At 73.3% G+C, this 56,548-nt stretch carries 51 protein-coding genes (1 of these 51 cut by a window edge); 41 read left to right on the plus strand and 10 right to left on the minus strand.

Translation table 11 applies throughout. From position 1 onward, the window contains the following. Positions 1 to 113 precede the first annotated feature (113 nt). The 11 genes from infA (at position 114) to glmM (ending at position 8,753) form a co-directional block, all read left to right on the plus strand. Positions 114 to 335: a translation initiation factor IF-1 gene (gene infA, locus AB0O82_RS04400; RefSeq protein WP_014047798.1), complete on the plus strand. Its 222-nt coding sequence runs from the start codon at positions 114 to 116 to the stop codon at positions 333 to 335. A gap of 32 nt (positions 336 to 367) precedes the next feature. Further along, on the plus strand, positions 368 to 481 hold the full coding sequence (gene rpmJ / locus AB0O82_RS04405) for a 50S ribosomal protein L36 (protein WP_003956441.1): 114 nt from the start codon (positions 368 to 370) through the stop codon (positions 479 to 481). A gap of 178 nt (positions 482 to 659) precedes the next feature. Then, a complete protein-coding gene (gene rpsM / locus AB0O82_RS04410; RefSeq protein WP_063348977.1) occupies positions 660 to 1,040 on the plus strand; it encodes a 30S ribosomal protein S13 in 381 nt (126 codons plus the stop codon). Between the two features lie 72 nt (positions 1,041 to 1,112). Then, complete coding sequence (gene rpsK, locus AB0O82_RS04415; RefSeq protein WP_030232513.1) at positions 1,113 to 1,520, plus strand: 30S ribosomal protein S11; 408 nt, start codon at positions 1,113 to 1,115, stop codon at positions 1,518 to 1,520. Between the two features lie 146 nt (positions 1,521 to 1,666). Then, a complete protein-coding gene (locus tag AB0O82_RS04420) occupies positions 1,667 to 2,689 on the plus strand; it encodes a DNA-directed RNA polymerase subunit alpha (protein ID WP_030232516.1) in 1,023 nt (340 codons plus the stop codon). A 127-nt stretch (positions 2,690 to 2,816) separates the two neighbouring features. Then, positions 2,817 to 3,302: a 50S ribosomal protein L17 gene (rplQ, locus tag AB0O82_RS04425; RefSeq protein WP_350877122.1), complete on the plus strand. Its 486-nt coding sequence runs from the start codon at positions 2,817 to 2,819 to the stop codon at positions 3,300 to 3,302. Between the two features lie 76 nt (positions 3,303 to 3,378). Further along, on the plus strand, positions 3,379 to 4,290 hold the full coding sequence (gene truA, locus AB0O82_RS04430; RefSeq protein WP_363580122.1) for a tRNA pseudouridine(38-40) synthase TruA: 912 nt from the start codon (positions 3,379 to 3,381) through the stop codon (positions 4,288 to 4,290). A 41-nt stretch (positions 4,291 to 4,331) separates the two neighbouring features. Beyond that, entirely contained in the window at positions 4,332 to 5,990 is a 1,659-nt protein-coding gene (locus AB0O82_RS04435; RefSeq protein ID WP_350877126.1) for an ATP-binding cassette domain-containing protein, read from the plus strand. A 234-nt stretch (positions 5,991 to 6,224) separates the two neighbouring features. Beyond that, positions 6,225 to 6,668, plus strand: coding sequence for a 50S ribosomal protein L13 (gene rplM, locus AB0O82_RS04440; protein WP_030055846.1), 444 nt, complete (start codon positions 6,225 to 6,227; stop codon positions 6,666 to 6,668). Between the two features lie 45 nt (positions 6,669 to 6,713). Beyond that, the gene (gene rpsI / locus AB0O82_RS04445) at positions 6,714 to 7,223 is read left to right on the plus strand and encodes a 30S ribosomal protein S9 (RefSeq protein WP_363580124.1); all 510 of its coding nucleotides are present in this window, start codon (positions 6,714 to 6,716) and stop codon (positions 7,221 to 7,223) included. A gap of 165 nt (positions 7,224 to 7,388) precedes the next feature. Beyond that, positions 7,389 to 8,753 (plus strand): phosphoglucosamine mutase, encoded by a 1,365-nt coding sequence (gene glmM / locus AB0O82_RS04450; protein ID WP_363580126.1) that lies wholly within the window; start codon positions 7,389 to 7,391, stop codon positions 8,751 to 8,753. Between the two features lie 61 nt (positions 8,754 to 8,814). Here the strand turns inward: glmM and coaA are convergent, their stop codons facing one another. Continuing rightward, positions 8,815 to 9,810 (minus strand): type I pantothenate kinase, encoded by a 996-nt coding sequence (gene coaA / locus AB0O82_RS04455; protein ID WP_063348983.1) that lies wholly within the window; start codon positions 9,808 to 9,810, stop codon positions 8,815 to 8,817. Positions 9,811 to 9,909: 99 nt separating this feature from the next. Here coaA and glmS point away from each other — a divergent pair, with 99 nt between their 5' ends. Next, on the plus strand, positions 9,910 to 11,766 hold the full coding sequence (glmS, locus tag AB0O82_RS04460) for a glutamine--fructose-6-phosphate transaminase (isomerizing) (protein ID WP_363580128.1): 1,857 nt from the start codon (positions 9,910 to 9,912) through the stop codon (positions 11,764 to 11,766). A gap of 33 nt (positions 11,767 to 11,799) precedes the next feature. Here glmS and AB0O82_RS04465 read toward each other — a convergent pair whose 3' ends face one another. Beyond that, complete coding sequence (locus AB0O82_RS04465; RefSeq protein ID WP_363580130.1) at positions 11,800 to 12,357, minus strand: Uma2 family endonuclease; 558 nt, start codon at positions 12,355 to 12,357, stop codon at positions 11,800 to 11,802. A 171-nt stretch (positions 12,358 to 12,528) separates the two neighbouring features. On the opposite strand from AB0O82_RS04465, the gene AB0O82_RS04470 reads away from it, so the two are divergent. From AB0O82_RS04470 to AB0O82_RS04490, 5 genes are all read left to right on the plus strand, one after another. Beyond that, positions 12,529 to 14,004, plus strand: coding sequence for an NAD(P)H-hydrate dehydratase (locus AB0O82_RS04470; protein ID WP_363580132.1), 1,476 nt, complete (start codon positions 12,529 to 12,531; stop codon positions 14,002 to 14,004). 246 nt (positions 14,005 to 14,250) lie between these two features. Then, the gene (gene alr / locus AB0O82_RS04475; protein WP_363580134.1) at positions 14,251 to 15,450 is read left to right on the plus strand and encodes an alanine racemase; all 1,200 of its coding nucleotides are present in this window, start codon (positions 14,251 to 14,253) and stop codon (positions 15,448 to 15,450) included. Continuing rightward, a complete protein-coding gene (locus AB0O82_RS04480) occupies positions 15,447 to 16,640 on the plus strand; it encodes an alpha/beta hydrolase (RefSeq protein WP_363580136.1) in 1,194 nt (397 codons plus the stop codon). The genes alr and AB0O82_RS04480 overlap by 4 nt, the downstream gene beginning before the upstream one ends. Positions 16,641 to 16,736: 96 nt before the next feature. Further along, entirely contained in the window at positions 16,737 to 17,234 is a 498-nt protein-coding gene (tsaE, locus tag AB0O82_RS04485; protein WP_363580138.1) for a tRNA (adenosine(37)-N6)-threonylcarbamoyltransferase complex ATPase subunit type 1 TsaE, read from the plus strand. 117 nt (positions 17,235 to 17,351) lie between these two features. Next, on the plus strand, positions 17,352 to 17,546 hold the full coding sequence (locus tag AB0O82_RS04490; RefSeq protein WP_063348989.1) for a hypothetical protein: 195 nt from the start codon (positions 17,352 to 17,354) through the stop codon (positions 17,544 to 17,546). A 16-nt stretch (positions 17,547 to 17,562) separates the two neighbouring features. Here the strand turns inward: AB0O82_RS04490 and AB0O82_RS04495 are convergent, their stop codons facing one another. Then, positions 17,563 to 18,132, minus strand: a complete 570-nt coding sequence (locus tag AB0O82_RS04495; RefSeq protein WP_363580295.1) for a hypothetical protein — start codon at positions 18,130 to 18,132, stop codon at positions 17,563 to 17,565. A gap of 153 nt (positions 18,133 to 18,285) precedes the next feature. Here AB0O82_RS04495 and tsaB point away from each other — a divergent pair, with 153 nt between their 5' ends. From tsaB to AB0O82_RS04520, 5 genes are all read left to right on the plus strand, one after another. After that, a complete protein-coding gene (gene tsaB, locus AB0O82_RS04500; RefSeq protein WP_350877147.1) occupies positions 18,286 to 18,960 on the plus strand; it encodes a tRNA (adenosine(37)-N6)-threonylcarbamoyltransferase complex dimerization subunit type 1 TsaB in 675 nt (224 codons plus the stop codon). Between the two features lie 23 nt (positions 18,961 to 18,983). Beyond that, on the plus strand, positions 18,984 to 19,463 hold the full coding sequence (gene rimI / locus AB0O82_RS04505) for a ribosomal protein S18-alanine N-acetyltransferase (RefSeq protein WP_363580297.1): 480 nt from the start codon (positions 18,984 to 18,986) through the stop codon (positions 19,461 to 19,463). Next, entirely contained in the window at positions 19,456 to 20,562 is a 1,107-nt protein-coding gene (tsaD, locus tag AB0O82_RS04510; RefSeq protein WP_363580140.1) for a tRNA (adenosine(37)-N6)-threonylcarbamoyltransferase complex transferase subunit TsaD, read from the plus strand. The genes rimI and tsaD overlap by 8 nt, the downstream gene beginning before the upstream one ends. Beyond that, positions 20,559 to 20,819 (plus strand): hypothetical protein, encoded by a 261-nt coding sequence (locus AB0O82_RS04515; RefSeq protein ID WP_363580142.1) that lies wholly within the window; start codon positions 20,559 to 20,561, stop codon positions 20,817 to 20,819. Before tsaD ends, AB0O82_RS04515 begins: the two co-directional genes overlap by 4 nt. 80 nt (positions 20,820 to 20,899) lie before the next feature. After that, positions 20,900 to 21,814, plus strand: a complete 915-nt coding sequence (locus AB0O82_RS04520) for a polysaccharide deacetylase family protein (protein WP_363580144.1) — start codon at positions 20,900 to 20,902, stop codon at positions 21,812 to 21,814. A 25-nt stretch (positions 21,815 to 21,839) separates the two neighbouring features. On the opposite strand, the gene AB0O82_RS04525 is transcribed toward AB0O82_RS04520, so the two are convergent. Next, positions 21,840 to 23,006 (minus strand): class I SAM-dependent methyltransferase, encoded by a 1,167-nt coding sequence (locus tag AB0O82_RS04525; protein ID WP_363580146.1) that lies wholly within the window; start codon positions 23,004 to 23,006, stop codon positions 21,840 to 21,842. Positions 23,007 to 23,323: 317 nt separating this feature from the next. Here AB0O82_RS04525 and groES point away from each other — a divergent pair, with 317 nt between their 5' ends. The 3 genes from groES to AB0O82_RS04540 all read left to right on the plus strand — a co-directional run bounded on the left by groES (position 23,324) and on the right by AB0O82_RS04540 (position 26,498). After that, entirely contained in the window at positions 23,324 to 23,629 is a 306-nt protein-coding gene (gene groES / locus AB0O82_RS04530; RefSeq protein ID WP_014136232.1) for a co-chaperone GroES, read from the plus strand. Between the two features lie 116 nt (positions 23,630 to 23,745). After that, positions 23,746 to 25,371, plus strand: a complete 1,626-nt coding sequence (gene groL, locus AB0O82_RS04535) for a chaperonin GroEL (RefSeq protein WP_063348995.1) — start codon at positions 23,746 to 23,748, stop codon at positions 25,369 to 25,371. Positions 25,372 to 25,502: 131 nt separating this feature from the next. Further along, the gene (locus AB0O82_RS04540) at positions 25,503 to 26,498 is read left to right on the plus strand and encodes a LysR family transcriptional regulator (protein WP_363580148.1); all 996 of its coding nucleotides are present in this window, start codon (positions 25,503 to 25,505) and stop codon (positions 26,496 to 26,498) included. An 89-nt stretch (positions 26,499 to 26,587) separates the two neighbouring features. On the opposite strand, the gene AB0O82_RS04545 is transcribed toward AB0O82_RS04540, so the two are convergent. Further along, entirely contained in the window at positions 26,588 to 26,914 is a 327-nt protein-coding gene (locus AB0O82_RS04545) for a WhiB family transcriptional regulator (protein ID WP_063348997.1), read from the minus strand. 560 nt (positions 26,915 to 27,474) lie between these two features. Between AB0O82_RS04545 and AB0O82_RS04550 the strand changes: the two genes are divergently transcribed. The 4 genes from AB0O82_RS04550 to AB0O82_RS04565 all read left to right on the plus strand — a co-directional run bounded on the left by AB0O82_RS04550 (position 27,475) and on the right by AB0O82_RS04565 (position 32,212). After that, a complete protein-coding gene (locus tag AB0O82_RS04550) occupies positions 27,475 to 28,086 on the plus strand; it encodes a response regulator transcription factor (protein ID WP_014136228.1) in 612 nt (203 codons plus the stop codon). 338 nt (positions 28,087 to 28,424) lie between these two features. Further along, positions 28,425 to 29,141, plus strand: coding sequence for an RNA polymerase sigma factor ShbA (gene shbA, locus AB0O82_RS04555; RefSeq protein WP_079135824.1), 717 nt, complete (start codon positions 28,425 to 28,427; stop codon positions 29,139 to 29,141). Positions 29,142 to 29,392: 251 nt separating this feature from the next. Beyond that, positions 29,393 to 30,895: an IMP dehydrogenase gene (gene guaB / locus AB0O82_RS04560; protein WP_063348998.1), complete on the plus strand. Its 1,503-nt coding sequence runs from the start codon at positions 29,393 to 29,395 to the stop codon at positions 30,893 to 30,895. Between the two features lie 189 nt (positions 30,896 to 31,084). Next, positions 31,085 to 32,212, plus strand: a complete 1,128-nt coding sequence (locus AB0O82_RS04565) for a GuaB3 family IMP dehydrogenase-related protein (protein ID WP_063348999.1) — start codon at positions 31,085 to 31,087, stop codon at positions 32,210 to 32,212. Between the two features lie 65 nt (positions 32,213 to 32,277). On the opposite strand, the gene AB0O82_RS04570 is transcribed toward AB0O82_RS04565, so the two are convergent. After that, positions 32,278 to 32,841, minus strand: a complete 564-nt coding sequence (locus tag AB0O82_RS04570; protein WP_363580150.1) for a hypothetical protein — start codon at positions 32,839 to 32,841, stop codon at positions 32,278 to 32,280. A 254-nt stretch (positions 32,842 to 33,095) separates the two neighbouring features. On the opposite strand from AB0O82_RS04570, the gene AB0O82_RS04575 reads away from it, so the two are divergent. After that, positions 33,096 to 35,063: a protein kinase gene (locus AB0O82_RS04575; RefSeq protein ID WP_363580152.1), complete on the plus strand. Its 1,968-nt coding sequence runs from the start codon at positions 33,096 to 33,098 to the stop codon at positions 35,061 to 35,063. Positions 35,064 to 35,087: 24 nt separating this feature from the next. Here the strand turns inward: AB0O82_RS04575 and AB0O82_RS04580 are convergent, their stop codons facing one another. Beyond that, positions 35,088 to 35,630, minus strand: a complete 543-nt coding sequence (locus tag AB0O82_RS04580; RefSeq protein WP_363580154.1) for an SHOCT domain-containing protein — start codon at positions 35,628 to 35,630, stop codon at positions 35,088 to 35,090. A gap of 57 nt (positions 35,631 to 35,687) precedes the next feature. Here AB0O82_RS04580 and AB0O82_RS04585 point away from each other — a divergent pair, with 57 nt between their 5' ends. The 7 genes from AB0O82_RS04585 to AB0O82_RS04615 all read left to right on the plus strand — a co-directional run bounded on the left by AB0O82_RS04585 (position 35,688) and on the right by AB0O82_RS04615 (position 48,346). Further along, complete coding sequence (locus AB0O82_RS04585; RefSeq protein WP_363580156.1) at positions 35,688 to 36,812, plus strand: protein kinase; 1,125 nt, start codon at positions 35,688 to 35,690, stop codon at positions 36,810 to 36,812. 160 nt (positions 36,813 to 36,972) lie between these two features. Beyond that, complete coding sequence (locus tag AB0O82_RS04590; protein ID WP_363580158.1) at positions 36,973 to 38,724, plus strand: serine/threonine-protein kinase; 1,752 nt, start codon at positions 36,973 to 36,975, stop codon at positions 38,722 to 38,724. Positions 38,725 to 38,811: 87 nt separating this feature from the next. Beyond that, a complete protein-coding gene (locus AB0O82_RS04595; RefSeq protein ID WP_363580160.1) occupies positions 38,812 to 40,443 on the plus strand; it encodes a succinic semialdehyde dehydrogenase in 1,632 nt (543 codons plus the stop codon). Positions 40,444 to 40,634: 191 nt separating this feature from the next. Next, a complete protein-coding gene (locus tag AB0O82_RS04600) occupies positions 40,635 to 42,440 on the plus strand; it encodes a GMC family oxidoreductase (protein WP_363580162.1) in 1,806 nt (601 codons plus the stop codon). Between the two features lie 218 nt (positions 42,441 to 42,658). After that, on the plus strand, positions 42,659 to 44,410 hold the full coding sequence (locus AB0O82_RS04605) for a hypothetical protein (protein ID WP_363580164.1): 1,752 nt from the start codon (positions 42,659 to 42,661) through the stop codon (positions 44,408 to 44,410). Positions 44,411 to 45,504: 1,094 nt separating this feature from the next. Then, a complete protein-coding gene (gene guaA / locus AB0O82_RS04610) occupies positions 45,505 to 47,100 on the plus strand; it encodes a glutamine-hydrolyzing GMP synthase (RefSeq protein WP_363580166.1) in 1,596 nt (531 codons plus the stop codon). Between the two features lie 193 nt (positions 47,101 to 47,293). Continuing rightward, the gene (locus tag AB0O82_RS04615) at positions 47,294 to 48,346 is read left to right on the plus strand and encodes a Rieske (2Fe-2S) protein (RefSeq protein ID WP_363580168.1); all 1,053 of its coding nucleotides are present in this window, start codon (positions 47,294 to 47,296) and stop codon (positions 48,344 to 48,346) included. A 16-nt stretch (positions 48,347 to 48,362) separates the two neighbouring features. On the opposite strand, the gene AB0O82_RS04620 is transcribed toward AB0O82_RS04615, so the two are convergent. Together AB0O82_RS04620 and AB0O82_RS04625 are read right to left on the minus strand one after the other, a co-directional pair. Continuing rightward, complete coding sequence (locus tag AB0O82_RS04620) at positions 48,363 to 48,572, minus strand: hypothetical protein (RefSeq protein ID WP_363580170.1); 210 nt, start codon at positions 48,570 to 48,572, stop codon at positions 48,363 to 48,365. Continuing rightward, positions 48,569 to 50,005, minus strand: coding sequence for a PspC domain-containing protein (locus AB0O82_RS04625; RefSeq protein WP_363580172.1), 1,437 nt, complete (start codon positions 50,003 to 50,005; stop codon positions 48,569 to 48,571). Before AB0O82_RS04625 ends, AB0O82_RS04620 begins: the two co-directional genes overlap by 4 nt. Positions 50,006 to 50,184: 179 nt before the next feature. Here AB0O82_RS04625 and AB0O82_RS04630 point away from each other — a divergent pair, with 179 nt between their 5' ends. The 3 genes from AB0O82_RS04630 to pcrA all read left to right on the plus strand — a co-directional run bounded on the left by AB0O82_RS04630 (position 50,185) and on the right by pcrA (position 55,043). Continuing rightward, positions 50,185 to 51,597 (plus strand): PspC domain-containing protein, encoded by a 1,413-nt coding sequence (locus AB0O82_RS04630; protein WP_363580299.1) that lies wholly within the window; start codon positions 50,185 to 50,187, stop codon positions 51,595 to 51,597. Continuing rightward, complete coding sequence (locus tag AB0O82_RS04635; RefSeq protein ID WP_350877187.1) at positions 51,590 to 52,267, plus strand: response regulator transcription factor; 678 nt, start codon at positions 51,590 to 51,592, stop codon at positions 52,265 to 52,267. The genes AB0O82_RS04630 and AB0O82_RS04635 overlap by 8 nt, the downstream gene beginning before the upstream one ends. Before the next feature lie 148 nt (positions 52,268 to 52,415). After that, positions 52,416 to 55,043 carry a DNA helicase PcrA gene (gene pcrA / locus AB0O82_RS04640; RefSeq protein ID WP_363580174.1) on the plus strand — a complete coding sequence of 876 codons (2,628 nt, stop codon included), beginning with the start codon at positions 52,416 to 52,418 and terminating at the stop codon, positions 55,041 to 55,043. 6 nt (positions 55,044 to 55,049) lie between these two features. Here pcrA and AB0O82_RS04645 read toward each other — a convergent pair whose 3' ends face one another. Beyond that, positions 55,050 to 55,889, minus strand: coding sequence for a peptidoglycan DD-metalloendopeptidase family protein (locus AB0O82_RS04645; protein ID WP_363580176.1), 840 nt, complete (start codon positions 55,887 to 55,889; stop codon positions 55,050 to 55,052). A gap of 381 nt (positions 55,890 to 56,270) precedes the next feature. On the opposite strand from AB0O82_RS04645, the gene AB0O82_RS04650 reads away from it, so the two are divergent. Further along, positions 56,271 to 56,548, plus strand: partial view of a cobalamin B12-binding domain-containing protein gene (locus tag AB0O82_RS04650; protein ID WP_063351339.1) — the 5' portion only. 130 nt of this gene lie beyond the right edge of the window; the window shows 278 of its 408 coding nt (coding positions 1–278); its start codon is at positions 56,271 to 56,273; its stop codon lies beyond the right edge, outside the window.

Consider the following 56,548-nt stretch of genomic DNA (forward strand, 5'->3'; position numbering starts at 1 on the left):
TCACTCGTAGCGTGCTTCAGCACGCCCTCTTCCCTTCGGGGGCGGGGTGAACCCAGGTTCGCACGAGCGTGCCGCATACGGTAGCCGGTCCCGGAAGGTGGATCTCGCAGTTCATGGCTAAGAAGCAAGGCGCCATTGAGATCGAGGGCACCGTGATCGAGTCTCTTCCGAACGCGATGTTCAGGGTCGAGCTGCAGAACGGTCACAAGGTCCTCGCGCACATCAGTGGCAAGATGCGCATGCACTACATCCGCATCCTGCCGGACGACCGGGTCGTCGTGGAGCTCAGCCCCTACGACCTCACGCGCGGGCGGATCGTCTACCGCTACAAGTAAGAACGTCAGATCTAGACCCGGAGAACCTGAACATGAAGGTCAAGCCGAGCGTCAAGAAGATCTGCGACAAGTGCAAGGTGATCCGCCGCCACGGCCGGGTCATGGTGATCTGCGACAACCTGCGCCACAAGCAGCGCCAGGGCTGATCTCTCCCCAGCATTTCTCGTAGTACTTCGCGCGACGCGAAAACGTCATAAGCGGGCTACCCGATCCGTTCCCACGAAGGGACGGACTGCCACCCCCGGTCAGAGGCCGGGGCTCCATCGTCGAGAGGCGAAGGAGTAGGTAGCACGCAAGACCTCTGAAAAAGCACAGGAGCCTTGAATGGCACGCCTCGCCGGCGTTGATCTCCCCCGTGAGAAGCGGATCGAGATCGCCCTTACCTACGTGTACGGCATCGGCCGTACCCGCGCCCAGCAGACCCTGGTCGAGACCGGTGTCAACCCGGATGTCCGCGTTCGCGACATCTCCGAGGAAGACCTCGTGAAGCTGGGCCAGTACATCGACGCCAACTACACGGTCGAGGGTGACCTCCGCCGTGAGGTGGCCGCCGACATCCGCCGCAAGGTCGAGATCGGCTGCTACGAGGGTCTGCGTCACCGCCGCGGCCTGCCGGTCCGCGGTCAGCGCACCCACACCAACGCGCGTACCCGCAAGGGCCCGCGTCGCGCGATCGCCGGCAAGAAGAAGCCGGGCAAGAAGTAGTCCGTCCCGTAACCGGACATCCCTCCGGCCCGCGGGTCAGCGGACCGACCACCTCAGTAGGAGAACAGACTTATGCCCCCCAAGGGTCGTCAGGCTGCCGGCGCGAAGAAGATCCGCCGCAAGGAAAAGAAGAACGTCGCTCACGGCCACGCGCACATCAAGAGCACGTTCAACAACACCATCGTTTCGATCACCGACCCCGCGGGCAACGTGATCTCCTGGGCCTCCGCCGGTCACGTCGGCTTCAAGGGCTCGCGCAAGTCCACCCCGTTCGCCGCGCAGATGGCCGCCGAGGCCGCTGCCCGTCGCGCGCAGGAGCACGGCATGCGCAAGGTTGACGTCTTCGTCAAGGGTCCGGGCTCCGGCCGCGAGACCGCGATCCGCTCGCTCCAGGCCACCGGCCTGGAGGTCGGCTCGATCCAGGACGTCACCCCCACCCCGCACAACGGCTGCCGTCCGCCGAAGCGCCGCCGCGTCTGACGCAGCGCCTTCGGGCTCGCAGTACCTGCTTTGAACCTTCGTACGGGGTCCCACGCGGTGATTCGTCGCTGTTCGCGGGACCCCGTACGCTTGGTCCTGTCGGCATCAAATAGTGGGTGCCGAAGACAACTGGAGGAATACCCCCCATGCTTATCGCTCAGCGCCCCTCGCTGACCGAAGAGGTCGTCGACGAGTTCCGCTCGCGGTTCGTGATCGAGCCGCTGGAGCCGGGCTTCGGCTACACCCTCGGCAACTCCCTGCGCCGCACGCTCCTGTCGTCGATCCCGGGTGCCGCTGTCACCAGCATCCGCGTCGACGGCGTCCTGCACGAGTTCACCACCGTGCCGGGCGTCAAGGAGGACGTGACCGACCTCATCCTCAACATCAAGCAGCTGGTCGTCTCCTCGGAGCACGACGAGCCGGTCGTGATGTACCTGCGCAAGCAGGGCCCGGGTGTCGTCACCGCTGCCGACATCGCCCCGCCGGCGGGTGTCGAGGTGCACAACCCGGAGCTGGTCCTCGCCACGCTGAACGGCAAGGGCAAGCTGGAGATGGAGCTGACCGTCGAGCGCGGTCGCGGCTACGTCTCCGCCGTCCAGAACAAGGCCTCCGGCCAGGAGATCGGCCGCATCCCGGTCGACTCGATCTACAGCCCCGTGCTGAAGGTCACCTACAAGGTCGAGGCCACCCGTGTCGAGCAGCGGACCGACTTCGACAAGCTGATCGTCGACGTCGAGACCAAGCCCGCCATGCGTCCGCGTGACGCCATGGCCTCGGCCGGCAAGACCCTGGTGGAGCTGTTCGGTCTCGCCCGCGAGCTGAACATCGACGCCGAGGGCATCGACATGGGCCCGTCCCCGACGGACGCCGCCCTGGCCGCCGACCTGGCGCTGCCGATCGAGGAGCTGGAACTCACCGTCCGCTCCTACAACTGCCTCAAGCGCGAGGGCATCCACACCGTGGGTGAGCTCGTCGCCCGCTCCGAGGCCGACCTGCTCGACATCCGCAACTTCGGTGCGAAGTCGATCGACGAGGTCAAGGCGAAGCTGGCCGGCATGGGCCTGGCCCTCAAGGACAGCCCGCCCGGGTTCGACCCGACCGCCGCCGCCGACGCCTTCGGCGCCGACGACCTGGACGACGCGGGTTACGCCGAGACCGAGCAGTACTAAGAGATTTGGCCGCGGGGGCGGTTCCACCGAACCGCCCCCGTCGTCGTGAAAGTCGTCCGGGCAACAGTGCCCGGACGCCCGCTGCGGTACCTGATACGGCCGTAGTCGGAGATTCAAGGAGTCATCCATGCCGCGTCCCACCAAGGGTGCCCGCCTCGGCGGCGGCCCGCACCACGAGCCGCTGCTGCTCGCCGGTCTGTGCCGGGAGCTGTTCCAGTACGGCCGCATCACCACGACCGAGGCCAAGGCCCGTCGGATGCGCCCGCTGGCGGAGAAGCTGATCACCAAGGCGAAGAAGGGCGACATCCACAACCGTCGCCTGGTGCGCAAGACGATCACCGACATCGCCGTGCTGCACACCCTCTTCACCGAGATCGCGCCGCGCTACGAGAACCGCCCGGGTGGTTACACCCGTATCACCAAGATCGGTCCCCGTCGTGGCGACAACGCCCCGATGGCCGTGATCGAGCTGGTCGAGGCGCTGACCGTCGCGCAGACCGCCGTCGGCGAGGCCGAGGGCGCCACCAAGCGCGCCGTCAAGGAGGCCGAGGCCAAGGTCGAGGCTCCGGCCGACGCCAAGGCCGACGAGGCCGTCGAGGCCGAGCAGGCCTGACACCGCTAGGTGTGGTCGCGGGCCCGCTCTCCCATCCGTGGGGGAGCGGGCCCGTTCCTTCTGTCTGGAGTGGATTGTGGTCAACGATTGCGCCGAGCAGCCGCCGGTGAAGGACGGCCCGGCCGACGGGTGCGTCCGGGTCCGGCTCGATCTCGCCTACCAGGGCGCCGAGTTCTCCGGCTGGGCCCGCCAGCGCGGCGGCCGCCGGACGGTCCAGGAGGAGATCGAGAGCGCGCTGCAGATCGTCACCCGCAGCCCCGAGCTGTTCCCGCTGACCGTGGCCGGGCGCACCGACGCCGGGGTGCACGCCCGCGGCCAGGTCGCGCACGTCGACCTGCCGGCCGAGCTGTGGGAGGCGCACCGCGAGAAGCTGCTGCGCCGGCTGGCCGGCCGGCTGCCCGGGGACATCCGGATCTACCGGATCGGCGAGGCGCCGGCCGGGTTCGACGCCCGCTTCTCCGCGATCTGGCGCCGCTACGCCTACCGGGTCGCCGACCACCCCGGCGGGGTCGACCCGCTGCTGCGCGGGCACGTGCTCTGGCACGACCGCCCGCTGGACGTCGACCGGATGAACGAGGCAGCGAAGCTGCTGCTCGGCGAGCACGACTTCGCCGCGTACTGCAAGAAGCGCGAGGGCGCCACCACCATCCGCACCCTGCTGGAGCTGCGCTGGGACCGCGTCCCGGTGGACTCCTACGCCGCCCAGGAGGGCTCGCTGGCGGTCGCCACCGTCCGCGCCGACGCGTTCTGCCACAACATGGTCCGGGCGCTGGTCGGGGCGATGCTGCTGGTCGGCGACGGGCACCGGCCGGTGGAGTTCCCCGGCGAGGTGCTGGCCGGCGGGGTCCGCAACTCGGCCGTCAACGTGATCCGGCCGTACGGGCTCACTCTCGAGGAAGTCGGCTACCCGGCGGACGACCAGCTCGCCGAGCGCAACCGCCAGGCCAGGCGGCTGCGCACACTGCCCGGTCAGCCGCCCGTCGGGTAATCCGTTTGGGCCGGGCGCGTCGGCTTGGGACAATCGTCCGCATGGGACACGTCGAGATTTCGCACCTTGAGTACTACCTGCCGGACGGGCGGGTGCTGTTCGACGACGCGTCCTTCCGGGTCGGCGAGGGCGCCGCGGTCGCCCTGGTCGGCGCCAACGGGGCCGGCAAGACCACCCTGCTGCGGATGATCGCGGGGGACCTCCAGCCGCACGGCGGCACGGTGACGATCAGCGGCGGGCTCGGCGTGATGCGCCAGTTCGTCGGCACCACCGGCCGCGAGGACGAGCGGGCCACCCCGGGCGCGCTGGCGCCGGACGCCTCGGTCCGCGACCTGCTGGTGTCCGTCGCCCCCGAGCGGATCGCCGTCGCCGCCCGCGCGGTGGACGCCGCCGAGCTGGCGATGATCGCCCAGGACGACGAGAAGACCCAGATGGCCTACGCCCAGGCGCTCTCCGACTGGGCCGACGTCGGCGGCTACGACTACGAGACCGACTGGGACGTCTGCACCATGGCGGCCCTCGGAATGCCCTTCGACAAGGCCCAGTGGCGCGGCCTGAACACCCTCTCGGGCGGTGAGCAGAAGCGGCTCGTCCTGGAGGCGCTGCTGCGCGGCCCCGAAGAGGTGCTGCTGCTCGACGAGCCCGACAACTACCTGGACGTCCCGGGCAAGCGCTGGCTGGAGGAGGCCCTCAAGGCCACCTCGAAGACCGTCCTGTTCATCTCGCACGACCGCGAGCTGCTCTCCGAGGCCGCCGACAAGATCATCGCCGTCGAGTCCGGCGCGGCCGGGAGCAGCGTCTGGGTGCACGGCGGCGGGTTCGACAGCTTCCACGAGGCCCGCAAGGACCGCTTCGCGCGCTTCGAGGAGCTGGGCCGGCGCTGGGACGAGGAACACGCCAAGCTCAAGAAGCTGGTCGTCACCCTGCGCCAGGCGGCCTCCGTCAGCCACGCGCTCGCCACCCGCTACGCCGCCGCCCAGACCCGGCTGAAGAAGTTCGAGGAGGCCGGCCGCCCGGAGGAGCCCCCGCGCGAGCAGAGCATCACCATGCGGCTCAAGGGCGGGCGTACCGGCGTGCGCTCCTTCACCGTGGAGCAGCTGGAGCTCACCGGTCTGATGAAGCCCTTCGACCTGGAGGTGTTCTACGGCGAGCGGGTCGCCGTGCTCGGCTCCAACGGCTCCGGCAAGTCGCACTTCCTGCGGCTGCTGGCGGGTGACGAGAGCGTCGCGCACACCGGCACCTGGAAGCTCGGCGCCCGGGTCGTCCCCGGCCACTTCCGGCAGACCCACGCCCACCCGGAGCTGTTCGGCCGGACGGTGCGCTCGATCGTCGAGGAGGAGCACGCGCTCAGCCGCAGCGCCGCGATGGGCGCGCTGCGCCGCTACGAGCTGGACCGGCAGGAGGAGCAGAAGTTCGAGTCGCTGTCCGGTGGGCAGCAGGCCCGGCTGATGATCCTCAAGCTCGAACTCTCCGGCGTGACGGCCCTGTTGCTCGACGAGCCGACCGACAACCTGGACCTGGACAGTGCCGAGGCGTTGCAGGCCGGGCTGGAGGCCTTCGACGGCACCGTGCTGTGCGTCACCCACGACCGCTGGTTCGCCAAGACCTTCGACCGCTACCTGGTGTTCGGCGCCGACGGCCGGGTCTACGAGTCGCCCGAGCCGGTCTGGGACGTCAGCCGGGTGGAGCGCGAACGCTGAGTGACGGCGGGGGTGGGGGAAGCCGATTTTTGACCCCCACCCGCGCGCCCGGTAACCTGGACGCTTGATGTGCGTATTGGCTCGCTCTATCTCACGTGAGAGGTCGGTACGCCGGAGACATCAGGTTCGACGACCAGCGGTCCCCCTTGAATTGCGTCCAAGGTTGGCCAGGCTGCTCTTCCGTCCCGGGTGCTCCTGTCAGGACTCACTCACTGAAAAGCGAAGGCTACGACCGTGCGTACGTACAGCCCCAAGCCCGGCGACGTCCAGCGTCAGTGGCACGTCATCGACGCGACCGACGTCGTGCTCGGCCGTCTGGCTTCCCAGGCCGCCAACCTCCTCCGGGGTAAGCACAAGGCGATCTACGCGCCGCACGTTGACACTGGTGACTTCGTCATCATCATCAACGCCGACAAGGTGCACCTGTCCGGTAACAAGAAGACCCAGAAGCTGGCCTACCGCCACTCTGGCTTCCCGGGCGGTCTGCGGTCGGTGCGCTACGACGACCTGCTGGCGAACAACCCGGAGAAGGCCGTCGAGAAGGCCATCAAGGGCATGATCCCCAAGAACAGCCTGGGCCGCCAGATGCTCTCGAAGCTGAAGGTCTACTCGGGCGACCAGCACCCGCACGCTGCCCAGCAGCCGGTGCCGTTCGAGATCACCCAGGTCGCGCAGTAATTCGGCCACCAAGCCCCCCAACACTGAAAAGAGCTGAGGAACACCGTGGCCGAGACCACTGAAACCCTTGAGGTCGACTTCGACGAGGCCGTTGAGGCCGTCGAGGGCGAGTACACCTCCGAGGAGAGCTACACCTCCGAGTCGCTGGCCGGCCGCTTCGGCGAGGCCATCCCGGGCGCCGGCCTCGGCCGTCGCAAGGAGGCGATCGCCCGCGTGCGCATCGTCCCCGGCACCGGCCAGTGGAAGATCAACGGTCGCACCCTGGAGAACTACTTCCCCAACAAGGTGCACCAGCAGACCGTGAACGAGCCCTTCAAGCTCCTCGAGCTTGACGGCCGTTACGACGTCGTCGCCCGCATCACCGGTGGCGGCGTCTCCGGCCAGGCCTACGCGCTGCGCCTCGGCGTGGCCCGTGCCCTGAACGAGGCCGACGTGGACAACAACCGCGGCGCGCTGAAGAAGGCCGGCTTCCTGACCCGTGACGCCCGCGCCGTCGAGCGCAAGAAGGCCGGTCTCAAGAAGGCCCGCAAGGCGCCGCAGTACAGCAAGCGCTAATCGCGTCCCTGGGGGTGCGGTCCGCCCTGGCGGCGCACCCCCTGGTTGCGCGAACCGTCGCCCCGGAGTACCACGTGTACTCCGGGGCGACGTGTTCCCCGGCTATCGTGCGGCGGCCGGGTGCCATCGGTTGGGTTCCGAGCAGTGGTGATGGAGGACGGGACAGTGGGACGACTCTTCGGTACGGACGGCGTGCGCGGGGTGGCCAACGAGGGCCTGACGGCCGAGCTCGCGCTCGGGCTGTCGGTCGCGGCGGCCCATGTGCTCGGCGAGGCCGGCGCCTTCGAGGGCCACCGGCCGGTCGCGGTGGTCGGCCGGGACCCGCGAGCCTCGGGCGAGTTCCTGGAGGCCGCTGTCATCGCCGGCCTGGCGAGCGCCGGTGTCGACGTGCTCCGGGTCGGCGTGCTGCCGACCCCGGCCGTGGCCTATCTCACCGGCGCGCTCGGCGCCGACTTCGGCGTGATGCTCTCCGCCAGCCACAACGCGATGCCCGACAACGGCATCAAGTTCCTCGCCCGCGGCGGCCACAAGCTGGACGACCGCATCGAGGACGCGATCGAGGCCCACTACCGCACGCACACGCTCGGCAGCGAGGACTGGAACCGCCCGACCGGCGCCGCCGTCGGCCGGGTGCGCGAGTACACCGAGGGCTTCGACAAGTACGTCGCCCACCTGATCGGCGTGCTGCCCAACCGCCTCGACGGCATCAAGGTCGTCATCGACGGCGCCCACGGCGCCGCCGCCTACGTCGCCCCCGAGGCCTTCGCCCGGGCCGGCGCCGAGGTCGTCCACACCCTGGGGGCGGAGCCCACCGGCCTCAACATCAACGACGGCGTCGGCTCCACCCACCTGGACCGGCTGCGGGCCGCCATGACGGAGTACCGCGCCGACCTCGGCATCGCCCTCGACGGCGACGCCGACCGCTGCCTGGCCGCCGACGCGGACGGCAACGAGGTGGACGGCGACCAGATCATCGCCATCCTGGCCGTCGCCATGAAGGACGCCGGCACCCTGCGCCGCAACACCGCGGTGGCCACCGTGATGTCCAACCTCGGCTTCAAGCTGGCGATGGAGCGCGAGGGCGTCGACCTGGTGGAGACCGCCGTCGGCGACCGCTACGTGCTGGAGGCGATGAAGGAGCACGGCTTCGCGCTGGGCGGCGAGCAGTCCGGCCACGTCATCCTGCTCGACCACGCCACCACCGGCGACGGCACCCTGACCGGCCTCATGCTGGGCGCCCGGCTGGCCGCCACCAAGCAGCCGCTGGCCGACCTGGCCGCCGTGATGACCCGTCTGCCGCAGCAGCTGATCAACGTCAAGGGCGTCGACAAGAGCCGGGTCCACACCAGCGTCGAGCTGGCCGCCGCGGTCGCCGAGGCCGAGGCCGAACTGGGCTCCACCGGCCGGGTGCTGCTGCGCTCGTCCGGCACCGAGCCGCTGGTCCGGGTCATGGTCGAGGCCGCCGACCCGGTGCAGGCCGAGTCCGTCGCGCAGCGGCTGGCCGAGGCCGTGCGGACGCACCTGGGCTGAGCGAGCCCGGCATGACGGAAGGGGCACCGCCGCCGGCGGGGCCCCTTCCGTCGCATCGGTGTCAGAGCTTGCGCAGCAGCGCCCGGCGGACCTTGTGGTCCGCCCCCTTCTGGAGGATCAGGGTGGCCCGGCCGCGGGTCGGCAGCACGTTCTCCAGCAGGTTCGGCTTGTTGATGGTGCGCCAGACCTGCCGGCCGTACTCCATCGCCTCCTCCTCCGGCACCTCGGTGAAGCGGCGGAAGTAGGAGTTCGGGTCCTGGAAGGCGGTCTGCCGGAGCTTGCGGAAGCGGTCCAGGTACCAGTGCTCGATGTCGTCGGTGCGGGCGTCGACGTAGATCGAGAAGTCGAAGTAGTCGGCCACCGCCAGACGGGTGCGCCCGTCGCTGCCGGGCAGGGCCGGCTGGAGCACGTTCAGGCCCTCGACGATCAGGATGTCCGGGCGCTCCACGGTGAGCCGCTCGCCCTGCACGATGTCGTACACCAGGTGCGAGTACACCGGCGCGGTGACGCGCTCCTTGCCCGCCTTCACGTCCGCGACGAAGCGCATCAGCGCCCGGCGGTCGTACGACTCCGGGAAGCCCTTGCGGGCCATCAGGCCGCGGCGGCGCAGCTCGGCGTTGGGCAGGAGGAAGCCGTCCGTGGTCACCAGCTCGACCCGCGGGTGCTCGGGCCAGCGGGCGAGCAGGGCCTGGAGCAGGCGGGCCGTCGTCGACTTGCCGACCGCGACCGAGCCGGCCACCCCGATGATGAACGGGGTGCGGGTGCGTTCGGTGTCCGGCGTGTCCAGGAAGGTGCCCAGCGTGCCGCGCAGCTCGTGCGTGGCGTGGATGTACAGGTTCAGCAGCCGGGACAGCGGCAGGTAGACGTCGCGGACCTCGTCCAGGTCGAGGGCGGTACCGAGGCCGCGTAGCCGTTCCACCTCCTCGGCGGTCAGCGGCAGCGGCGTACGCTCGCGCAGTGCGCTCCACTCGGCCCGACTGAGGTCCACGTAGGGGGACGGCGACGGGCCGGGCGTGGCGGCGCCCCGCGTACAGAGTTCGGTCAGCACATGCTCCATTGTGAGCCGTGGCGGCGTTCACCGTGGTTGTGGTGTCGGTCACGCACTGTTCGCGGGAATCGGGAAAAGGGCCCCAGAACCGCCCTTATGCTGGCACGCATGTGCGGAATTGTTGGATACGTGGGCGCGCAGTCCGCCCTCGACGTAGTAATCGCAGGCCTGCAGCGACTGGAGTACCGGGGCTACGACTCGGCCGGTGTCGCGGTGCAGGCGCAGGACTCCGACGGGCAGTGGAGTCTGGTCACCGACAAGCGGGCCGGCAAGCTCGCCAACCTGGAGAAGTCGCTCGCCGAGACCCCTCTGCCCGGCGGCACCACCGGCATCGGCCACACCCGCTGGGCCACCCACGGCGGCCCGACGGACGCCAACGCCCACCCTCACCTGGACGACCACCTCCGGGTGGCCGTGGTGCACAACGGCATCATCGAGAACTTCGCCCAGTTGCGGGCCGAGATCGCCGAGCGCGGCCACACCCTCCGCTCCGAGACCGACACCGAGGTCGTCGCGCACCTGCTCGGCGAGGCCTACGACGGCGACCTCGCGGAGGCCATGCGAGTGGTCTGCCGCCGCCTCGACGGCGCCTTCACCCTCGTCGCCGTGCACGCCGACGCGCCGGACGTGGTGGTCGGCGCCCGCCGCAACTCGCCGCTGGTGGTCGGGCGTGGCGAGGGCGAGAACTTCCTCGCCTCCGACGTCGCCGCGTTCATCGCGCACACCCGCGAGGCCGTCGAGCTGGGTCAGGACCAGGTCGTCGAGCTGCGCCGGGACGGCGTCACGGTGACCAACTTCGACGGCACCCCGGCCGACGTGCGCGAGTACCACGTCGACTGGGACGCCTCGGCCGCCGAGAAGGGCGGCTACGACTACTTCATGCTCAAGGAGATCGCCGAGCAGCCGAAGGCCGTCGCCGACACCCTCCTCGGCCGGATCGGCACCGACGGCCGGCTCATCCTCGACGAGCTGCGCATCTCCGACGCGGACCTGCGCTCGGTCGACAAGGTCGTCATCGTCGCCTGCGGCACCGCCTTCCACGCCGGCATGATCGCCAAGTACGCGATCGAGCACTGGACCCGCATCCCCTGCGAGGTCGAGGTCGCCTCCGAGTTCCGCTACCGCGACCCGATCATGGGCCCGGGCACGCTGGTCATCGCCATCTCCCAGTCCGGCGAGACCATGGACACCCTGATGGCCCTGCGGCACGCCCGGGAGCAGGGCGCCAAGGTGCTGGCGATCTGCAACACCAACGGCTCCACCATCCCGCGCGAGTCGGACGCGGTGCTGTACACCCACGCCGGCCCCGAGGTCGCCGTCGCCTCCACCAAGGCGTTCCTGACCCAGCTGGTCGCCTGCTACCTGGTCGCCCTCTACCTGGGCCAGGTGCGCGGCACCAAGTGGGGCGACGAGATCTTCGCCGTCATCAAGGAGCTCGGCGACGCGCCCAAGCAGGTCGAGCAGGTCCTGGAGACCATGGAGCCGGTGCGCGAGCTGGCCCGCTCGCTCGCCGACGCGCGCTCGGTGCTGTTCCTCGGCCGTCACGTCGGCTTCCCGGTGGCCCTGGAGGGCGCGCTCAAGCTCAAGGAGCTGGCGTACATGCACGCCGAGGGCTTCGCGGCGGGCGAGCTCAAGCACGGCCCGATCGCGCTGATCGAGGAGGGCCTGCCGGTCGTCGTGGTCGTCCCCTCGCCGCGCGGGCGGTCGATCCTGCACGACAAGATCGTCTCCAACATCCAGGAGATCCGGGCCCGTGGCGCCCGCACCATCGTGATCGCGGAGGAGGGCGACGAGGCGGTCGTCCCGTACGCGGACCACCTGATCCGCATCCCGGTCACCCCGACCCTGCTCCAGCCGCTGGTCTCCACCGTGCCGCTCCAGGTCTTCGCGTGCGAGCTGGCGACGGCCAAGGGCCACGAGGTCGACCAGCCTCGCAACCTGGCCAAGTCGGTCACCGTCGAGTAGTAGCGCTCACGGCGTCCCTGCGGTGGCTGTGCCCTACCGCAGGGACGCCGTGTCGAGCGTGAAGGAGAAGGGGGCGGGCAGGTCGATCGGCTTGCCGAACTCGACCTGCGTGCGGGTGATGTAGTCCTCGCCCTCGGGTTTGGTGAACAGCGTGACCATGCCCTCGCTGCGGTCGATCAGCAGGTAGCACGGGATGCCGGCGGCGGCGTAGCCGCGGCGCTTGGGTTCGCGGTCCTTGTGCGGGTTGGTCGAGGTGATCTCGAAGACCAGCAGGACTCCCGTGGCGGAGGCCCAGGAGTCGGCGTGCTCGAAATGGCCGACCGGGCTCAGGGTTCCGTCGGGGATGAACCGACCCTTGGGTGTGATCAGTCCCTTGTTGCCGGAGATGTCCAGCTCGATCTCGACCTTGCGCATGAACTGCCGGTTGAGTAGCGAGAACGCGGTTTCGTGGGCCCCGTCCGGTGGTGGCGTCACGACGATTTCCCCTTCGACGAGCTCTGCCTTGTAGCCGGGCGGGGTGTCCAACTCCAGGAACGCCTGGACGAGGTCGTCCCGGCCTCGCGGGCCCTCGACAGCTGGCATGGCGACCATGGCCCTTCTCCCTCCTGTGGGTCCGTGCCGAGCCACAAGGTAGGCGCGCGGACCGACACCGGTGGGGGATCGAAGTGGTTGTCACTCGAAAGTGTCCCGCAGCTCGGCCTGCCGTGGGGCGGTGGCGCGGGCTAGCGTCGGCGGTACGTCGACCGCTGAAGGAGCCCTCTCATGCGTCATGCCCATCGGGTGGAAGTCGTCCGGGCCGCCGAGGCCGCGCTGATGGCGCGGCTGCCGGAGGGGACGCTGATGCAGCGGGCGGCCGCCGGGCTGGCGGCGACCTGTGCCCGGCTGCTGGCGGGGCGTCGGGGGCGGGTGTACGGCAGTCGGGTGGTGGTGCTGGTCGGCAGCGGGGACAACGGGGGTGACGCCCTGTACGCCGGGGCGGCGCTGGCCCGGCGGGGCGCGCGGGTGACGGCGGTGCTGCTCGCGCCGGAGCGTGCGCACGCGGGCGGGCTGGCCGCGCTGCGGGCTTCCGGCGGGCGGGTGGTGCTGGATCAGGAAGTCGGCCTGGCCGACTTCTCGCGCGCCGACCTGGTGCTGGACGGCATCGTCGGCATCGGCGGCCGGGGCGGGTTGCGGGCCGGGGCCCGGCCGTACGCGCGGGCCGGGCGGCGCGGGGTCGTGGTGGCCGTGGACCTGCCCAGCGGGGTCGACGCCGACACCGGCGAGGTGCCGGGCGAGGCGCTGCGCGCGGACGTCACGGTCTGCTTCGGCACGTACAAGCCGGGCCTGCTGGTCGACCCGGGCGCCTCCTACGCGGGCGCCGTCCAGCTGGTCGGGATCGGACTGGAGCCGCCCGCGCCGGAGGTGACGGCCCTGCAGCACGCGGACGTGGCGGCGCTGCTGCCGCTGCCGGGCGCCGAGAGCGACAAGTACCGGCGGGGCGTGGTCGGGGTGGCGGCCGGTTCGGCGACGTACCCGGGCGCAGCGCTGCTGGCGGTCGCCGGGGCGCTGCACGGCGGCGCGGGCGCCGTCCGGTACGTCGGCACGGCGGCCGAGGAGGTGGTGCGGCGCTTCCCGGAGGTGCTGGTCACCGAGGGCGGGCCGGCCGGGGCCGGGCGGGTGCAGGCCTGGGTGGTCGGGCCGGGCGGCGGCGAGGGGGCGCGGCAGGCGCTGGCCGAGGCACTGTCGAGCGACGTCCCGGTCCTGGTGGACGCGGACGGGCTGACCGAGCTGGCCCGGCTCGGCCCGGACGCGCTGGCCGGCCGGACGGCCCCCACCCTGCTCACCCCGCACACCGGCGAGGCCGCCCGGCTGCTCGCGGGCGCAGACGGCACCGCGCCGCCGCCCGCCGACTCGCTGGCCGCCGCCCGGCTGGCCACCGCCCGCCGACTGGCGGCCGCCTACCGGGCGACGGTCCTGCTCAAGGGCTCCACCACGGTGATCGCCGACCCGGGCGGCGCCGTCCGGGTCAACCCGACCGGCACGTCCTGGCTGGCCACCGCAGGCAGCGGCGACGTCCTGGCCGGCCTGGCGGGCTCCCTGCTGGCGGCCGGCCTGTCGCCGCTGGACGCCGCGTCGGTGGGCGCCTACCTGCACGGCCTGGCGGGCCGCCACGCGGCGGGCGACCCGGGCGCGCCGGTGACGGCGCCCGCGGTGGCGCAGGCGCTGCCCGCGGTGTGGCGGGCGGTGCGGGAGGCGTAGCCGGGGACGTCGGTCGAGGGCGGGCGGGCGGTGCGGGAGGCGTAGGCCCGGGGCGGGCGGTACGGGAGGCGTAGGCCCGGGGCGGCGGGGCGGGCGGTGCGGAACCGATCGGTCCTCCGTGGGCGTCCGGAACAGGGTGACGAGCGGTGCGCCGCAGGTCGGCGCGGTGCCGGGGGTCCTGGCACCGGCCGCCGCACGGACGGGCCGTTCGGCGAGGACTCCGGGATGTCTGGGAGACTGACCCTGATGACAACTGCGAACACGACCGGCACGGCCACCCTGACCGACGGCGTACGGGCCGAGGCGACCATCGATCTGGCCGCCCTGCGCGGCAACCTCGCCGCGCTGCGCGAGCGCGTCGGCAGCTCGGCGGTGATGCTCGCGGTCAAGGCGGACGCCTACGGCCACGGCGCCGTCGAGTGCGCCCGCGAGGCGGTCGCGAACGGGGTCGGCTGGCTCGGCTGCGCGACGCCCGAGGAGGCGCTGGCACTGCGGGCCGCGGGCATCCGCCCGGAGCAGGCCCGCGTCCTGTGCTGGCTGTGGACGCCGGGCGGGCCGTGGCGGGAGGCGCTGCGCGCGGACATCGACATCTCGGTGAGCGGCCAGTGGGCGCTGGACGAGCTGCTGCCGGCCGTCCGGGAGACCGGCATCCCGGCCCGGGTGCACCTGAAGGCGGACACCGGTCTGGGCCGCAACGGCTGCCAGCCGCACGACTGGCCGCACCTGGTGGCCGCCGCCCGCCGCGCCGAGGCGGAGGGGCTGCTGACCGTGGTCGGCGTCTGGTCGCACTTCGCCGCCGCCGACGAGCCGGGCCACCCGTCGATCCAGGCCCAGCTGGACTCCTTCCACGCGGCGCTGGCCCGGGCCGAGGCCGCCGGGCTGCGCCCGGAGGTGCGGCACCTGGCGAACTCGCCGGCCACCCTGCTGCTCCCGCAGTCGCACTTCGACCTGGTCCGCACCGGCCTGGCCGCGTACGGGCTGTCGCCGGTGCCGGAGGTCGGGTCGCCGGCCGACTTCGGGCTGCGTCCGGTGATGGCGCTGACCGCGCGGCTGGCGCTGGTCAAGCACGTTCCGGGCGGGCACGGGGTCAGCTACGGCCACCACTACGTGACGCCGGGCCCGACCACGCTGGGCCTGGTCCCGGTCGGCTACGGCGACGGCATCCCGCGGCACGCCAGCGGCACCGGCCCGGTGCAGATCGGCGGCAAGTGGCGCACGATCGCCGGCCGGGTCGCGATGGACCAGTTCGTCGTGGACCTCGGCGGGGACACCCCCGCGATCGGCGACGAGGTGCTGCTGTTCGGCAACGGCGAGCAGGGCGAACCGACCGCCGAGGACTGGGGCCGGGCCTGCGGCACCATCTCGTACGAGATCGTGACCCGGATCGGCGCCCGGGTCCCGCGCCGCTACCTGGGCGGCTGCCGCACCGAGGGCCCGGGCGCATGACGGAGGGACCGGCCGAGAGCGGCCCGGTCGCGGCGGTGGCCAAGGCGGCCGGCGCGGCCTCCGGGGTGAGCCGGGCCGGTGTGATCGGGATCTCGGTCGGCGTGCTGGCGGCCGGGGCGGCCGCCGGGGTGGCGATCGAGCGGCTGACCGTCGGCCGGGCGACCCGCCGCCGGGCCCGGGCCGAGCTGGACGCCGAAGCCCCGTACGGCTCGCTGCGCGGGCGCCCGCGGACGGTGGCCGCGCCGGACGGCACCGAGCTGTACGTCGAGCTGGACGGCACCGGCCCCGAGCCGGACGGCGACACCTCCGGCCCCGAGCCGCTGACCGTGGTGTTCTGCCACGGCTACTGCCTCAACCAGGACAGCTGGCACTTCCAGCGGGCCGCGCTGCGCGAGGGACTGCGGCTGGTCTTCTGGGACCAGCGCAGCCACGGCCGCTCCGAGCGCTCCCGCTCCTACCTGGCCGGCGAGCCGGCCAGCATCGACCAGCTGGGCGGCGACCTCAAGGCGGTGATCGACGCCGTCGCGCCGACCGGGCCGCTGGTGCTGGTGGGCCACTCGATGGGCGGCATGACGGTGATGGCGCTGGCCGACCAGCACCCGGAGCTGTTCCGGGAGAGGGTCGCCGGGGTGGCGCTGATCGGCACGCTGGCGGGGGACTGGAACGAGGTCAGCCTCGGGCTGCCGTCGGCCGGCGCGAAGCTGTTCAAGAAGGTCGCGCCCGGGATGATGCGGCTGCTGGGCCGACAGGTCGAGCTGGTGGAGGCGAGCCGGCGGCTGGGCGCGGACGTCGCCGCCGTCTTCTACCGGAGGTTCTCCTTCGGGGGGCGGGACGTCGACCCGGGCGTGGTGCGGTTCGCCGAGCAACTGCTGGACGCCACCCCGATCGACGTGGTCGCCGAGTTCTACCCGGTGTTCGGCACGCACGAGAAGTACGCGGCGCTCGCCGCCCTGAGCGGCCTGCCGACGCTGGTGCTGGCCGGTACGAAGGACCTGCTGACGCCGTCGGCGCACAGCGAGGCGATGGTCGCGCGGCTGCCCGGCGCGGAGCTGGTCCTGGTGGAGGGCGCCGGGCACCTGGTGATGCTGGAGCGCCCGGAGCTGGTCGACCACGAGCTGGTGGCGCTGCTGCGCCGGGCCGCCGACTTCGCCGCCGCCGCGCCGCCCCCGGCGGCCCTGGACGGCTCCTGACCCCTTCCCGGCGCGCGCCGGGCCGGCGATGTGGCACGGTAGCGGTGGCGGCCGGCGGTCGGCACGCCGGTACGGACCGAAGGGCAAGACACGCGCATGGGCTCGCACGCCACTCTCACCGTCCCCACCCCGGAGCGGATGGGCCGGCTCGGCCGGGAGCTGGCCGCGCTGCTGCGGCCGGGGGACCTGGTGCTGCTCTCCGGTGAACTGGGAGCGGGGAAGACCACGCTGACCAGGGGCCTGGGGGAGGGGCTGGGGGTCCGCGGGGCGGTGACCTCGCCGACCTTCGTGATCGCCCGGGTGCACCCGTCGCTGGTCGGCGGCCCGGCGCTGGTGCACGTGGACGCGTACCGGCTCGGCGGGGACCTGGACGAGATGGAGGACCTCGACCTGGACGTCTCGCTGCCGGAGTCGGTGGTCGTGGTCGAGTGGGGCGAGGGCAAGGTCGAGCGGCTGTCCGAGGACCGGCTGGAGGTGCGGATCGAGCGGGCCCTCGGCGACACCGTCGACGAGGACGACCTGGACCCGCGCCGGGTGGTGCTGACCGGCCTCGGTCCGCGCTGGGCGGGCGTCGCGCTGGAGGCGCTCGGCTGAGGCCCGCACCCGGGTGTGCGCCGTTTTGCCGACGGGCTGTCGGGAAGTGTTGCGGGCGGGGTGCCGGGCGTGGTGGGATGGGTGCTGCGGTTAGGTCTGCCTAACTAGGGAGGCGCCATGTCGAGCACCACCCCCGCCCCGAAGCGCGCCGGGCACGGCGCCGGGGCCGGAGAGTCCGCCCGCCGCGTCCAGGGGGCGCCGATGCGGGCGCTGTTGGCCGCCTGTGCGGCCGCCGAGGCGGTGTCCACCCCGCCCGAGCCGGAGCCCCGGCGGGCCGAGGAGCCGGAGACGGGCACGCCCCGCGCGGCCTGACTCACCTGGGCCGAGCTCAGGCGACCACGACCACCTTGGTGCCGTTCGGCGCGAAGTCCCAGAGCAGCTGGCCGTCCGGGCGGCCGCTGCGGATGCCGCCGGTCTTGGCGTTCGGCTCGGCGGTCGGGGTCGCGCCGTCCACGGCGGCGCTGAAGCCGAACACCACGCCGTTCTGCTGCGCGAAGCGCACCACGTGCTCGATCTGCTTGCCGTCCGTCCCGGTGGTCGTCGGGGTGCGGCTGTAGACCGAGTAGCTGCCCGGAGCCGGCTCGACCGAGCCCGGGGTGACCGGGAAGCCGGGTGTGACCTGCGGGTTCTTCTTCGGGTCGACCAGCCAGACGTAGTGGCTGCTGATCGAGTAGACCACCCTGGTGCCGCTGCCCGAGATGGTCGGCAGCGGTGGGGCCGTCGGGGTGGCCGAGGCGCTCGGCGTCGGGGAGGCGGCCGGCCCGCCGGACGTCGTGGTGCTGGCGGTCGGCTTGGCGCCGGCCGCCCGGTCCTGAGCACCGTTGGCCTGGAAGGCCAGCAGGCTCACCACCGCCAGGGCCCCCAGGGTCAGCCCCGTGACCACCACACCAGGACCCATCTTCGCCACGTGCCGCTCCCGCCGCCGTCCCTTTACGTACCGCCCCATCGTGCCAGGTCCGTCCAGCCGGGGCGCGGCGCCCCGGATGTGTGTTCCCGGGCGGCACGCCCGGTCGATCAGCCGGTCGGACCAACGTCGGTCTAACCTTGACCCGTGCTGCTGCTCGCGTTCGACACCGCTACCCCCGCCGTCACCGCCGCCGTCCACGACGGCACGGCCGTCCTCGCCGAGACCCACCAGGTCGACGCCCGGCGCCACGGCGAACTGCTCCTGCCCGCGATCGACCAGGTCCTGCGGGCGGCCGGCGTCGACAAGCACCGGCTCACCGGCATCGCGGTGGGAGTCGGCCCGGGCCCGTACACCGGCCTGCGGGTCGGCCTGGTGACCGCCGCCGCGCTCGGCCACGCCCTCGGGCTGCCGGTGCACGGCGTCTGCACCCTGGACGCGATCGCCCACCAGGCCCGCGCCGAGGGCCTGGCCGGGCAGCCGTTCACGGTGGCCACCGACGCGCGCCGCAAGGAGGTCTACTGGGCCTCCTACGACGCCGACGGCCACCGCACCGAGGGCCCCGGCGTGGACCGCCCCGCCGAGCTGGCCCCGCGCCCGCGGTCGGTCGGCGCCGGCGCGCTGCTCTACCCCGAGACCTTCCCCGGCGCGCACGGCCCCGAGCACGTGTCGGCCGGCGCCCTGGCGGGCTTCGCCGCCGCCGAGCTGGCGGCCGGCCGCGAGCTGCTGCCGAACGTCCCGCTGTACCTGCGCCGCCCGGACGCCCAGGTGCCGGCCGCCTTCAAGAACGTTCTAGGGGGCAAGGCGGTGCTCCCGGCGTGAAACACGGCACCACCCTGCGCCCGATGCGCTGGTGGGACATCGCGCCGGTGATGGAGCTGGAGCTGCGACTCTTCCCCGAGGACGCCTGGTCCACCGGGATGTACTGGTCCGAGCTGGCCGAGACCCACCCCGGCGGCACCCGCCACTACACCGTCGCCACCAACGCGGACGGCGCCGTCGTCGGCTACGCCGGGCTGATGGCGATCGCCGGCGAGGGCGACGTCCAGACCATCGCCGTCGACCAGCGCCACCAGGGCGCCGGCCTCGGCGCGGCGCTGCTCACCGACCTGATCCGGGAGGCCGCCCGCCGCGGCTGCGCCGAACTGCTGCTGGAGGTGCGGGTGGACAACCCGCGCGCCCAGCAGCTGTACGAGCGCTTCGGCTTCCAACCGGTGGGCATCCGGCGCGGCTACTACCAGCCCGCCAACGTCGACGCGCTGGTGATGCGCCTCGACCACCCCAGCACTGACCCGAAGGACCTTAAGGACACCCGCCATGGCTGACGAACCGCTCGTCCTCGGCATCGAGACCTCCTGCGACGAGACCGGCGTCGGCATCGTGCGCGGCACCACGCTGCTGGCCGACGCGGTCGCCTCCAGCGTCAACGACCACGCCCGCTTCGGCGGCGTCGTCCCGGAGATCGCCAGCCGCGCCCACCTGGAGGCGATGGTCCCGACCATCCAGCGCGCCCTGGACACCGCCGGCGTCAAGGCGAGCGACCTGGACGGCATCGCGGTCACCGCAGGCCCCGGCCTGGCCGGGGCGCTGCTGGTCGGTGTCAGCGCTGCCAAGGCGTACGCCTGGGCGCTGGACAAGCCGCTGTACGGGGTCAACCACCTCGCCTCGCACATCTGCGTCGACCAGCTGGAGCACGGCCGGCTGCCGTCGCCGACGATGGCGCTGCTGGTCTCCGGCGGGCACTCCTCGCTGCTGCTCAGCGAGGACATCACCAGCGACGTCCGCCCGCTCGGCGCGACCATCGACGACGCGGCCGGCGAGGCCTTCGACAAGGTCGCCCGGGTGCTCGGCCTGGGCTTCCCGGGCGGCCCGGTGGTCGACCGCACCGCCCGCGAGGGCGACCCCAAGGCGATCGCCTTCCCGCGCGGCCTGAGCGGCCGCAACGACCCCGCGTACGACTTCTCCTTCTCCGGCCTGAAGACCGCCGTCGCCCGCTGGGTGGAGGCCAAGCGCCGGGCCGGCGAGGAGGTGCCGATCGCCGACGTGGCGGCGTCCTTCCAGGAGGCCGTCACCGACGTACTCACCCGCAAGGCCGTCAAGGCGTGCCGGGACAACGGCGTCGACCACCTGATGATCGGCGGCGGGGTGGCCGCCAACTCGCGGCTGCGCGAGATGGCCCAGCAGCGCTGCGACCGGGCCGGCATCCGGCTGCGGGTGCCCCGGCCGGGCCTGTGCACCGACAACGGCGCGATGGTGGCCGCGCTGGGCTCCGAGATGGTGTGGCGCGACCGCACGCCGTCCGCGCTCGACCTGTCCGCCGACTCCTCGCTGCCGGTGACCGAGGCGCACGTGCCAGCCGCGGACGTCCGGCACGGCGACGTCCACGGCCAGGCGTACCAGGCCCTCACCGGTGGCGCCAAGTGACCGTCGCCGCGATGTGGGAGGCCCGCGCCGCCGCCGGCCGTGGGGCCGAACTCGCCTCCTGGGTACGGGAGGTGGTGCTGCCGTCGGTGCGCGGCTCGGCCGGGCTGGTCCGCACCGAGCTGCTCGGCGCGCCCGGCGAACGCGTGCTGCTGATCACCTGGTGGACCGGCGAGCCGGTGCCGGTCGCCGACCCGCCGGCCGACCTGCTCGGCCGCCCGGTGCACCGCTGGTCCTTCACCAGCGAGCACGTCGAATAGGCCCCGTCCGGGAACCGCCGCCCCGACCGCTACCGTGCATAGCTGAGAAGAAGCTGGACGGGAACCGGGAGCGCGCTGCGGTGAACAGGGACGGTCGGAGCAGGACCAGGACGTACGCGGTGGGGGCGCTGGCCCTGCTGGCCCTGGCCACCGGATGCGGCGACAACGGGGGCGCCGCCGCCCCGGCGGCGGCCGGCGGCAGCTCGGCGGCCACGCCCCAGCCCACCGGCGGAGGCGCCGTGCCGACCAGCCCGGCCGGCACGCCCACCACCCCGGCCCCGGCCGGCGGGGACCCGGCGGCCTGGGCGAAGTGGAACCTCAAGCCGCTGGCGCCGGCCCCCGCACCGCCCGCGGACAAGCCCATCAAGCTCGAACGGACCGGCCCCGTACCGGTGTTCAGCGAGGTGAAGACGAGCGACAAGGTCGTCTTCATCACCATCGACGACGGCGCCGAGAAGGACCCGAAGTTCGTCGAGATGCTGACCGAGCTCAAGGTGCCGATCTCGATGTTCCTGACCCGGGACATCGTCAAGAACGACTACGGCTACTTCAAGCCGCTCCAGGCGCTCGGCAACCACATCCAGAACCACACCGTGGACCACCCGGTGATGAGCAAGATCCCGGCGGAGAAGCAGAAGTCCGAGATCTGCGACGCGCAGTCCGCGCTCACCCAGCAGTACGGCACCGCCCCGCTGCTGTTCCGCCCGCCGTTCGGGGACGGTGCCAACACCCCCACGCTGAACAACTCGGTCCAGCAGTGCGGCCCGCGCGCGATGGTGCTCTGGCGCGAGTCGATGCAGATCCACGACATGCAGTACCAGGCGGCGGACAAGAAGCTGAAGTCCGGCGACATCATCCTGGCGCACTTCCGCGGCCCGAAGGAGCTCAAGGGCGCCACGATGACCCAGATGTTCGGCGACCTGCTGGCCCGGATCCAGGAGCAGGGCTTCTCGGTGGCCCGGCTGGAGGACTACATCCAGGCGCCCGCCTCGTAGTCCGGGCGCCCGCCGCGCAGCCGCCTCAGGCGGGTCGGCCGAGCATCATCAGCGGCCCGTTGTCGGTGCGGCTGAGGATCACCGTGACGGCGTTCGGCCCGGAGGGCTTGAGCTGGCGGCGCAGCTCCTCCGGGGTGATCGCCATCCCGCGCTTCTTGATCACCACCGTGCCGACCCCGCGCTCGCGCAGCAGCGCCTTCAGCCGCTTGATGTGGAACGGCAGCACGTCGGTGAGCTCGAAGGCGTGCGCGTACGGGGTGGCCACCAGCTGGTCCGAGGTCAGGTAGGCGATCTTCGGGTCGATCAGCCGACCGCCCACCTGCTCGGCCACCTCGGCCACCAGGTGGGCCCGGATCACCGCGCCGTCCGGCTCGTACAGGTAGCGCCCGACCGGGCCGGCCGGCGGGTCGGGCAGGTCGCCGCCGGTGAGGCTGGCGGCCTGCGGCAGCAGGGTGGCGCGGTGCGGGCGGGCGGCCCCGGTGCCGAACCAGAGCACCGCCTCCTTCACGTCGCCGTGGTCGGAGACCCACTCCGCCTCGGCGTCGGCCGGGACGGCCTCGTGCGGGATGCCCGGGGCCACCTTCAGCGCGCCGATCGGGGTCCGGCGGCCGGCCTCGATCGCCCAGGAGAGCGGCGGGGCGTACGCCTCCGGGTCGAACACCCGGCCGCGCGCCGTCCGCCGCGCCGGGTCGGTGAACACCGCGTCGTAGCCGGTGACGTCCACCTCGGCGACGTCCGCGCAGCGCACCTGGACCAGGTCGGCCAGGCCCAGCGCGGCCGCGTTGGCGGCGGTGGCGGCACAGGCCGCCGGGTCCTTGTCGACGGCCAGCACCTCGATCCCGGCCCTGGCCAGCGCCAGCACGTCCCCGCCGATGCCGCAGCACAGGTCGGCCAGCCGGCGGACGCCCAGCTCGGCGAAGCGGCGCGCCCGCCACTCGGCCACGCTGCGCCGGGTGGACTGCTCGACGCCGTTGGGCGTGAAGTACATCAGGTCGGCGTCCGCCCCGAACTTCGCCCGCGCCCGCTGCCGCAGCCGGGCCTGCCCGAAGGCCGCCGACACCAGCTCGGCCGGGTGCTCCCGCCGCAGCCTGGTGGCCAGCGCCAGCTCCTCCTCGGGCGTGAACTCGCGCAGTTCGGCGAGCAGGGCCTGGCCCTCGGGGGCCAGTAGGGGCTGGAGGTTCTCGGTGTCCACGGGGCCATTCTGGCGGGTTGGCGGCCCCACCGGCTCCGACGGCCGGCGCGGTGGGCGGGGTCGCGGTTCGCGGCGGGAGTCCGCCCGGGGCGGGGTGGTCGCACAGGAGTACGGCTCCGCGCCCGCGGTTCGGGATGCCCGGGCGCGCCGTTGGCACTCTGGTTGACTGAGTGCTAACACCGGCCTATGGTCGTCCTTGGCACTCCCCACTGGGGGAGTGCTAACGCGAAGACGTGTGCCTGACCCCCGCGACGGCAGGCCCACAGGTTCGCTCCTACCCGTTAGAAACCCCGTAATCTCCGAAGGGGAGCTCGGACGTGACCACCAGCAGCAAGGTTGCCATCAAGCCGCTTGAGGACCGCATCGTGGTCCAGCCGCTCGACGCCGAGACCACCACGGCCTCCGGCCTGGTTATCCCGGACACCGCCAAGGAGAAGCCCCAGGAGGGCGTCGTCCTGGCCGTCGGCCCGGGCCGCTTCGAGGACGGCCAGCGTCTGCCGCTCGACGTCGCCGTCGGTGACATCGTCCTGTACTCGAAGTACGGCGGCACCGAGGTGAAGTACCAGGGCGAGGAGTACCTGGTTCTTTCCGCCCGCGACGTTCTCGCCATCATCGAGAAGTAAGTCGTTCCGACCCGCCCCGGATCCGTGTCCCAAGTGACAGGGGCCCGGGGCGTGGTTGTTGGTTCACGTAGTCCGGCGGCCGGTGGGCCGGCCGAAGCCCCGAGGGAATAGGGAACATGGCGAAGATCCTGCAGTTCAACGAGGACGCCCGCCGCTCGCTGGAGCGCGGTGTCAACAAGCTGGCCGACACCGTCAAGGTGACCATCGGCCCCAAGGGCCGCAACGTCGTCATCGACAAGAAGTTCGGCGCCCCGACCATCACCAACGACGGTGTCACCATCGCCCGTGAGGTCGAGCTGGATGACCCGTACGAGAACCTTGGCGCGCAGCTCGTCAAGGAGGTCGCCACCAAGACCAACGACGTCGCGGGTGACGGCACCACCACCGCCACCGTGCTGGCCCAGGCCCTGGTCAACGAGGGTCTGCGCAACGTCGCCGCCGGTGCCGGCCCGGCCGCCCTGAAGAAGGGCATCGACAAGGCCGTCGCCGCCGTCTCCGAGCACCTGCTCTCGGTGGCCCGCGAGATCGAGGGCAAGGACGACGTCGCCGCCGTCGCGTCCCTCTCCGCCCAGGACACCCAGGTCGGCGAGCTGATCGCCGAGGCGATCGACAAGGTCGGCAAGGACGGTGTCATCACCGTCGAGGAGTCGAACACCTTCGGCGTGGAGCTGGACTTCACCGAGGGCATGCAGTTCGACAAGGGCTACCTGTCGCCGTACTTCGTCACCGACGCGGAGCGGCAGGAGGCGGTCCTGGAGGACCCGTACATCCTGATCAACCAGGGCAAGATCTCCTCCATCCAGGAGCTGCTGCCGCTGCTGGAGAAGATCCTCCAGGGCGGTGCCTCCCGGCCGCTGCTGATCATCGCCGAGGACGTCGACGGCGAGGCGCTGTCCACCCTCGTGGTGAACAAGATCCGCGGCACCTTCAACGCGGTCGCCGTCAAGGCCCCGGGCTTCGGCGACCGCCGCAAGGCGATCCTCGGCGACCTGGCCACCCTGACCGGCGGCACGGTCATCTCCGAGGAGGTCGGCCTCAAGCTCGACCAGGTCGGCGTGGACGTGCTGGGCACCGCCCGCCGCGTGACCATCACCAAGGACGAGACCACCGTCGTCGACGGTGCCGGTGACACCGAGGCCGTGGCCGGCCGCGTCGCCCAGATCAAGGGTGAGATCGCCGCCACCGACTCCGACTGGGACCGCGAGAAGCTGCAGGAGCGCCTGGCCAAGCTGGCCGGCGGCGTCTGCGTCATCAAGGTCGGCGCCGCCACCGAGGTGGAGCTGAAGGAGCGCAAGCACCGCCTGGAGGACGCCATCTCGGCGACCCGTGCCGCGGTCGAGGAGGGCATCGTCGCCGGTGGCGGCGCCTCCCTGGTGCACGCCGCCAAGGTGCTGGACGGCGGCCTGGGCCTGTCGGGTGACGAGGCGACCGGTGTCGCGGTGGTCCGCAAGGCGCTGCACGAGCCGCTGCGCTGGATCGCCCAGAACGCCGGCCTGGAGGGCTACGTCATCACCTCCAAGGTCGCCGAGCTGGAGATCGGCCAGGGCTACAACGCGGCCACCGGCGAGTACGGCGACCTGGTGAAGGCCGGCGTCATCGACCCGGTCAAGGTCACCCGCTCCGCCCTGGAGAACGCGGCCTCGATCGCCTCCCTGCTGCTCACCACCGAGACCCTCGTGGTGGAGAAGAAGGAAGAGGAGGCCGAGGCGGGCCACGGCCACGGTCACGGCCACTCGCACTGACGCCTGACGGTCGACCGGAGGCCCGGTCCGCGCCCCTCGGGGTGCGGCCGGGCCTCCGGCGTGTTTGGCGTTTGAGGCTTCAATCATCAGCAGAATTTTGCCATTGGCAAAGATTGCCTTATAACTGAGGCATGATCGAGGCCCGTCACCTGCGCGTTCTGCGTGCCGTCGCCCGCACCGGCTCCTTCTCCGCCGCCGCCCGCGAGCTGGGCTGTACGCAGCCCGCCATCAGCCAGCAGATGAAGGCCCTGGAGAAGTCGGTGGACACCCCGCTGGTGGTCCGCTCCGGCCGGGGCATGCAGCTCAGCGAGGCGGGGCGGGTGTTGCTCAAGCACGCCACCGGGATCCTGGCCGGGCTCTCCGCGGCCGAGGAGGAGATCGCCGCGATCGCCGGGCTGCGGGCCGGGCGGGTGCGGCTGGTCTCCTTCCCGACCGCGAGCTCCACCCTGGTGCCGCCCGCGGTCGCCCGGCTGCGGGACAGCCATCCGGGGGTGCGCGTGTCGCTGGTCGAGGCGGAGCCGCCGGAGTCGCTGGCGATGCTGCGCGGCGGCGAGTGCGAGATCGCGCTGGCCTTCCGCTACCCGCAGTCCGACGGCGGCGCCGCGCTGCCGGCGCCCGCGCACGGGACGCCGCGCGAGGCGCGGGCCGAGGCCAACCTGGAGGCGCAGCAGCTGAGCGCCGGCTCCGACTGGTCCGATCTGGTGGTCACCCCGCTGCTGGACGACCCGCTGGTGGGCCTGCTGCCCGCCGCGCACCGGCTGGCGGGGCGCGGCAGGCCGGTGGAGCTGGCCGAGCTGGCGGGGGAGCAGTGGATCGCGGGCTGCCCGCAGTGCCGGGGGCACCTGGTGGAGCTGTGCGCGGGGGCGGGCTTCGAGCCCCGGATCGACTTCGCGACCGACGACTATCCGGCAGTGGTCGGCCTGGTGGCGGCCGGGCTGGGGGTGGCGGTGCTGCCCCGGCTGGCGCTGGAGTCGGTGCGCCCGGACGGGGTGTCGACGGTGCCGGTGCGGACGGCCGCGGGGGCGCCGGCGGTGCGGCAGGTGGTCGCGCTGACCCTGCCGGATCTGGCCGAGGTGCCGGCCGTGGCGCTGATGCTGGAGCGGCTGGCGGGGTCGGCCGGGCGCTGACCTCTGGGGCCTGAGCGTTCTGGACTGGGCTTGAACAGCCCGGGACGCCGAGAGGAAACGTTTCTTCACGGCGCGCCGTGGAGGCGGGGCTAGCGCCGGGCGATCGCCGGCGGGGTCAGCGGGACCTCCACCAGCCGGTGCCGCGAACGCCCCAGCATCTCCTCGCGCTCGTCCTCGGTCATCCCACCCCAGACGCCGTACGGCTCGCGGACCGCCAGCGCGTGCGCCGCGCACTCGGTGATCACCGGGCAGCGCATGCAGACCTCCTTGGCACTGGCCTCGCGCGAACTCCGCGCGGCCCCGCGTTCGCCCTCGGGGTGGAAGAAGAGCGAACTGTCCACGCCACGGCAGGCTGCGGAGAGCTGCCAGTCCCAGAGGTCCGCGTTGGGACCTGGGAGGCGGGAGAAATCTGCCATGGCTCATTCCCTTCAGAGGCTCGTCGGCCGTGGGCCGGCGCTCAGCGGGCTGCTGCTGGGCGGCACGGCGGGCGTCGATGCACTGGTGTGGACACCTGGAAATATGACTTACGGCAACTCCATGGACAAGTCACCCACAGAGTGGCACAACAGTCAATGACCATACGAAAGCTATAAAAACGGGCAAAGTGGGCAAGGGGTTCGGCGGGCGCGGGCGTGGCATTCGGGTGGCCGACGGGCGCGCGACACTCCGCACCGGTGTGCGGGTCGTGCGCCCACCGCGCGCGAGCTGGGGAAAAGTGCGGCGTGTGCACCGCGATGCGGCTGATCGGTAATGGGTTGGCCACGTACAGTGGTGGAGATGGCCCCGAAGGCCGTAACTCATTCGAGTGACGGTCGTTGGAAGTGCGGAGGCGGTTAGCGGGCGCCGGACGTCGGGAACGATCGCGCGGAATTTGAGGCGATCAGCACGGACTCTGTCGCCGATCGGCCGTGTCGGAGAGGTTCGTACCAGCCAGGAGGCTCAACGTGACGCGGATCAGCTGCGGAGGACGACGGTCATGACTTCCGTTCTCGTTTGCGACGATTCCCCGCTCGCCCGCGAGGCGCTTCGCCGCGCGGTCGCGACCGTACCCGGTGTGGACCGGGTCACCACCGCGACGAACGGGGAGGAGGTCCTCCGCCGCTGGGTGGCCGACCGCTCCGATCTCGTTCTGATGGACGTCCGGATGCCCGGCCTCGGCGGGGTCGAGACGGTCCGGCGGCTGCTGTCCGCCGATCCGGGCGCGCGGATCATCATGCTCACCGTCGCCGAGGACCTCGACGGGGTCGCGCTCGCGGTGGCCGCGGGCGCCCGCGGGTACCTGCACAAGGACGCCTCGCGCGCCGAGCTGCGGGCCACCGTCACCCAGGCCCTCGCCGACCCGACCTGGCGGCTCGCCCCGCGCCGGCTGCGCAGCCCCGACATGGGCGCGGCGCCCACGTTGACGGCGCGTGAGATCCAGGTGCTGGAGGGCATGAGCCACGGCCGCAGCAACGCCGAGATCGGCCGCGAGCTGTTCCTGTCCGAGGACACCGTCAAGACCCACGCCCGACGGCTGTTCAAGAAGCTCGGGGCCTCCGACCGCGCGCACGCGGTGGCGCTGGGTTTCCGCTGGGGCCTGGTCCGCTGACCGCCGGTGGCGCCGCCGGCTGCGGCGCGCCGCCGGCGGTTCCCGGGACGGACGCCGTCCGGGCGTGTGACGTTACGGTCCCGAGGTTGCACCATGGAGGAGTGGAGCACCTCGGGGACCAGCGGACAGGCACTGCGGCGAACCACACGGCCGCGGGACATGCGGCGGACGGCGCGAAGGACGGGACCACCGACGGCGGCGGGGCGGGAGGCGGCACGGTGCAGGAGGGGCCGGTGGTGCGCGGCGGCACGCCGTACGGCGCCGCAGCGCATAACGTTCCGGTGCACAACTCCGGACGCGGTGCCGCGTTTTCCCGCTCGACCAGGCACCATGGACCGATGCGTGACGACGTCGCCGGTGCGGCCGGCCAGGCGGACCCGGTGGAGGCCGAGCCCTCCGGCCCGGGTGGCGATCCGTCGTACGCCGACCCCGGCGGCCCCGGCGCGGTGCCCGGCCCCGGTCGACCGCCGGTGCTCGGCGCGGGCGGCTCCCCGCTGGTGGGCGAGCTCGTCGCGGCCGCCGTCCGCGGTGAGGGCCCGGCCATCGACGCCCTGCTCGCCTACGTCCATCCGCTGGCGCTGCGCTACTGCCGCGGCCGGCTGGTCCGGCTGCCCGGCGGCGCCCGGCACCACGTGGACGACGTCGCGCAGGAGGTCTGCGTCGCGGTGCTGTGCGCGCTGCCCCGGTACAAGGACCAGGGGCGGCCGTTCGAGGCCTTCGTCTACGGCATCGCCGCGCACAAGATCGCCGATCTGCAGCGGGCCGCGATGCGCGGGCCCGGCTCGACGGTCGTTCCGCAGGACGACCTGCCGGAGGTGCCGGACGAGGCGCTCGGCCCGGAGGAGCAGGCGCTGCTGAGCAGCGACGCGGCCTGGGCCAAGGAACTGCTCTCCAACCTGCCGGCCCGTCAGCGCGAACTGGTGCTGCTGCGGGTGGCCGCCGGGCTGTCGGCGGAGGAGACCGGCGAGGTGCTGGGGATGTCCCCGGGCGCCGTCCGGGTGGCGCAGCACCGGGCGCTCAGCCGGCTGCGGGCGCTGGCGGAGGAGTCCTCCTGAAGCCCTGACCGGCCGGAATGAGCCACGGGGGGCCGGTGTTGTCAAGGGCACACGAGGACACATTCGCGGTGCCAGTACCATGGGGTATCGGCGCCTGGGCGGGTTGCCAAAGTTTCGCGGGTGCGCGCGGGGTTCCCCTGGAGGTTCCTCCAAAACCACCCGGCTTCGGCGGTCTGCTGCGAGTGAGCGATGAACGCGCCCCACCCTCAGGGCGTGAGCGGAATAGGCCGGCCACGGAAGGTACCCCCCAAATGTCTTACAACGCCGCAGGCGTACCCGAGAAGTTCGCCATGCTCGGGCTCACGTTCGATGACGTCCTGCTGCTGCCCGGGGCCTCCGCGGTGCTGCCGAACCAGGTCGACACCTCCTCGCGGGTCTCCCGGAACGTGCGCGTCAACATCCCGCTGCTCTCCGCCGCGATGGACAAGGTCACCGAGGCGCGGATGGCGATCTCGATGGCCCGCCAGGGCGGCGTCGGCGTGCTGCACCGCAACCTGTCGGTCGAGGACCAGGCCAACCAGGTCGACCTGGTGAAGCGCTCCGAGTCCGGCATGGTCACCGACCCGATCACGGTCGGCCCGAACACCACGCTGGCCGAGGCCGACGCGCTGTGCGCCAAGTTCCGCATCTCCGGCGTGCCGATCGCGGACGAGGCCGGCAAGCTGCTCGGCATCGTCACCAACCGTGACATGGCCTTCGAGTCGGACCGCAGCCGCCAGGTCCGCGAGATCATGACCCCGATGCCGCTGATCACCGGCAAGGTCGGCATCTCCGGGGTGGACGCGATGGCGCTGCTGCGCCGCCACAAGATCGAGAAGCTGCCGCTGGTCGACGACGAGGGCCGGATCAAGGGCCTGATCACCGTCAAGGACTTCGTCAAGGCCGAGCAGTACCCGAACGCCGCCAAGGACGCCGAGGGCCGTCTGCTGGTCGGTGCCGCCGTCGGTGCCAGCGCCGAGGCGTTCGACCGGGCCCAGGCCCTGGTCGAGGCCGGTGCGGACTTCCTGGTCGTGGACACCTCGCACGGCCACAGCCACAACGCGCTGGCCTGGATCGGCAAGATCAAGTCGGCCGTCGGGATCGACGTGGTCGGCGGCAACGTGGCCACCCGTGACGGCGCCCAGGCGCTGATCGACGCCGGCGTGGACGGCGTCAAGGTCGGCGTCGGCCCCGGCTCCATCTGCACCACCCGCGTGGTCGCCGGCATCGGCGTCCCGCAGATCACCGCCATCTACGAGGCCGCGGTGGCCTGTCAGGCGGCCGGCGTGCCGGTCATCGGCGACGGCGGTCTCCAGTACTCCGGCGACATCGGCAAGGCGCTGGCCGCCGGCGCCGACACCGTGATGCTGGGCTCGCTGCTGGCCGGCTGCGAGGAGTCCCCGGGTGAGCTGATGTTCATCAACGGCAAGCAGTTCAAGTCCTACCGCGGCATGGGCTCGCTGGGCGCGATGCAGTCCCGCGGCCAGGGGCGCTCGTACTCCAAGGACCGCTACTTCCAGGCCGAGGTGGCCTCGGACGACAAGCTCGTCCCCGAGGGCATCGAGGGCCAGGTGCCCTACCGCGGCCCGCTGTCGGCCGTGCTGCACCAGCTGGTCGGCGGCCTGCGCCAGACCATGGGCTACGTCGGCGCCGCCACCATCGCCGAGATGGAGAGCAAGGGCCGCTTCGTCCGGATCACCTCGGCGGGCCTCAAGGAGAGCCACCCGCACGACATCCAGATGACCGTCGAGGCGCCGAACTACTCCAACCGCTGAGTCCGCGGACATCGAGGGCCCGTCGCCGCACCCCGGCGCCGGGCCCTTCGGCGCGCCCGGGAGCGGGGGCGGGCCGCCGGGGTGGGCCCCGCGCCCCGGAGGCGAGCGCGCGAGGCAACCGGGGTGCGGGATACTGGGGGCGGCCGGGGTGACCCGGCGGGCATGAGCAACAAACCAGAAGGGCTCGAAGTGACTGAGATCGAGATCGGGCGAGGCAAGCGCGGCCGACGGGCGTACTCCTTCGACGACATCGCCGTCGTCCCCAGCCGCCGTACCCGGGACCCGAAGGAGGTCTCGATCGCCTGGCAGATCGACGCCTACCGCTTCGAGCTGCCGTTCCTGGCCGCCCCGATGGACAGCGTGGTCTCGCCGCAGCAGGCCATCGCCATCGGCCGCCTCGGCGGCCTCGGCGTGCTGAACCTGGAAGGCCTCTGGACCCGCTACGAGGACCCGCAGCCGCTGCTCGACGAGATCGCCACGATCACCGACGAGGCCGCCGCGACCCGCCGCCTCCAGGAGATCTACGCCGCGCCGATCCGCGCCGAGCTGATCAAGCAGCGGATCCAGGAGGTCCGCGACTCCGGTGTGGTCACCGCCGCCGCGCTCTCGCCGCAGCGCACCGCCGAGTTCTCCAAGGCCGTCGTGGACGCCGGCGTCGACGTCTTCGTCATCCGCGGCACCACCGTCTCGGCCGAGCACGTGTCCAGCGGCGCGGAGCCGCTCAACCTCAAGCAGTTCATCTACGAGCTGGACGTCCCGGTGATCGTCGGCGGCTGCGCCACGTACACCGCGGCCCTGCACCTGATGCGCACCGGCGCGGCCGGCGTGCTGGTCGGCTTCGGCGGCGGCGCCGCCCACACCACCCGGGGCGTCCTCGGCATCCAGGTGCCGATGGCCACCGCCGTCGCCGACGTGGCCGCCGCCCGCCGGGACTACATGGACGAGTCCGGCGGCCGCTACGTGCACGTGATCGCGGACGGCGGCGTCGGCTACAGCGGCGACATCCCGAAGGCCGTCGCCTGCGGCGCCGACGCGGTGATGATCGGTGCCGCGCTGGCCCGCGCCACCGACGCGCCCGGCAAGGGCTTCCACTGGGGCATGGAGGCCGTCCACGAGGAGCTGCCGCGCGGCAAGCGGGTGGACCTCGGCACGGTCGGCACCACCGAGGAGATCCTGACCGGTCCCTCGCACACCCCCGACGGCACCATGAACCTGTTCGGCGCGCTGCGCCGCGCGATGGCCACCACCGGCTACACCGAGCTCAAGGAGTTCCAGCGGGTCGAGGTGACCGTCAACCCGGCGCTCAACCACCGCTGAGACGCGTCGTGGTGAAGGCCCCCGTCGGTTCGGCCGGCGGGGGCCTCGGGCTGTCCGGATCGGAGTCAGCCGCGGTTGGCGGTGCGGCGGGTGAGGAGGAAGCCGCCGACCAGGGCGATGCCGTAGAAGGCGAGGTCGAGCGCGCGCAGCTCGGCGCGCCAGTGCGCCAGGGCGTCGTGCGGCAGGCCGCGCGGGCCGGGGCCGGCCGCGTGCACCCGGCGGAGCTGGCCGGTCAGCTGGCCGAGCAGCAGCGCGCAGGCCGCGAGCAGCGCGCCGAGCAGCGGCAGCACCCGGCTGCGGCCGCCGAGTCGGCCGAGCGGTAAGGCGACCAGGGCGGCGAGGGCGATGGCCAGCCAGCCGAGGCTGTCCGCGGCCCGGGCCGGCGCGCAGCCGTAGGCCAGGCCGCCGAGCAGCATGGCGAGGAGGGCGAGGGCGACCGCCAGGGCGGTGCGGCGGTGCGGGCCCGTCCGGTGGGAGCGGACGGCGGGGAGGTATCCGGCCACCGGGACACCGGGCATACCGGGCGCGACGTAGCCCTCGGGGGAATCCAGGGTGGGTGTGACCGAGTAGTGCTGGGCGGTGCGCGGCCGGCCCGACTGGCCGTCAGCGCCCGGTGCGGGTGCGGTCATGGGCGTCGGATCCCCCCGGAAAGACGATGAGCTGCCGAACGGTAGCAGCGCCCCGGCCAGATCTTGGCGAGTTTTCGATCACAGATCGGGCACGGAGCGCCGAGCCCGATCCGGCACGCCCCGGATCGGGTGCGGGGGCCGGGTGGTCCCGGCCCCCGGGGACAGGGGATGATGGAGACTTGGGCGTTCGGGCCTGAGGCCGGGCCGACACGCCGTCACCACGACCGCCAGCAGCACATGGGGGAACGTTCCGAATGACCCAGGCGCAGGGTTCCACCGGCCGCCTCCTGGCCGGCCGCTACCGGCTGAACGGCGTGCTCGGGCGCGGCGGCATGGGCACCGTCTGGCGCGCCGAGGACGAGATGCTGGGGCGGACCGTCGCGGTCAAGGAACTGCGGATGAACGCCAGCGTCGAGGAGGAGGAGAAGCACCGGCTGATCGTCCGGACGCTGCGCGAGGCCAAGGCCACCGCCCGGATCCGGCACAACTCGGCGGTCACCGTCTTCGACGTGGTCGACGAGGACGACCGGCCGTGGATCGTCATGGAGCTGGTCGAGTCCCGCTCGCTGGCCGACGTCATCCGGGAGGACGGGCCGCTGGCCCCCGCCCGGGCCGCCGAGATCGCGCTCGACGTGCTCGGCGTGCTGAGCGCCGCGCACGCGCTGGGCATCCTGCACCGGGACGTCAAGCCGTCCAACGTGCTGATCGGCGACGACGGCCGGGTCGTGCTCACCGACTTCGGCATCGCCAGCGTGGAGGGCGACGCCTCGGTCACCTCCACCGGCATGCTGGTCGGCGCGCCCTCGTACATATCCCCGGAACGGGCCCGCGGGCAGAAGCCCGGGCCGCCGGCCGACCTGTGGTCGCTGGGCGGCACGCTGTACGCGATGGTCGAGGGCCGGCCGCCGTACGACCGGGGCTCGGCGCTGGCCACCCTGACGGCGGTGATGACGGAGGAGCTGACCGCTCCGGTGAACGCCGGGGCGCTGCAGCCGGTGATCGAGGGGCTGCTCGCCAAGGACCCGGCCGAGCGGCTGGACGCCTCGCAGACCCGGTCGATGCTGAAGCGGGTCGTCGCGGAGGCCACCTCGAAGGCCGAGTCGACCACCGTGCACGCGCTGCCGGTCGAGCGGCCGACCGCCGCGGTGGAGCCGGAGGAGGCCCCGGCGGAGGCCGAGGAGGGCCGCAAGCGGTCCATCGGCGGGCTGCTGGGGACGGTCCGGGTGGGCAGCCGGGCCAAGGACGAGGAGCCCGCCGCCGCGGCGGAGCCCGTCGTGGAGCCGGCGCCCGAGCCCGCTTCGCCGTCCTCGGAGGTGGCGTCGGGCTCGGCGTCGGGTCCGGCTCCGGGGGCCGAGCCGATCCGGCCGGTGACCAGCGAGTGGACCCTGGGCGCCACGCAGGCGGCCGGTGCCGACCCGCGCAACGGACGGCGGCGGCTGGCCGTCGTCACCGTGGTGCTGGTTTTGCTGCTGATCGCCGGGGTGGTCGCGGTGCTCCAGGCCGTCGGGAACGGGGACGACTCGTCGGCGAACGGTGCGGGCGCCACCTCGTCGGTCTCGACCGGCCCCGAGACCGGGCCGAGCGGGACCCCGGCCGCGTCCGTTCCGCCCGCGGAGCCGGAGCCGGGCACCGACAAGCCCGCCCCGGAGAAGCCGGCCACCGACACGCCGGCCCCCGACAAACCGGCCGACACGCCCGGCCCCTCCGCGGCGAACCCGCCGGCCGCCGGCTCGCCCGCCACCACCCCCGCGCAGAGCCCGACCCCTCCGGGGACCGCCGTGCCGGCCGGTTACCACGAGTACAAGGACCCGACCGGCTTCTCGGTCGTCCTGCCGGACTGGCTCCAGCCGGCCGGTTCGGAGGGCGTCCGCCGGATCTTCAAGGGCAACGGCAGTACCCTGACCATCGAGTGGACCACCAGCCCCGGTCCCAGCGCCGTCGCCGACTGGCAGGAGTCCGAGCCGGGCCTGCGTTCGAAGGTCACCAACTACCAGCGGGTCAACCTGGCCGCGATCAACTACCGGCAGTGGAGCAACGCGGCCGACTGGGAGTGGATCAGCGGCACGCCGCGCACGCACTCGCTCAACCGGGGCTTCGTCACCGGGAACCCGGCCAAGTACGGCTACGCGATCTACTGGATCACCCCGGACGCGGACTGGGGTGCCCCGGCCAACTCCCAGGCCCGGGACACGGCCTTCGCCAGCTTCCAGCCCGCGCCGTAGGCCATGGCCCCGGCCGGGCAGGGCCTAGCCGATCAGGCGGGCCTTGGCCCGGGTGAACTCCTCGTCGGTGAGCGCGCCGGAGGCGTGCAGGGCGGCCAACCGCTCCAGCTGGCCGAGGAGTTGGTCGCCCGCACTGAGGTCGGCGGGGGCGGTGTCGGCCGCCGGGCGGGCGGCCGACGCGGCTTTGCGGGCGAGCCGGGCGGCCTCCCGGAGCTGCTCGGCGAAGACGTCGGCCTTGGCCACGTCCTCGAACCGGTGCGAGCCGGTCAGCGCGACGACGGTGAGCACGTCGCCGTTGAGCTTGGTCCTGGCCACGGCCGCGTCCGTGACCGCCGTAAGCGGAACCGGGACCGGCGGTTTACCGTCCTTGAGAAAGAGCAGTCGGTGGGTCGTGAGGACGAGCACGCCCTTGCGGAAGTGGTCGGGATGGCGCCCGGCCGTCGAGGCGACCGGATTCTCGCCGTCGATGACGGCCGCCTCCACGGTGCGCACGGCCTCGGCCTGATGGGCTTGGCTGTTGTTTCCCGCCACCTTGAAGGCGGTGTCGATCAGATCGGTCCAGTCCATGGGACCGAGCGTAAAGGAGCCGCTCAGTAGGCTGCTCGGTGAGCGAGAGGAACTGGCATGCGAGGCGGCCCGGGGCAATTGCTGGCGGGACGGTACCGGCTGACGGACCGTCCCGAACTCCTGCGGGCCCTGGCGGTGGACGACCGCACCGGGGAGTCCGTGCTGCTGCGCGCCCTGGAGCTGCCCGCGCTGCTGACCACCGGTCAGGACCTGGACGGCGAGGTGCCCGCGCACGCCGACCGGCTGGTCCGCCGGGTGGCGGCGGTCGGCTCGTCCGCGCCGACCGGGCACCCCCGGCTGCTGCGCGGGCTCGGTGCCTTCGTCGAGGGCGAACTGCTGTGGACGGTGGAGGAGCGGCCGGGCGCCATGACGCTGGCGGACCTGGTGGCGGCCGGACCGGTGCCGCCCTACCGGGCGGCCGAGCTGGCGGCGGACCTGGCCGGTGCGCTGCGGGCGCTGCACGAGGACGGACTCGTCCACGGGAACCTGACCCCCGAGTCCGTGCTGGTCTGCGAGGACGGCGCGGCGATGCTCGGCGGGCTGCTGTCCGGGGTGGCGCAGGAGGCGCTGGCCGAGGACCTCGGCGGCCCGGGGGGGCGCCGCCGGTACGACGTGCGGGCCACCCTGGTCGGCCCGGTGGCGGAGCGCTGGCCGCTGGACGGCGGCCCGGCGGGCGACTGCTGGGCGCTCGGGGTGCTGGTGCAGCGGCTGGTCACCGGCCGCTCGCCGTTCCCGGACGGCGGCGTGCCGGAGCTGGTGTCGGCGGTCCGGGACGGGCGGCGGGAGCCCGCCGCGGCCTGCGGGCCGCTGGCGCCGCTGGTCGAGCGGCTGCTGCAGCCCGACCCCTCGCTGCGGCCGACCGCCGAGGAGGCCCGCTGGGAGCTGGCGGCGCTGCTCGCGGGCGCGCCGGAGCCGGTCGACGAGGAGTGGGCGGCGCGGGCGCTGGTGCTGAGACCGGAGGCCCCGCTGGTGCGGCGTCGGCGCGGGCGGGGTGGTGGACGGGGGCGGCCGGAGGTCGTCGTGGGTACGAACGTCGGGGTGGGCGCCGGGGCGGGCGCCGGGCGGCCGGACGAGGTGCGGCCGCCGCGGATACCTCCGGCGCTGCTCGGCCCGCTGCTGGTCGGGGGCGTGTTCCTGCTGCTGGTGCTGGGAGTGACCGCGGTGGTGCTGTTCGCAGGCTGACGGCCCCGGAGTGTCCCGGGCCGTCGGTCCGACGGGTGAGCGTGATTACCGGGGCTGGCAAGGTGCGCCTAATGTGTGCGTGGGATTTGTTCGAACAGTGGTCTGCACCAGGCCCTCCGTCGCTGTGACGGCAGACGGATGTGAGGGGGAGTGGTCGCCGATGGGCGTGCAGGACCGGCCGGAGACGGCCGAGACGGAGCGGCTGCTGGCCGGGCGGTACGAGCTGGGCGACCGGCTCGGCCGCGGCGGGATGGGGACCGTCTGGCGGGCCTGGGACCGGATGCTGAACCGCGAGGTCGCGGTCAAGGAACTGACCGTCAACCACCTGCCTGAGGACGAGCTGCAGATCCTGCACGCCCGGATGAAGCGGGAGGCCAGCGCGGCCGCCCGGATCAAGCACCCCGGCGTGATCACGGTGCACGACGTGCTGGAGCAGGACGGCCGGCCGTGGATCGTCATGGAGCTGGTGGACGGCCGCTCGCTGGCCGACGTGATCAGCCAGGACGGCACCCTGCAGCCGCGCGCCGTCGCCGAGGTCGGCAGCCAGGTGCTCGCCGCACTGCACCGCGGCCACCAGCTCGGCGTCCTGCACCGCGACGTGAAGCCGGCCAACGTGCTGCTGGAGCGCGGTACCGGGCGGGTGGTGCTGCTGGACTTCGGCATCGCGACGTACGAGGGCTCGGCCGAGTTGACCCGGCCGGGCGATCTGGTCGGCTCGCCGGACTACCTGGCGCCGGAGCTCGCCCAGGGCGAGCGGCCCGGGCCGGCCTCCGACCTGTGGGGCCTCGGGGCGACGCTGTACGCCGCGGTGGAGGGCCAGTCGCCGTTCCGCCGGACCTCGCCGATCACCACACTGGCCGCCGTGGTGGGTGAGCCGCTGCCGGAGCCGCTCCGGGCCGGGCCGCTGGGCCCGGTGCTGGCCGCGCTGATGGCCAAGGACCCGGCCGAGCGGCCGAACGCGGACGAGGCCGCCCGGATGCTGGCCGAGGTGAAGGCCGGGCACACGATCGGCCTGAAGTCGGTCGCGCCGCTGCGCGCGCCCACCCAGTCGGTGCCCGTGGTGGACCGCAGCGAGCGCCCGGCGGCGGCGGAGGACCACGCGGAGGAGGCCGCGCCGGGGACGACGGTGGAGGAGGCCGAGGAGCCGACCGGGGTGCGCTCGGGGGCCGTTCCGGACACCACCGGGGGCGCGGCCGACGGGGCGGCGGCGCTCACCGCAGCGGTCGCGCCGGTGGCGCACCCCGTCACGCCCGCGCGCGGGCCGGCCAAGCGCCGCAGCACCCTGAAGATCGTCGTGATCGCGGTGGCCGTCGGCCTGCTGGCGGCCGGCGCGACCTTCCTCGCCACCCGGAACACCACCACCGGGCACGTCGCCGCCTCCACGGCCGACGAGCCCGTCCCGACCGCCTCCGTCAACCCGGACCCCACCAGTGGCGCCAGCCCGGGGCCGGCGGCGCCCAACGGCTACCACTGGGTCGACGACCCGGCCGGCTTCCGCTTCCCGCTGCCCTCGGTCAGCCCGGCCTGGCAGCGCAGTGCCACACCCGACAACCAGGTCTACTACAGCCCCGACAACAAGGTGCACTACCTGCAGTTCGCGGTCACCGTCGGCCAGTCGGTCAAGCCGCTGGACCACCTGCGGCAGATGGAGGCCACCGTCTCCAAGAACCTGAAGGAGTACAAGCAGCACAAGATGACCGGCGTCGCGGTGAACGGCCACGAGGCGGCCGTCTGGGAGTTCAGCTACCTCGCCAAGGAGGGCGGCCGGCGCCGGGCGGTCGAGGCCGAGTTCATCGACGACGACGGCACCAGCTACGCGATCTACTCGTCCAGCCCGGACCGGGGCAACGAGTGGAACGAGGCGGAGCAGCGCTTCAACGCGGTGCTGCACTACTTCGCGCCGACCCGCTGACCGGGGGGAGCCCGCTCCACCCGGCCGCGGCAGATTCTTGTTACCGACGGGTACCGGACCGGCCGCCGAGCGCCTAGGCTGCGCCGTATGTCGGACCTCACAGCAGGCGCAGCGGCCACCGAACACCCCGCGACCGGGAACCCGCCCGCCCCCGGCGGGGGCCGGACCGTCGCGGCGGCCGTCCCGCCGTCCCTGGTCGCCCGGCTGGCCGCCGGCGTCACCGCCACCGGCGAGCCCAGCCTGGTGGAGACCGTCGCCCCGCTGACCGGCGAGCGGCTGGCGAGCCTGCCGCGGTCCACCCCGGCCGACGTCGAGGTCGCCTTCGAACTGGCCCGCCGCGCCCAGACGGCCTGGGCCGCGCTGCCGGTGCGCCGCCGGGCGGCCGTCCTGCTGCGCTTCCACGACCTGCTGCTCAAGCGGCAGGACGAGGTGCTGGACCTCGTCCAGGCCGAGACCGGCAAGGCCCGGCTGCACGCCTTCGAGGAGGTGCTGGCCGTCGCCATGGCCGCCCGGCACTACGGGCGGGCCGCGCACGGCTACCTCCGGGACAAGCGGCGCGGCGGGGCGCTGCCGGTGCTCACCCACGCGGTCGAGGCCCGCCGGCCCAAGGGCGTGGTCGGCCACATCTCGCCCTGGAACTACCCGCTGGAGCTGTCCGTCGGCGACGTCCTGCCCGCCTTCGCGGCAGGCAACGCCGTGGTCAACAAGCCGGACACGCAGACCGCGCTGACCGCGCTGTGGGCCCGCGAGCTGCTGATCGAGGCCGGGCTGCCGGCCGACCTGTGGCAGGTCGTGATCGGCGACGGCCCGGTGATCGGTCCCGCCGTGGTGGAGCACGCCGACTACGTCTCGTTCACCGGCTCCACCCGCACCGGCCGGGAGGTCGCCCAGCGCGCCGCCGCCCGGCTGGTCGGCGCCTCGCTCGAACTCGGCGGCAAGAACGCCATGCTGGTCCTCTCCGACGCCGACCTCGACCGGGCCGCCGCGGGCGCCGTGCGGGCCTGCTTCTCCTCCGCCGGGCAGCTGTGCATCTCGATCGAGCGGCTGCTGGTGCACCGCTCGGTGGCCGACGACTTCCTGGAGCGCTTCGCCGCCCGCACCCGGGCGCTGCGCCTCGGCGGCGGCCTGGCCTACGGCGCCGACATGGGCTCGCTGGTCTCCGTCCGCCAGCTGGAGACCACCACCCGACACGTGGAGGAGGCGGTCAAGGCGGGCGCCACCGTGCTGGCCGGCGGCCGGGCCCGGCCCGACCTCGGCCCGTACTTCTTCGAGCCGACCATCCTCGACGGGGTCACCCCGGACATGGCGGTCTGCGGCGAGGAGACCTTCGGCCCGGTCGTCTCCGTCTACCGCTTCGACACCGACGACGAGGCGGTGGCCGCCGCGAACTCCACGCCGTACGGCCTGAACTCCAGCGTCTGGACCAGGGACACCCGGCGCGGCCGGGCGGTCGGGGCCCGGCTGCGCACCGGCACGGTCAACGTCAACGAGGCCTACGCGGCCGCGTACGGCTCGATCGGCTCGCCGATGGGCGGCATGGGCGACTCCGGGCTCGGCCGCCGCCACGGCGCCGAGGGCATCCTGCGCTTCACCGAGGCACAGACCGTCGCGACCCAGCGGCTGATGCCGATCGCGCCCTCGTTCGGGCTGGACGACCGGCAGTTCGCCGCGGTGATGACCGGCGGGCTGCGGGTGCTGAAGGCGCTGCGGTTCAAGTAGCCGTCCCGGGCCGAAGGTTCAAGTAGCCGTCCCGGGCCGGCGGTTCGTCCCCGTGGGTCGGAGTCGGCCCGGCCGGTGGTCCGATCCGACCGTCCCGCAGCCAGGTTCCGTCCCGCAGTCAGGTTCGCCCGTCCCGCAGTCAGGTCCGCCCGTCCCGTAGTCAGGTTCGTGTCCCGAAGGAGCAGTGGCAGATGGTGGAGTCCGGCGGTGCGGCGGAGTTCGACTACGACGTGGTCGTGGTCGGCTCCGGCTTCGGTGGTTCGGTCGCCGCGCTGAGGCTGACCGAGAAGGGCTACCGGGTCGCCGTCCTGGAGGCCGGTCGGCGCTTCGAGCGGGACGAACTGCCCAGGAACTCCTGGGACCTGCCGAACTACCTGTGGGCGCCGAAGCTCGGCCTCTACGGCATCCAGCGGATCCACCTGCTGGCCAACGTGCTGATCCTGGCCGGCGCCGGGGTCGGCGGCGGCTCGCTGAACTACGCCAACACCCTGTACGTGCCGCCGAAGGCCTTCTTCGAGGACCGCCAGTGGCGCCACATCACCGACTGGCAGGAGGAGTTGGCGCCGTTCTACGACCAGGCGCAGCGGATGCTCGGGGTCCGGCTCAACCCGACCGTCACCCCCTCCGACGTGCACCTCAAGGCCGCCGCCGAGCAGATGGGGGTGGGCGACACCTTCCACATGGCGCCGGTCGGGGTCTTCTTCGGGGACGGCCGGGACGCCGGCGGCAGGGCCAAGGCGGCGCCCGGGGACGAGGTCGCCGACCCGTACTTCGGCGGTGCCGGGCCGGCCCGCAAGGCCTGCGTGGAGTGCGGCGAGTGCATGACGGGCTGCCGGCACGGGGCCAAGAACATGCTCACCGAGAACTACCTGCACCTGGCCGAGCGGGGCGGCGCCGAGATCCACCCGCTCACCACGGTGGCCCGGATCCGGGAGCTCCCCGGAGCCGACGGGAGCCACGGCTACGCGGTGGACGTGCGCCGGACCGACTCCCGCTCCCGCACCGACCGGGTGAAGGCGGGCGCGCGGACCATCACCGCCGCCCGGGTGGTGGTCGCGGCCGGGACGTACGGCACCCAGTCGCTGCTGCACCGGATGCGTGACGGGGGGCACCTGCCCCGGATCTCCGCCCGGCTCGGCGAGCTGACCCGCACCAACTCCGAGGCGCTGGTGGGCGCGCAGACCACCGACCGGCGCTACGGCAGCCGGGTGGACTTCACCAAGGGCGTGGCGATCACCTCCTCGATCCACCCGGACGCCAGCACCCACATCGAGCCGGTCCGCTACGGCAAGGGCTCCAACGCGATGGGCGCGCTGTCGATAGCCCAGGTCAAGGGCGGCGGACGGGCCCCGCGCTGGCTGCGCTACCTGGGCGGGTCGGTGCGCCACCCGGTGACCTTCGCCCGCTCGATGAACCAGCACCGCTGGTCCGAGAAGACGATCATCGGCCTGGTGATGCAGTCGCTGGACAACTCGATCACCGTCTCGCTGAAGAAGGACCTGCTCGGCAAGAGCCGGCTCACCTCCGCCCAGGGCCACGGCGCCCCCAACCCGACCTGGATCCCGGCCGCCGAACAGGGCGCCCAGGCGCTGGCCGAGCAGATCAACGGCTTCGCGGGCAGCAGCGCCGGCGAGATCTTCGACATCCCGATGACCGCCCACTTCCTCGGCGGCTGCCCGATCGGCGACGCCCCCGAGACCGGCGTGGTCGACCCCTACCACCGGCTGTACGGCCACCCCGGGATCAGCGTGGTCGACGGCGCGGCCGTCTCCGCCAACCTCGGGGTGAACCCCTCGCTGACCATCACCGCGCAGGCCGAGCGCGCCATGTCGATGTGGCCCAACAAGGGCGAGGCGGACCGCCGCCCGGCCCAGGGCGAGGCCTACCGGCGGGTCGCCCCGGTGGCGCCGTCCCGGCCGGCCGTCCCGGAGGACGCGTTCGGCGCGCTCCGACTGCCGCTGCTGCCCGTCCCGGAGGTCCCGAAGAAGCGCGGCTGAGCAGGCCTCGACGGGCCAACCCGCCCGGCTCGGTACCCGGTTGACATTCGTTCGGATCCGATGGGATAAACGGGCTTTCTGGGGGACCAGGAACTCGTCGAGCGGGGGGAAACCGGTCCATGGCCATCTGCGCATCGTGCGGCGCGGCATCGGTGGAAGGGGCGTCCGCGTGCGTCTCGTGCGGGCGGCCGCTGACGCCGCCCCCGCCGACGGCCGCCATGCCCCCGGTACCTCCCGTCGTTCCGCCGGCCGTACCGCCTGCCGTACCGCCTCCCGTACCGCCTGCCGTACCGCCCCCGCCGGCGTACGGTCCGCCGTCCGCCGCGCCCGGGTACCCGCCGCCGCCTCCGCCGCCCGGCTACGGCCCGCCGCCCGGCTACGGCCCGGGCCACCCGCAGCCCGCCGGGCCGCCCACGCTGGGCAGTTGGGGCGCCGGGCAGCCGTACGACCCGCGGGCCGGGCGGCCGACCGTGCTGAGCCAGCTGCTCGGCGCGGACTGGCGCCCGGCGCTCCTGGTCGCCGCCGCCCCGACCGCCGTGCTGCTGCTGGCGGCGCTGATCGTGGCGATCCCGAGCGACTACCAGTACGCCTACCTGGTCCGGGCGCCCGGGTTCGGCGAGCGCTTCGGCGCCGCCCTGTCGATGGCGCTGAGCGCGCTCGGCGCGCCGTTCAAGCTCGGGTACACCAGCGCGTTGCGGCGCGGCGACGCGGAGGGCATGGACGCGCTGTTCCGGGCGGTGCCGCTGACGGTCACTGTGCTGTGGGCGCTGGCGCTCTGGCTCGGCCTGCGGACCGGGGCGCGCCGCCGCCGGGCCGCCGGCCTCCAGCTGACCCGAGCCCAGGCCGCGGGCGAGGCGCTGCGTACCGCGGTGGTCCTGGCGGCGGTGACCGCGCTGCTCGGGCTGGCCGGCGGGACGTCCTGGCAGCCGCAGCGCACCGGCCTCGTCGGCCGCGCCCTCGGGGTGACGTACACCGTGGACTCCGGCTGGCTGGAGGCGACCGGCTGGACCGCCCTGCTCGCCGCGCTGACGGCCTTCGCCGTCCACGGCACCGACGCGCTGCGCTGGGCCGCCTGGCGCAGCCGGGCGGTGCGCGGCTGGGCGGTCGCCGCGCTCACGGGCGGCCGGGCGCTGGCACTGTCGCTGGGCCTGGCCTCGGTGACGGGTTTCGTGCTGGTCGCGGTCAACAGCGAGGAGGGCTGGCAGACACCGGTCTCGGCGGCCTTCCTGCCCAACCTCGGCCTGGGCCTGCTCGGCCTGGGCTCGGGGGCGACTTTGCAGGCGTTCAGCGGGGCGAGCGGCGGGGCGAGCGGCGGGGCGAGCGACGCGGCGGCCGCGATCGGCGGCGACTGGCAGGACACCCCCGACAGCATGGAGGTCTCCTTCTTCGACCTGCACGACCAGACCGCCGACTGGCGCTGGACCGGCCTGCTGGCCCTCGCCACGGCGGGCGTCCTCGGCTGGTCGGCGTACCGGCGGCGGCTGGACGCGGCCGACCGGCTCCGGCTGGCGGCCGTCCACGCCGTGGCGCTCACCGCGCTGATGGCGGTGGGCGGTGCGCTGATGACGACCTCGACGTCCTCGGCGACCCCGGGGTGGAACACCTTCGCGAACCAGACGGTGCTGTCCCGGGAGACCTCGATCAGCCTGGGCTTCGCCAGCGTGCTGGTGGCCAACCTGGTCTGGGCGGCGATCGGCGCGCTGCTGGTGCCGCCGCTGCTGGCGGCCGTCCGCGGCCGGGGCGCGGTGGCCCGCGAGGACGCCTACGGCGCGCCCCCGTACGGCGCGCCCCCGTACGGCGCGGTGCCGTCGCCGGGGGCGCCGTACGAGGCCGGGCCTGAGCCGCAGCCGTACGCCTCCGGGGCGGCGGTGGGCGACGTGGTCGGCTCGGACGACGCGCCGCTGGTGCCGCCGCCCGGCTCGCCGGCCGAGGAGCCGGTCGATCCGAGCGTCTGGCGCAAGCAGCCCTGAGCCGGGCAGCCGCGAGCGGAGCAGCCCTGAGCGGAGCGTCCGTGGGCGGAGCGGCCCGGACAGGGCAAAGGGCCCCGCGGGGGAACGGGGCCCTTTGTCGCTCAGCACGCGGCGTCAGGGCTGCGCCGGTGCTGGGGGTGACGGCGCCGGGGGAGGGGCGCCGTCGGGTCGGTCGGCTCAGGGGTCGCGCCGTCGCGGGCCGGCGTGGGTGGCCGGTGGCGCGGGGCGCGCACGCTCGCGGTGCGGCGGGTCGGCGCGCAGGTCTGCGCCGGGCCTTCGCTCACGGAGCGTGAGGTGACGTACGGGGCTGTCGCCCAGTGCGGCGGCAGCGGTCGGGGTCTCCGCGGTGAGCCTGCCGGCCGCCGGGAGAACCGCTTCCACGCAGCATCGTGCTGGACGAAGGGCTTGCTCTGCAACCGATTCGGCACAGTTCGGCCCAGCGCATTTGGTGCGGGTGCCGACTCCCTGGTGTGGCCCGGGCGCGGGTGCGGGCCTCGCCCCGCCCCGTCGGGCGGTTGCGGGCAGGTGCCGACGCGAGGCGTCGATGATCACGGTGCGTAGTGGTGTGGGTGGCTGCGGCGCACGGGGACGCGCGTAGCGGCGCGGGACGGGGAAGGGTGTGCGCCCGGGTGTGCCCGGCTCGCGGCGGGGGGTGCGACGACCGGCCCGGGCGTCCCCGGGGACCGGCCGTCCCACCTCTCGGTCCAGTCGCGGCCGGGGTCGCTGTCCCCTGCTGTCCGGCCGCGGCACCCGCGCACGGTCCCACGGCACCGCGCTCCCGGCGGGGCCGGGGCGGCGGTGCCACATGCGCCGGTGGACTGGGATGAAGCTCCACGCGTGGTCCTGCAGTCCGTACGGCGGCGCCCCTGGCCGGGGCGAAGGCGGCGCGTCTGGCGGGCGCGGCGCGGTCGTACGGTCGTCTGAAGCAACGAAAGGCGGCCCCGCCCGGTCACGGTCGTTTGGACGGGCAGACGAGTGAAACCGGACAGCCCGGTAGAATCGGTGTCCAGACACCCCCACCCGTCGCCGCCGCGGCCCCCGCCGGGGAAGCGGTTCGGTGTGACACCTCTCGTACCGCTGCCGGAAGGCCGTCTGTGTCCTCTGCAATTCCCGTCCAGTCCGCGCCGGACAACGACACCGTCCTGGTGGTCGACTTCGGCGCCCAGTACGCCCAGCTCATCGCCCGTCGGGTGCGTGAGGCGCGGGTCTACAGCGAGATCGTGCCGAGCAGCATGCCGGTCGCCGAGATGCTCGCCAAGAACCCCAAGGCGATCATCCTCTCCGGCGGTCCGTCGTCGGTCTACGAAGAGGGCGCGCCGCAGCTCGACCGCGCGATCTTCGAGGCCGGGGTCCCGGTCTTCGGCATGTGCTACGGCTTCCAGCTGATGGCCAAGATCCTCGGCGGCACGGTCGACAACACCGGCGCCCGCGAGTACGGCCGCACCCCGCTGACCGTCAGCCGCACCGGCTCCACCCTGTTCGAGGGCGTTCCGGCGGAGCACTCGGTGTGGATGTCGCACGGCGACGCCTGCTCCGCCGCCCCGGAGGGCTTCACCGTCACCGCGTCCACCGCGGTGGTCCCGGTCGCGGCCTTCGAGAACGACGAGGCCCGCCTCTACGGCGTCCAGTACCACCCCGAGGTGCTGCACTCCGACCACGGCCAGCAGATCCTGGAGCACTTCCTCTACCGCGGCGCCGGCATCGCCCCGACCTGGACCACCGGCAGCGTGGTCGAGGAGCAGGTCGCGCTGATCCGCGCCCAGGTCGGCGAGAAGCGCGCGATCTGCGGCCTCTCCGGCGGCGTGGACTCCGCGGTCGCGGCGGCCCTGGTCAACAAGGCCATCGGCTCCAAGCTGACCTGCGTGTACGTCGACCACGGCCTGATGCGCAAGGGCGAGACCGAGCAGGTCGAGAAGGACTTCGTGGCGGCCACCGGCGTGCAGCTGAAGGTGGTCGACGCCGCGGAGCGCTTCCTGAACGCGCTGAAGGGGGTCACCGACCCCGAGGAGAAGCGCAAGATCATCGGCCGGGAGTTCATCCGGGTCTTCGAGCAGGCCCAGGCCGAGATCGTCGCCGAGGCCGGCGAGCACGGCGAGTCGGTCGACTTCCTGGTCCAGGGCACCCTGTACCCGGACGTGGTGGAGTCCGGCGGCGGCACCGGCACCGCCAACATCAAGTCCCACCACAACGTCGGCGGCCTGCCCGAGGACCTCCAGTTCCAGCTGGTCGAGCCGCTGCGCAAGCTGTTCAAGGACGAGGTCCGGATGGTCGGCCAGGAGCTGGGCCTGCCGGAGGAGATCGTCCAGCGCCAGCCGTTCCCGGGCCCGGGCCTGGGCATCCGGATCGTCGGCGAGGTCACCCAGGAGCGGCTGGACCTGCTCCGCGACGCCGACGCGATCGCCCGCGAGGAGCTGACCGCGGCCGGCCTGGACCGTGAGATCTGGCAGTGCCCGGTCGTGCTGCTCGCCGACGTGCGCAGCGTGGGCGTGCAGGGCGACGGCCGCACCTACGGTCACCCGATCGTGCTGCGCCCGGTCTCGTCCGAGGACGCCATGACCGCCGACTGGTCGCGCCTGCCGTACGACGTGCTGGCCAAGATCTCCACCCGGATCACCAACGAGGTCCGCGACGTGAACCGCGTCGTCGTCGACGTCACCAGCAAGCCGCCGGGCACCATCGAGTGGGAGTGAGCACTCCCGCCGGCCGCTGAGCCGCTGCTGAACGGCCGTGCCGTCGTTCCCGTACCAGGGAACGGCGGCGCGGCCGTTCGCGGTGGGGCGGTCGCCGCCGGGGTGGGGACCTCCCACCGAAAGCGATCGGGAGCGGGCAGAATGCGGACCGGACCTGTCAGGGAGTGGCGGGCCGCGAGGGAAGGTGTGAGCGATGTCGGAGGCTGGCAACTCCGTGGCGGGTGACGGGGAAGCGGGCGACGGGGAAGCGGGCGACGGGGGAGCGGCCGGTCCGGCCGACCGGGCGGCGCAGTGGCGGGCGTCCGCGTCCCGGTACGCGCTGCTGCCGCTGCGGCTCTTCCTCGGCGTCACCTTCGTGTACGCCGCCCTCGACAAACTGTCCGACGCGCACTACCTGGCCGGGGCGGCCGACCCGGCGTCGTTCGTCTCGCAGACCCAGGCGGCCAGGGGCGGCAGCCCGATCTCCTTCCTGCTCGGCGCCGCCCTGGACGCGCCCACCCTGTTCGCGCTCGCCGTCGCCTTCGGTGAGCTGGCGGTCGGCCTCGGCACCCTGCTCGGCCTCTGGGGCCGGGTCGCGGCGCTCGGCGGCGCGCTGATCAACCTCAGCCTCTGGCTGTCCATCAGCTGGAGCGTCTCGCCCTACTACCTGGGCAACGACCTCGGCTACCTGATGGCCTGGACGCCGCTGCTGCTGGCCGGCACCCCGGACCTGTCGGTGGACGGCTACCTCGCCCGGCGGGCCGGCCGGGAGCGGGGGCGCGGGCTGGGCGAGGACCGCGTCAGGCGCCGGGCGCTGGTGGACGGCGGGATCGCCGCCGTCGCGATCGGCGGCGCCGGGCTGCTCACCGGCTCGCTCACCCGGACCTTCGGCCGGGCCAAGCACTCCGCGCCCAAGCAGTCCGCGGCCCCGGCCACCACCCCGGCGCAGTCCGGACCGGCCCCCTCGGTGGCCGCCGCGAGCGTGCCGGTCGGCGGCTCGGCCCAGGTCAAGGACCCGGCCACCGGGGACGCCGTCTACATCGTGCAGCCCAAGGCGGGCCAGTACTGCGGCCTGTCCGCGGTGTGCACCCACTCCGGCTGCGCGGTCGACGCCCCGAAGAACGGCCAGCTGTACTGCCCCTGCCACGGTTCCCGGTTCGACGCCGCGACCGGCGCGGTGGTCAACGGGCCGGCGGTCAAGCCGCTGCCGAAGTACACCGTCACCCAGGACGGCGACAAGCTGAACCTCGGGCCGCTGCAGGGCTGAGCCTGATCGGGCGGGTTCAGTCCCGGCGGTCGGTGCGACCGCGCCGGGCGACCGCCGCGACCGCGCCGGCCAGGCCGCCGAGGCCGAGCACGATGAAGGTGACCGGGATGACGATCCGGCCGTTCACCGCCTGGTCGTTGAGCGCCGCGACCAGGTAGACCACCGCGATCGTGCTGAACAGCGCCCCCGCGATCAGCGAGAACAGGTCGAGCCGGTGCTTCCTCACTGCTGGACCACCTTGATGTTGCCGATCCCGACCGCGAGTTCGAGGTCGAATGTGCCCTTGGACGGATGGCCGCTGCCGGGTGGCAGCAGGTAGGTGTGGCGGCCGGTGCCGTTGTTGCGCTCACCGGGGGTGGAGACGTCGCCGAGGCCCACCCGGGCCACCAGGTTCACCGTCACGTCCGGCGGCAGGACGACGGTCAGCTCGCCGGCGCCGAGTTCGACCTTGCTGGTGAGGGTGGCCCCGGCCGGGTCGAGCCCGCTCAGGTCCAGCTGGAGCCGGCCGGCCCCCAGGGAGTACCGGGGCTGGAGTTCGGCCGAGGCGACGACGGTGAAGTCGCGCCGGCCGACGGCGTTGCGCATGGAGTCCGGGGAGTGGCCGACGAAGACCAGCGCCAGGGTGAGCAGCAGGCCCGTCACCGCGAGCTTGCGGGCCCGGCCGAACTTCGCGCCGAGCAGCAGCGTCAGGCCGATCACCAGCAGCGCGGTGGCCAGCACGGTCGCGCTCAGCACGGTGACGTCGGTGTGGCCGGCCGAGGCGGACCAGACCGCGGCACCCGCGCCGATCGCCAGCAGCAGGCCGAAGAAGCCGAGTGCGGACCGCTCCCGGCGTTGCCGGACGGCGGCGGGCCGGGGCCGGCCGGGCGGGCCGTCCTTGCGCAGAGGGTCGCCCGCGGGCAGGTCGACGCGCTGCCACCAGGGCTGGGCCGGGCCGCCCGCCGGCGGCACCGGGGTGCCGAACGGCGGGGTGGGGCCGGCGCCGTACGGGTTGCGCTCGGGGTGGCGCGGGTCCCACAGGTAGCCGGTCGGGCCGGGGGCCGGGGAGTCGGCGGGCACCGTTCCGGCGGCGCGCTCGGCCGCGTGCCGGGCGCGGGCGGCCTCGTCGTCCTCCGGCCCGGACCACGGGTACGGGCCGTACTGGTCCCCGTCGGGGTAGTGGCGGTCGTACGGGCCGCCGCGGCGGCGCCGGCGCACCCGGCCGCGGCGGCGGTCCGGGTCGTAGCGCACCGCCAGGAAGACCAGGCCGGCGAGCAGCAGCAGCGGGAACAGCTGGTCGTCCTGGCCCATCGAGGAGAAGAACACCCCGGTACCGATCACGGCCAGCAGCACCGCGCCGACCGACTGGCCGTCCACCCGGCCGGTGAGCACCCGCTGGAGTTCGGTGCGCCCGTGCCGGGTGCCGCCCCGGCCGTCCGGCACCGGCTCGGTGGGGACGATCAGCCAGGCCAGGCCGTACAGGAACAGCCCGAGGCCGCCGGAGAGGCAGAGCACCACGGTGACCACCCGGAAGACCACCGGGTCGATGTCCAGGTGCCGCCCGAGGCCGCCGCAGACGCCGGCCACCACGCGGTGGTGCTCGGTCCTGGTCAGCGGGGGGCGGTCCGGTTCCGGCGGGGCGGCGGGCCCGGTCTCCTGGATGCGGTGGTCGTCGGTCATGGGCACCATCCTCCCGGCTGCCCCGGTCCGGCCCAACCGGTGCGAGCCCTGCCCGGACCCTGACTTGTCCCTGAGAAGGGGTCAGGGGCACACCCTGATGCGTCCGTGTGCGCGGGCGTGGAACCATCGGTGGCGTGGCAGCACCCGGTTCCGACCCCCGATCCCTCGCCCCCGACGCCGTGCCGGCGGGCGGCACCGACCCGACCGCGCCCGACGGCGGACGGCCGCCGTACCGCCGGCTCTACCGCAGCCCGCAGCGGCGGATGCTCGGCGGCGTCGCGCAGGGGCTCGCGGTGCACCTCGGGCTCCCGGTGCGGTGGGTGCGGCTCGCGTTCGTGCTGCTGTTCTTCGCGCAGGGGATCGGCACCCTGCTGTACGCGGCGTTCTGGTTCGTGGTGCCGATCGGCATCGGCGAGCCCGCGCAGCGCGGCGCCGCCCACTGGGTGTACGTCAACGGCGCCTTCGTCCCGACCGGTTCGGGGCAGCAGCCGGGCGGCGCGCTGAGCAAGGGCCGCGGCGGCTGGCTCGGCCGGCTGCGCGAACTGCTCCAGCACGCCCTCCAGGGCGAGCCGGCCGCGGCCCCCGCGGAGGGGGAGGACGGCGCGGGCGGCAAGACCGGGCAGGGCGGCCTCGGCCAGCTCGCGGCCCTGGTGATGATGGTGATCGGCATCACCGCCCTGCTCAACGCGCTCGGCCTGCAGACCGCCAAGCCGTACACCTGGCCGCTGCTGGCGATCGGCGTCGGCGTCGCGCTGGTCTGGCGGCAGGCCGACGACTCGCGCTGGCAGCGCTGGTTCGGCCTGGAGGAGGGCGACAAGCGGCGCGGCGCCTACACCCGGGTCGGTGCCGGCGTGCTGCTCGTGGTGGCCGGCACCATCGCCTTCCTCGCCATGCAGGGCAGCGGCTCGACGCTCGGCTCGGTGGTCGAGGCCTCGCTCGCGGTACTCGCGGGGGTGCTGGTGCTGCTCGGCCCGTACGGGCTGCGCCTGTGGCAGGACCTCGGTGCCGAGCGCACCGCGCGCATCCGCGCCCAGGAGCGCGCCGAGATCGCCGCGCACGTCCACGACTCGGTGCTGCACACCCTGACCCTGATCCAGCGCCGGGCCGAGGACCCCAAGGAGGTGCTGCGGCTGGCCCGTGCCCAGGAGCGCGAGCTGCGGCTGTGGCTGTACCGCCCGGAGGCCGCCGCCGAGGCCGCGCCCGACACCATGGCGGAGAGCCTGCGCGCCGTCGTCGCCGAGGTCGAGGACCGGCACGGCGTCCCGGTCGAGGTCGTGATCGTCGGTGACTGCCCGATGGACGAGCGGATCGCGGCCCAGATGCAGGCCGCGAGGGAGGCGACCGTCAACGCGGCCAAGTACGGTGGCGGGGGACCGGTCCAGGTCTACGCCGAGGTGGAGGGGAAGACGGTGTCGGTGTTCGTCCGCGACCACGGTCCCGGCTTCGACCCCGACACGGTGCCCGAGGACCGGATGGGCGTACGGGAGTCGATCATCGGCCGCATGAAGCGCAACGGCGGCACCGCACGGGTGCGGCCCGCGCCGGACGGCGGGACCGAGGTCGAGCTGGAGATGGAGAGAACGAATGACTGAGGCAGCGCCGGAGCGCACCGCGAGAGTCGTCCTGGTGGACGACCACCGGATGTTCCGCACCGGGGTCCGGGCCGAGATCGGCCGCACCGAGGCGACCGGCATCGACGTGGTCGGCGAGGCCGACGACGTCGAGTCGGCGGTCCGGGTCGTCGCCGAGACCCGGCCGGACGTGGTGCTGCTGGACGTCCACCTGCCCGGCGGCGGCGGTGTCGAGGTGCTGCGCCGCTCGGCCGGGGTGATGGGCGAGCAGGGCGGGGTCAAGTTCCTCGCCCTGTCGGTGTCGGACGCCGCCGACGACGTGATCGGCGTCATCCGCGGCGGCGCGCGCGGCTACGTCACCAAGACCATCACCGGCACCGACCTGGTCAACGCGATCTTCCGGATCGCCGACGGCGACGCGGTGTTCTCGCCCCGGCTGGCCGGCTTCGTCCTGGACGCCTTCGCCGCCACCGACACCCCGCCGGTCGACGAGGACCTGGACCGCCTCACCCAGCGCGAGCGCGAGGTGCTCCGCCTGATCGCGCGCGGCTACGCGTACAAGGAGATCGCCAAGCAGCTCTTCATCTCGGTGAAGACGGTCGAGAGCCACGTCTCCGCCGTCCTGCGCAAGCTCCAGCTGAGCAACCGGCACGAACTGACCCGCTGGGCCACCGCCCGCCGTCTGGTCTGAGCCCCGGCCTGGGCGGCCGAGCCGGTGCGCCGCTGAGCCGGTGCCTCGCTGAGCCCACGTGCCGCTGAGCCCCGGTCGCGAGCCCGCCCGGTCCGGTTCCTCCGGGCCGGGCGGGCTTGTCGGTGGGTGGCCATAGACTCGGAGTGCCATGAGTAGCCTCTTTGACGACCTCCCGCTCCCCGGTTTCGAGGCACCCGCCGCCGGGTCGAAGCAGCCCGCCGTGCCCCTCGACGAGGAGCCCCCGCCGTACGAGGACGACGCCCCGTACGAGGCCTACGAGGAGGCCATCCCGGAGGGGCTGTTCCAGACCGACCACGCCGCCGAGACCGCGCGGGACGCCTGGTACCGCAACGGCGCCGCCCGTACGGTGGTGGATCCGGCGCAGCTGCTGGAGGGCATGAACGACCCGCAGCGCGAGGCGGTGCTGCACGCGGGCTCGCCGCTGCTCATCGTGGCCGGCGCCGGTTCCGGCAAGACCCGGGTGCTGACCCACCGGATCGCCCACCTGCTGGGCGCCCGCGGCGTGCAGCCGGGCGAGATCCTGGCGATCACCTTCACCAACAAGGCCGCCGGCGAGATGCGCGAGCGCGTCGAGGCGCTGGTCGGCCCGCGGGCCCGGGCGATGTGGGTGTCCACTTTCCACAGCGCGTGCGTGCGGATCCTGCGCCGCGAGTCCAAGGTGCTGGGCTTCACCTCCAGCTTCTCGATCTACGACTCGGCCGACTCGCAGCGGCTGATGTCGCTGGTCTGCCGCGACCTCGACCTGGACCCGAAGCAGTTCCCGCCGAAGTCCTTCACCGCGAAGATCAGCAACCTGAAGAACGAGCTGATCGACGAGGAGACCTTCGCCGACCAGGCCGCCAACCCGATGGAGAAGAAGCTCGCCGAGGCGTACACGCTCTACCAGCGGCGCCTGCGCGAGGCCAACGCGCTGGACTTCGACGACATCATCATGACGACGGTGAACCTGCTCCAGGCCTTCCCCGACGTCGCGGAGCACTACCGGCGCCGGTTCCGGCACATCCTGGTCGACGAGTACCAGGACACCAACCACGCCCAGTACATGCTCGTCCGCGAGCTGAGCGGCGGATCCGTCGCGGCCGCGCCGAAGCGCACCGTGGACGGGGAGTTCGTGAACCCGGCCGCCGGGCGCCTGTCCGAGGTGCCGCCGGCCGAGCTGTGCGTCGTCGGTGACGCGGACCAGTCGATCTACGCCTTCCGCGGCGCGACGATCCGCAACATCCTCCAGTTCGAGGAGGACTACCCGAACGCGACCACGATCCTGCTGGAGCAGAACTACCGTTCCACGCAGACCATCCTGAGCGCCGCCAACGCCGTCATCGAGCGCAACGCCAACCGGCGCGAGAAGAAGCTCTGGACGGCCGGCGAGCACGGCGAGAAGGTCGTCGGCTACGTCGCGGACGACGAGCACGGCGAGGCCCAGTTCATCGCCGACGAGATCGACCGGCTCACCGACGCGGGCGACGCCAAGCCCGGCGACGTCGCGATCTTCTACCGGACGAACGCCCAGTCCCGCGTGTTCGAGGAGGTGTTCATCCGGGTCGGCCTGCCGTACAAGGTGGTCGGCGGGGTGCGCTTCTACGAGCGCAAGGAGGTCCGGGACGTCCTGGCGTACCTGCGGGTGCTCTCCAACCCGGAGGACACCGTGCCGCTGCGCCGGATCCTCAACGTGCCCAAGCGCGGCATCGGCGAGCGGGCCGAGGCGATGGTCGACGCGCTGGCCGCGCGGGAGCGGATCTCCTTCGCCCAGGCGCTGCTGCGCGTCGACGAGGCGTACGGGATGGCCGCGCGCTCGGCCAACGCGGTGAAGAAGTTCAACGTCCTGATGGCCGGGCTGCGGCAGGTCGTCGAGTCGGGCGCGGGCCCGGCCGCAGTGCTGGAGGCCGTCCTGGAGGAGACCGGCTACCTGGCCGAACTCCAGGCCTCCACCGACCCGCAGGACGAGACCCGGGTGGAGAACCTCCAGGAACTCGCCTCCGTCGCCCTGGAGTACGAGCAGGACCCGGGCGAACGGCCCGACGCCGACGAGGAGGGCACCCCGCCGGTCGGCTCGCTCCCCGACTTCCTGGAGCGGGTCGCGCTCGTCGCCGACTCCGACCAGATCCCGGACGACGAGGAGGGCCGGGGCGTCATCACGATGATGACCCTGCACACCGCCAAGGGCCTGGAGTTCCCGGTGGTCTTCCTGACCGGCATGGAGGACGGGATCTTCCCGCACATGCGGGCGCTCAACCAGGTCAAGGAACTGGAGGAGGAGCGGCGGCTCGCCTACGTGGGGCTCACCCGGGCGCGGCAGCGGCTCTACCTGACCCGCTCGGTGCTGCGCAGCGCCTGGGGGCAGCCCGCGTACAACCCGGCCTCGCGGTTCCTGGAGGAGATCCCGGAGAACCTGGTGGAGTGGAAGCGGACGGGGGCGGCGCAGGCGCCGGCCGCGCGCGGCTTCTCCTCGGGGTCGTCCTGGGGCAAGTCCTCGTCGGGGGGCGGAGGTTCGCGCTCCTCGTCGGGCTCTTCGGGCTCGTCGGCCTCGTCGAAGCCCAAGGCGGGCTGGGGGCAGTCGGCGCGGCGCGGCGGCCAGGTCGTCGAGCGGGACGCCGTCTCGCTCGCGGTCGGGGACCGGGTCACCCACGACACCTTCGGGCTGGGCACGGTGGTGGGCGTCACCGGCGTCGGCGACCGGGCGCAGGCCACGGTCGACTTCGGTTCGGAGGGCCGCAAGCAACTGCTGCTGCGCTACGCGCCGGTGGAGAAGCTCTAGCCTTCCCTAGCGGGGGTCGAGCCCGTTCGAGAGGAACCACGGCAGCGGGTCGACCGGCCCGCTGCCGGCCGGGCGGATCTCGAAGTGCAGGTGCGGCCCGGTGCTGTTGCCGCTGCTGCCGACGAAGGCGATGACGTCGCCCTGCTTCACCGGCCCCTTGCGGACCTTGTACGCCCGCAGGTGGCAGTACCAGGCCTCGGTGCCGTCGGGCATCTTCAGCACCGTCATGTAGCCGTACGACGGGTTCCACTGCGTGCGGATCGTGCCGTCGGTGACGGCCATCACCTCGGAGCCGCCGTCCACCGGGAAGTCGATGCCGGTGTGGCGGTTGGCCCAGTGGGTGCCGGCCTCGCCGAACAGCTCGCCGAGGCCGTGCCGGGCGACCGGCATGACCACCTTGGGCTTGACGGGCTCGGCGCTCGGCTGCGCGTCCGGGGTGCCCTGGGCGTCGGCGGGCTGGGCGCCGGCCAGCGGTTGGCGGGCGTCACCGCGGGAGGCCTGGGCCGGGTCGCCGGCCGCGACCGCCTGCCGGGCGGCCGTCCTGGCGGCTTCGGCGCCGCCGTCGGCCGGGTTGTCCGGGCTCTTCGGGCTGTCCTGGGCGCCCGGGGCGTCGACCGCCGTCCGTGCCGTCCGGCCGGCCGCCTGGGCGTGCTGATCGGCCTCGTCCCGCACGGTGACGGCCGCCGCGGCGGCGACCCCGAGCGCGGCCACCGACGGCAGCGCGACCCGCAGCAGTGCGGTTCTGGTGGCGGCCTTGGCGGCGCCGCGGCGCTGGGCGCGGGACTGCTCGCGGGCGGCGAGGCGCAGCTCCGCACGGGTCGGGCGGGCGGCTGCGTCGGGAGCCATCGGGGGCTGCCTCCTCGGTGGGCCTGGGGCGCGTCGTCGGGCAGGGGAGCGGCGGGGAAAGCGACAGGGAGAAGCGGTGGGGAGAAGCGGTACCGGGGAAGCGGGGAGAAAACAGCCGAGACTGTATCCGCAAGGCCGACGCCCCGGAAAAACCTCCGGTTGTCAAGAGGTCGGCCGGGGGTCTGTGCGGTGGACGGGTGGACGGGTATACCCACTGGTAGCAAGGCCGGGGGCTGTGACTTTGCCCTCCTCTTGGGAGGTGGCGCGGCCAACCGGGCCGGGTGGCGCTAACCTCCCCTCAGGTTGGTTATCGACCGTTAACCGCACCCGTGGCCCGCGAGGTCCGGTCGGATGGTGGACGACGAGGTCCAGGAGGCAGTCATGAGTGTGTCGGGGCCGATCCGTGTGGTGGTCGCCAAGCCGGGGCTCGACGGTCACGACCGTGGCGCCAAGGTCATTGCGCGTGCCCTGCGCGACGCCGGTATGGAGGTCATCTACACCGGGCTGCACCAGACGCCCGAGCAGGTCGTCGACACCGCGATCCAGGAGGACGCGGACGGCATCGGGCTGTCGATCCTCTCCGGTGCCCACATGACGCTGTGCGCGCGGGTGCTGGAGCTGTTGAAGGAGCGCGACGCGGCGGACATCAAGGTCTTCTG

The sequence above is a fragment of the Kitasatospora sp. NPDC088264 genome, assembly GCF_040685715.1.
Lineage (GTDB): Bacteria > Actinomycetota > Actinomycetes > Streptomycetales > Streptomycetaceae > Kitasatospora.

Coding starts and splice junctions, on each gene's coding strand:
- AB0O82_RS04570 (WP_363580150.1), bottom strand. CDS start 32,841: ATGACCGCACCCGCACCGGGCGCTGACGGCCAGTCGGGCCGGCCGCGC.
- shbA (WP_079135824.1), top strand. CDS start 28,425: ATGCGTGACGACGTCGCCGGTGCGGCCGGCCAGGCGGACCCGGTGGAG.
- AB0O82_RS04625 (WP_363580172.1), bottom strand. CDS start 50,005: ATGACCGACGACCACCGCATCCAGGAGACCGGGCCCGCCGCCCCGCCG.
- AB0O82_RS04480 (WP_363580136.1), top strand. CDS start 15,447: ATGACGGAGGGACCGGCCGAGAGCGGCCCGGTCGCGGCGGTGGCCAAG.
- rplQ (WP_350877122.1), top strand. CDS start 2,817: ATGCCGCGTCCCACCAAGGGTGCCCGCCTCGGCGGCGGCCCGCACCAC.
- AB0O82_RS04575 (WP_363580152.1), top strand. CDS start 33,096: ATGACCCAGGCGCAGGGTTCCACCGGCCGCCTCCTGGCCGGCCGCTAC.
- pcrA (WP_363580174.1), top strand. CDS start 52,416: ATGAGTAGCCTCTTTGACGACCTCCCGCTCCCCGGTTTCGAGGCACCC.
- AB0O82_RS04605 (WP_363580164.1), top strand. CDS start 42,659: ATGCCCCCGGTACCTCCCGTCGTTCCGCCGGCCGTACCGCCTGCCGTA.
- AB0O82_RS04420 (WP_030232516.1), top strand. CDS start 1,667: ATGCTTATCGCTCAGCGCCCCTCGCTGACCGAAGAGGTCGTCGACGAG.
- AB0O82_RS04645 (WP_363580176.1), bottom strand. CDS start 55,889: ATGGCTCCCGACGCAGCCGCCCGCCCGACCCGTGCGGAGCTGCGCCTC.
- groL (WP_063348995.1), top strand. CDS start 23,746: ATGGCGAAGATCCTGCAGTTCAACGAGGACGCCCGCCGCTCGCTGGAG.
- rpsK (WP_030232513.1), top strand. CDS start 1,113: ATGCCCCCCAAGGGTCGTCAGGCTGCCGGCGCGAAGAAGATCCGCCGC.
- AB0O82_RS04585 (WP_363580156.1), top strand. CDS start 35,688: ATGCGAGGCGGCCCGGGGCAATTGCTGGCGGGACGGTACCGGCTGACG.
- glmS (WP_363580128.1), top strand. CDS start 9,910: ATGTGCGGAATTGTTGGATACGTGGGCGCGCAGTCCGCCCTCGACGTA.
- guaB (WP_063348998.1), top strand. CDS start 29,393: ATGTCTTACAACGCCGCAGGCGTACCCGAGAAGTTCGCCATGCTCGGG.
- AB0O82_RS04580 (WP_363580154.1), bottom strand. CDS start 35,630: ATGGACTGGACCGATCTGATCGACACCGCCTTCAAGGTGGCGGGAAAC.
- AB0O82_RS04545 (WP_063348997.1), bottom strand. CDS start 26,914: ATGGCAGATTTCTCCCGCCTCCCAGGTCCCAACGCGGACCTCTGGGAC.
- infA (WP_014047798.1), top strand. CDS start 114: ATGGCTAAGAAGCAAGGCGCCATTGAGATCGAGGGCACCGTGATCGAG.
- AB0O82_RS04435 (WP_350877126.1), top strand. CDS start 4,332: ATGGGACACGTCGAGATTTCGCACCTTGAGTACTACCTGCCGGACGGG.
- AB0O82_RS04470 (WP_363580132.1), top strand. CDS start 12,529: ATGCGTCATGCCCATCGGGTGGAAGTCGTCCGGGCCGCCGAGGCCGCG.
- tsaE (WP_363580138.1), top strand. CDS start 16,737: ATGGGCTCGCACGCCACTCTCACCGTCCCCACCCCGGAGCGGATGGGC.
- rpmJ (WP_003956441.1), top strand. CDS start 368: ATGAAGGTCAAGCCGAGCGTCAAGAAGATCTGCGACAAGTGCAAGGTG.
- AB0O82_RS04635 (WP_350877187.1), top strand. CDS start 51,590: ATGACTGAGGCAGCGCCGGAGCGCACCGCGAGAGTCGTCCTGGTGGAC.
- rimI (WP_363580297.1), top strand. CDS start 18,984: ATGCGCTGGTGGGACATCGCGCCGGTGATGGAGCTGGAGCTGCGACTC.
- rpsM (WP_063348977.1), top strand. CDS start 660: ATGGCACGCCTCGCCGGCGTTGATCTCCCCCGTGAGAAGCGGATCGAG.
- AB0O82_RS04590 (WP_363580158.1), top strand. CDS start 36,973: ATGGGCGTGCAGGACCGGCCGGAGACGGCCGAGACGGAGCGGCTGCTG.
- AB0O82_RS04490 (WP_063348989.1), top strand. CDS start 17,352: ATGTCGAGCACCACCCCCGCCCCGAAGCGCGCCGGGCACGGCGCCGGG.
- coaA (WP_063348983.1), bottom strand. CDS start 9,810: ATGGAGCATGTGCTGACCGAACTCTGTACGCGGGGCGCCGCCACGCCC.
- AB0O82_RS04495 (WP_363580295.1), bottom strand. CDS start 18,132: ATGGGTCCTGGTGTGGTGGTCACGGGGCTGACCCTGGGGGCCCTGGCG.
- alr (WP_363580134.1), top strand. CDS start 14,251: ATGACAACTGCGAACACGACCGGCACGGCCACCCTGACCGACGGCGTA.
- AB0O82_RS04600 (WP_363580162.1), top strand. CDS start 40,635: ATGGTGGAGTCCGGCGGTGCGGCGGAGTTCGACTACGACGTGGTCGTG.
- tsaD (WP_363580140.1), top strand. CDS start 19,456: ATGGCTGACGAACCGCTCGTCCTCGGCATCGAGACCTCCTGCGACGAG.
- AB0O82_RS04540 (WP_363580148.1), top strand. CDS start 25,503: ATGATCGAGGCCCGTCACCTGCGCGTTCTGCGTGCCGTCGCCCGCACC.
- AB0O82_RS04465 (WP_363580130.1), bottom strand. CDS start 12,357: ATGGTCGCCATGCCAGCTGTCGAGGGCCCGCGAGGCCGGGACGACCTC.
- AB0O82_RS04550 (WP_014136228.1), top strand. CDS start 27,475: ATGACTTCCGTTCTCGTTTGCGACGATTCCCCGCTCGCCCGCGAGGCG.
- AB0O82_RS04595 (WP_363580160.1), top strand. CDS start 38,812: ATGTCGGACCTCACAGCAGGCGCAGCGGCCACCGAACACCCCGCGACC.
- AB0O82_RS04615 (WP_363580168.1), top strand. CDS start 47,294: ATGTCGGAGGCTGGCAACTCCGTGGCGGGTGACGGGGAAGCGGGCGAC.